Annotated in this window: 57 protein-coding genes and 1 riboswitch (2 of these 58 running past the window's edge); of the genes, 37 read left to right on the top strand and 20 right to left on the bottom strand. The window is 46.8% G+C overall.

Features of this window, described 5'->3' with window-relative positions:
- Together AB1S55_RS08585 and AB1S55_RS08580 are read left to right on the top strand one after the other, a co-directional pair.
- Positions 1-6: the 3' end of a YhcB family protein gene (locus tag AB1S55_RS08585; RefSeq protein WP_370981397.1), read on the top strand. Its footprint begins 468 nt before the window's first position; only the last 6 of its 474 coding nucleotides appear in the window; its start codon lies beyond the left edge, outside the window; the stop codon is at positions 4-6.
- 11 nt (positions 7-17) lie between these two features.
- Entirely contained in the window at positions 18-1,127 is a 1,110-nt protein-coding gene (locus tag AB1S55_RS08580) for a S1C family serine protease (RefSeq protein ID WP_370981396.1), read from the top strand.
- 47 nt (positions 1,128-1,174) lie between these two features.
- Here AB1S55_RS08580 and hisD read toward each other — a convergent pair whose 3' ends face one another.
- The 5 genes from hisD to AB1S55_RS08555 all read right to left on the bottom strand — a co-directional run bounded on the left by hisD (position 1,175) and on the right by AB1S55_RS08555 (position 5,476).
- Positions 1,175-2,485, bottom strand: a complete 1,311-nt coding sequence (gene hisD / locus AB1S55_RS08575) for a histidinol dehydrogenase (RefSeq protein WP_370981395.1) — start codon at positions 2,483-2,485, stop codon at positions 1,175-1,177.
- A gap of 1 nt (position 2,486) precedes the next feature.
- A complete protein-coding gene (hisG, locus tag AB1S55_RS08570) occupies positions 2,487-3,140 on the bottom strand; it encodes an ATP phosphoribosyltransferase (protein ID WP_370981394.1) in 654 nt (217 codons plus the stop codon).
- Positions 3,141-3,154: 14 nt separating this feature from the next.
- On the bottom strand, positions 3,155-4,420 hold the full coding sequence (gene murA / locus AB1S55_RS08565; protein ID WP_370981393.1) for a UDP-N-acetylglucosamine 1-carboxyvinyltransferase: 1,266 nt from the start codon (positions 4,418-4,420) through the stop codon (positions 3,155-3,157).
- Positions 4,421-4,429: 9 nt separating this feature from the next.
- Positions 4,430-4,672, bottom strand: coding sequence for a BolA family protein (locus AB1S55_RS08560; protein WP_370981392.1), 243 nt, complete (start codon positions 4,670-4,672; stop codon positions 4,430-4,432).
- Between the two features lie 99 nt (positions 4,673-4,771).
- Positions 4,772-5,476, bottom strand: a complete 705-nt coding sequence (locus tag AB1S55_RS08555; RefSeq protein ID WP_370981391.1) for a phospholipid-binding protein MlaC — start codon at positions 5,474-5,476, stop codon at positions 4,772-4,774.
- Between the two features lie 107 nt (positions 5,477-5,583).
- On the opposite strand from AB1S55_RS08555, the gene AB1S55_RS08550 reads away from it, so the two are divergent.
- The 12 genes from AB1S55_RS08550 (at position 5,584) to yjgA (ending at position 15,243) form a co-directional block, all read left to right on the top strand.
- Positions 5,584-6,597: a calcium/sodium antiporter gene (locus AB1S55_RS08550; protein WP_370981390.1), complete on the top strand. Its 1,014-nt coding sequence runs from the start codon at positions 5,584-5,586 to the stop codon at positions 6,595-6,597.
- A gap of 4 nt (positions 6,598-6,601) precedes the next feature.
- The gene (locus tag AB1S55_RS08545) at positions 6,602-7,573 is read left to right on the top strand and encodes an SIS domain-containing protein (protein WP_370981389.1); all 972 of its coding nucleotides are present in this window, start codon (positions 6,602-6,604) and stop codon (positions 7,571-7,573) included.
- 8 nt (positions 7,574-7,581) lie between these two features.
- Positions 7,582-8,130 carry a KdsC family phosphatase gene (locus AB1S55_RS08540; RefSeq protein WP_370981388.1) on the top strand — a complete coding sequence of 183 codons (549 nt, stop codon included), beginning with the start codon at positions 7,582-7,584 and terminating at the stop codon, positions 8,128-8,130.
- Positions 8,117-8,707: an LPS export ABC transporter periplasmic protein LptC gene (lptC, locus tag AB1S55_RS08535; RefSeq protein ID WP_370981387.1), complete on the top strand. Its 591-nt coding sequence runs from the start codon at positions 8,117-8,119 to the stop codon at positions 8,705-8,707. The genes AB1S55_RS08540 and lptC overlap by 14 nt, the downstream gene beginning before the upstream one ends.
- Complete coding sequence (gene lptA / locus AB1S55_RS08530; RefSeq protein ID WP_370981386.1) at positions 8,704-9,261, top strand: lipopolysaccharide transport periplasmic protein LptA; 558 nt, start codon at positions 8,704-8,706, stop codon at positions 9,259-9,261. The genes lptC and lptA overlap by 4 nt, the downstream gene beginning before the upstream one ends.
- A gap of 1 nt (position 9,262) precedes the next feature.
- Positions 9,263-9,988, top strand: a complete 726-nt coding sequence (lptB, locus tag AB1S55_RS08525; RefSeq protein ID WP_370981385.1) for an LPS export ABC transporter ATP-binding protein — start codon at positions 9,263-9,265, stop codon at positions 9,986-9,988.
- 186 nt (positions 9,989-10,174) lie between these two features.
- Positions 10,175-11,701: an RNA polymerase factor sigma-54 gene (locus AB1S55_RS08520; RefSeq protein ID WP_370981384.1), complete on the top strand. Its 1,527-nt coding sequence runs from the start codon at positions 10,175-10,177 to the stop codon at positions 11,699-11,701.
- A gap of 24 nt (positions 11,702-11,725) precedes the next feature.
- Positions 11,726-12,169, top strand: coding sequence for a PTS sugar transporter subunit IIA (locus tag AB1S55_RS08515; RefSeq protein WP_370981383.1), 444 nt, complete (start codon positions 11,726-11,728; stop codon positions 12,167-12,169).
- Positions 12,170-12,178: 9 nt separating this feature from the next.
- Positions 12,179-13,060, top strand: a complete 882-nt coding sequence (gene rapZ / locus AB1S55_RS08510; RefSeq protein WP_370981382.1) for an RNase adapter RapZ — start codon at positions 12,179-12,181, stop codon at positions 13,058-13,060.
- A 9-nt stretch (positions 13,061-13,069) separates the two neighbouring features.
- Complete coding sequence (locus AB1S55_RS08505; RefSeq protein ID WP_370981381.1) at positions 13,070-13,339, top strand: HPr family phosphocarrier protein; 270 nt, start codon at positions 13,070-13,072, stop codon at positions 13,337-13,339.
- A gap of 5 nt (positions 13,340-13,344) precedes the next feature.
- A complete protein-coding gene (gene mgtE, locus AB1S55_RS08500; RefSeq protein WP_370981380.1) occupies positions 13,345-14,706 on the top strand; it encodes a magnesium transporter in 1,362 nt (453 codons plus the stop codon).
- A 21-nt stretch (positions 14,707-14,727) separates the two neighbouring features.
- Positions 14,728-15,243, top strand: a complete 516-nt coding sequence (gene yjgA / locus AB1S55_RS08495) for a ribosome biogenesis factor YjgA (RefSeq protein ID WP_370981379.1) — start codon at positions 14,728-14,730, stop codon at positions 15,241-15,243.
- 116 nt (positions 15,244-15,359) lie between these two features.
- Here yjgA and AB1S55_RS08490 read toward each other — a convergent pair whose 3' ends face one another.
- From AB1S55_RS08490 to AB1S55_RS08465, 6 genes are all read right to left on the bottom strand, one after another.
- Positions 15,360-19,511, bottom strand: coding sequence for a YhdP family protein (locus AB1S55_RS08490; RefSeq protein ID WP_370981378.1), 4,152 nt, complete (start codon positions 19,509-19,511; stop codon positions 15,360-15,362).
- 11 nt (positions 19,512-19,522) lie between these two features.
- The gene (rng, locus tag AB1S55_RS08485; protein ID WP_370981377.1) at positions 19,523-21,007 is read right to left on the bottom strand and encodes a ribonuclease G; all 1,485 of its coding nucleotides are present in this window, start codon (positions 21,005-21,007) and stop codon (positions 19,523-19,525) included.
- An 18-nt stretch (positions 21,008-21,025) separates the two neighbouring features.
- On the bottom strand, positions 21,026-21,631 hold the full coding sequence (locus tag AB1S55_RS08480; RefSeq protein ID WP_370981376.1) for a nucleoside triphosphate pyrophosphatase: 606 nt from the start codon (positions 21,629-21,631) through the stop codon (positions 21,026-21,028).
- Positions 21,631-22,125 (bottom strand): rod shape-determining protein MreD, encoded by a 495-nt coding sequence (gene mreD / locus AB1S55_RS08475; protein ID WP_370981375.1) that lies wholly within the window; start codon positions 22,123-22,125, stop codon positions 21,631-21,633. The genes AB1S55_RS08480 and mreD overlap by 1 nt, the downstream gene beginning before the upstream one ends.
- Positions 22,125-22,874: a rod shape-determining protein MreC gene (gene mreC, locus AB1S55_RS08470; RefSeq protein ID WP_370981374.1), complete on the bottom strand. Its 750-nt coding sequence runs from the start codon at positions 22,872-22,874 to the stop codon at positions 22,125-22,127. Before mreC ends, mreD begins: the two co-directional genes overlap by 1 nt.
- 118 nt (positions 22,875-22,992) lie before the next feature.
- A complete protein-coding gene (locus AB1S55_RS08465; RefSeq protein ID WP_370981373.1) occupies positions 22,993-24,024 on the bottom strand; it encodes a rod shape-determining protein in 1,032 nt (343 codons plus the stop codon).
- A gap of 214 nt (positions 24,025-24,238) precedes the next feature.
- On the opposite strand from AB1S55_RS08465, the gene gatC reads away from it, so the two are divergent.
- The 14 genes from gatC to moeB all read left to right on the top strand — a co-directional run bounded on the left by gatC (position 24,239) and on the right by moeB (position 38,035).
- On the top strand, positions 24,239-24,520 hold the full coding sequence (gene gatC, locus AB1S55_RS08460; protein ID WP_370981372.1) for an Asp-tRNA(Asn)/Glu-tRNA(Gln) amidotransferase subunit GatC: 282 nt from the start codon (positions 24,239-24,241) through the stop codon (positions 24,518-24,520).
- A gap of 59 nt (positions 24,521-24,579) precedes the next feature.
- Positions 24,580-26,034 (top strand): Asp-tRNA(Asn)/Glu-tRNA(Gln) amidotransferase subunit GatA, encoded by a 1,455-nt coding sequence (gatA, locus tag AB1S55_RS08455; RefSeq protein WP_370981371.1) that lies wholly within the window; start codon positions 24,580-24,582, stop codon positions 26,032-26,034.
- A 10-nt stretch (positions 26,035-26,044) separates the two neighbouring features.
- Complete coding sequence (gene gatB / locus AB1S55_RS08450) at positions 26,045-27,484, top strand: Asp-tRNA(Asn)/Glu-tRNA(Gln) amidotransferase subunit GatB (RefSeq protein WP_370981370.1); 1,440 nt, start codon at positions 26,045-26,047, stop codon at positions 27,482-27,484.
- Positions 27,481-27,780 carry a PA4642 family protein gene (locus tag AB1S55_RS08445; RefSeq protein WP_370981369.1) on the top strand — a complete coding sequence of 100 codons (300 nt, stop codon included), beginning with the start codon at positions 27,481-27,483 and terminating at the stop codon, positions 27,778-27,780. Before gatB ends, AB1S55_RS08445 begins: the two co-directional genes overlap by 4 nt.
- On the top strand, positions 27,780-28,562 hold the full coding sequence (gene cysZ / locus AB1S55_RS08440; protein WP_370981368.1) for a sulfate transporter CysZ: 783 nt from the start codon (positions 27,780-27,782) through the stop codon (positions 28,560-28,562). The genes AB1S55_RS08445 and cysZ overlap by 1 nt, the downstream gene beginning before the upstream one ends.
- A gap of 29 nt (positions 28,563-28,591) precedes the next feature.
- Positions 28,592-29,083 carry a TIGR00645 family protein gene (locus tag AB1S55_RS08435; RefSeq protein WP_370981367.1) on the top strand — a complete coding sequence of 164 codons (492 nt, stop codon included), beginning with the start codon at positions 28,592-28,594 and terminating at the stop codon, positions 29,081-29,083.
- Between the two features lie 225 nt (positions 29,084-29,308).
- Positions 29,309-30,754, top strand: coding sequence for a hypothetical protein (locus tag AB1S55_RS08430; protein ID WP_370981366.1), 1,446 nt, complete (start codon positions 29,309-29,311; stop codon positions 30,752-30,754).
- Between the two features lie 140 nt (positions 30,755-30,894).
- A riboswitch (TPP riboswitch) is annotated at positions 30,895-31,006 on the top strand.
- A 60-nt stretch (positions 31,007-31,066) separates the two neighbouring features.
- Positions 31,067-32,917: a phosphomethylpyrimidine synthase ThiC gene (gene thiC / locus AB1S55_RS08425; protein WP_370981365.1), complete on the top strand. Its 1,851-nt coding sequence runs from the start codon at positions 31,067-31,069 to the stop codon at positions 32,915-32,917.
- Positions 32,917-34,011 (top strand): glycine oxidase ThiO, encoded by a 1,095-nt coding sequence (gene thiO / locus AB1S55_RS08420; RefSeq protein ID WP_370981364.1) that lies wholly within the window; start codon positions 32,917-32,919, stop codon positions 34,009-34,011. The genes thiC and thiO overlap by 1 nt, the downstream gene beginning before the upstream one ends.
- Before the next feature lie 4 nt (positions 34,012-34,015).
- Entirely contained in the window at positions 34,016-34,402 is a 387-nt protein-coding gene (locus AB1S55_RS08415; protein WP_370981363.1) for a GFA family protein, read from the top strand.
- Positions 34,403-34,455: 53 nt separating this feature from the next.
- Positions 34,456-34,653: a sulfur carrier protein ThiS gene (gene thiS, locus AB1S55_RS08410; RefSeq protein ID WP_370981362.1), complete on the top strand. Its 198-nt coding sequence runs from the start codon at positions 34,456-34,458 to the stop codon at positions 34,651-34,653.
- A gap of 2 nt (positions 34,654-34,655) precedes the next feature.
- Complete coding sequence (locus AB1S55_RS08405) at positions 34,656-35,435, top strand: thiazole synthase (RefSeq protein ID WP_370981361.1); 780 nt, start codon at positions 34,656-34,658, stop codon at positions 35,433-35,435.
- Positions 35,436-35,451: 16 nt separating this feature from the next.
- Positions 35,452-36,948, top strand: coding sequence for a thiamine phosphate synthase (thiE, locus tag AB1S55_RS08400; RefSeq protein ID WP_370981360.1), 1,497 nt, complete (start codon positions 35,452-35,454; stop codon positions 36,946-36,948).
- Complete coding sequence (gene moeB, locus AB1S55_RS08395) at positions 36,926-38,035, top strand: molybdopterin-synthase adenylyltransferase MoeB (RefSeq protein WP_370981359.1); 1,110 nt, start codon at positions 36,926-36,928, stop codon at positions 38,033-38,035. Before thiE ends, moeB begins: the two co-directional genes overlap by 23 nt.
- A 62-nt stretch (positions 38,036-38,097) precedes the next feature.
- Here the strand turns inward: moeB and AB1S55_RS08390 are convergent, their stop codons facing one another.
- Together AB1S55_RS08390 and rhlB are read right to left on the bottom strand one after the other, a co-directional pair.
- Complete coding sequence (locus AB1S55_RS08390) at positions 38,098-39,336, bottom strand: response regulator (RefSeq protein ID WP_370981358.1); 1,239 nt, start codon at positions 39,334-39,336, stop codon at positions 38,098-38,100.
- 181 nt (positions 39,337-39,517) lie between these two features.
- Complete coding sequence (rhlB, locus tag AB1S55_RS08385) at positions 39,518-40,669, bottom strand: ATP-dependent RNA helicase RhlB (RefSeq protein ID WP_370981357.1); 1,152 nt, start codon at positions 40,667-40,669, stop codon at positions 39,518-39,520.
- 305 nt (positions 40,670-40,974) lie between these two features.
- Here rhlB and AB1S55_RS08380 point away from each other — a divergent pair, with 305 nt between their 5' ends.
- The gene (locus tag AB1S55_RS08380; protein ID WP_370981356.1) at positions 40,975-43,416 is read left to right on the top strand and encodes a TonB-dependent receptor; all 2,442 of its coding nucleotides are present in this window, start codon (positions 40,975-40,977) and stop codon (positions 43,414-43,416) included.
- 105 nt (positions 43,417-43,521) lie between these two features.
- On the opposite strand, the gene AB1S55_RS08375 is transcribed toward AB1S55_RS08380, so the two are convergent.
- The gene (locus tag AB1S55_RS08375) at positions 43,522-44,772 is read right to left on the bottom strand and encodes a YihY family inner membrane protein (RefSeq protein ID WP_370981355.1); all 1,251 of its coding nucleotides are present in this window, start codon (positions 44,770-44,772) and stop codon (positions 43,522-43,524) included.
- A 39-nt stretch (positions 44,773-44,811) separates the two neighbouring features.
- Between AB1S55_RS08375 and arsC the strand changes: the two genes are divergently transcribed.
- The 5 genes from arsC to AB1S55_RS08350 are packed head-to-tail and all read left to right on the top strand — an operon-like array spanning position 44,812 to position 48,708.
- Positions 44,812-45,162, top strand: coding sequence for an arsenate reductase (glutaredoxin) (gene arsC, locus AB1S55_RS08370; RefSeq protein WP_370981354.1), 351 nt, complete (start codon positions 44,812-44,814; stop codon positions 45,160-45,162).
- On the top strand, positions 45,162-45,770 hold the full coding sequence (gene wrbA, locus AB1S55_RS08365) for an NAD(P)H:quinone oxidoreductase (RefSeq protein ID WP_370981353.1): 609 nt from the start codon (positions 45,162-45,164) through the stop codon (positions 45,768-45,770). Before arsC ends, wrbA begins: the two co-directional genes overlap by 1 nt.
- Entirely contained in the window at positions 45,767-46,132 is a 366-nt protein-coding gene (locus AB1S55_RS08360; RefSeq protein WP_370981352.1) for a DUF2069 domain-containing protein, read from the top strand. The genes wrbA and AB1S55_RS08360 overlap by 4 nt, the downstream gene beginning before the upstream one ends.
- Before the next feature lie 24 nt (positions 46,133-46,156).
- On the top strand, positions 46,157-48,007 hold the full coding sequence (gene sppA, locus AB1S55_RS08355) for a signal peptide peptidase SppA (RefSeq protein ID WP_370981351.1): 1,851 nt from the start codon (positions 46,157-46,159) through the stop codon (positions 48,005-48,007).
- Positions 47,983-48,708 (top strand): M48 family metallopeptidase, encoded by a 726-nt coding sequence (locus AB1S55_RS08350; RefSeq protein WP_370981350.1) that lies wholly within the window; start codon positions 47,983-47,985, stop codon positions 48,706-48,708. Before sppA ends, AB1S55_RS08350 begins: the two co-directional genes overlap by 25 nt.
- A gap of 44 nt (positions 48,709-48,752) precedes the next feature.
- On the opposite strand, the gene AB1S55_RS08345 is transcribed toward AB1S55_RS08350, so the two are convergent.
- The 4 genes from AB1S55_RS08345 to AB1S55_RS08330 all read right to left on the bottom strand — a co-directional run bounded on the left by AB1S55_RS08345 (position 48,753) and on the right by AB1S55_RS08330 (position 54,737).
- Complete coding sequence (locus AB1S55_RS08345; protein ID WP_370981349.1) at positions 48,753-49,493, bottom strand: FKBP-type peptidyl-prolyl cis-trans isomerase; 741 nt, start codon at positions 49,491-49,493, stop codon at positions 48,753-48,755.
- A gap of 246 nt (positions 49,494-49,739) precedes the next feature.
- Entirely contained in the window at positions 49,740-52,649 is a 2,910-nt protein-coding gene (locus AB1S55_RS08340; protein WP_370981348.1) for an ATP-binding protein, read from the bottom strand.
- A gap of 236 nt (positions 52,650-52,885) precedes the next feature.
- Complete coding sequence (gene hda / locus AB1S55_RS08335) at positions 52,886-53,599, bottom strand: DnaA regulatory inactivator Hda (RefSeq protein ID WP_370981347.1); 714 nt, start codon at positions 53,597-53,599, stop codon at positions 52,886-52,888.
- Position 53,600: 1 nt separating this feature from the next.
- Positions 53,601-54,737 carry a DUF2066 domain-containing protein gene (locus AB1S55_RS08330; RefSeq protein ID WP_370981346.1) on the bottom strand — a complete coding sequence of 379 codons (1,137 nt, stop codon included), beginning with the start codon at positions 54,735-54,737 and terminating at the stop codon, positions 53,601-53,603.
- 253 nt (positions 54,738-54,990) lie between these two features.
- Between AB1S55_RS08330 and purM the strand changes: the two genes are divergently transcribed.
- The 3 genes from purM to AB1S55_RS08315 all read left to right on the top strand — a co-directional run bounded on the left by purM (position 54,991) and on the right by AB1S55_RS08315 (position 57,115).
- Complete coding sequence (purM, locus tag AB1S55_RS08325; protein WP_370981345.1) at positions 54,991-56,031, top strand: phosphoribosylformylglycinamidine cyclo-ligase; 1,041 nt, start codon at positions 54,991-54,993, stop codon at positions 56,029-56,031.
- Positions 56,032-56,694: a phosphoribosylglycinamide formyltransferase gene (gene purN / locus AB1S55_RS08320; RefSeq protein ID WP_370981344.1), complete on the top strand. Its 663-nt coding sequence runs from the start codon at positions 56,032-56,034 to the stop codon at positions 56,692-56,694.
- A 169-nt stretch (positions 56,695-56,863) separates the two neighbouring features.
- Positions 56,864-57,115 carry a DUF6316 family protein gene (locus AB1S55_RS08315; RefSeq protein WP_370981343.1) on the top strand — a complete coding sequence of 84 codons (252 nt, stop codon included), beginning with the start codon at positions 56,864-56,866 and terminating at the stop codon, positions 57,113-57,115.
- 220 nt (positions 57,116-57,335) lie between these two features.
- Here AB1S55_RS08315 and AB1S55_RS08310 read toward each other — a convergent pair whose 3' ends face one another.
- Both AB1S55_RS08310 and AB1S55_RS08305 read right to left on the bottom strand, forming a co-directional pair.
- Positions 57,336-57,506: a hypothetical protein gene (locus AB1S55_RS08310; protein ID WP_370981342.1), complete on the bottom strand. Its 171-nt coding sequence runs from the start codon at positions 57,504-57,506 to the stop codon at positions 57,336-57,338.
- 11 nt (positions 57,507-57,517) lie between these two features.
- Positions 57,518-57,671 carry the end of a 4a-hydroxytetrahydrobiopterin dehydratase gene (locus AB1S55_RS08305; protein ID WP_370981341.1) on the bottom strand. 197 nt of this gene lie beyond the right edge of the window, so only the last 154 of its 351 coding nucleotides appear in the window; its start codon lies beyond the right edge, outside the window; its stop codon occupies positions 57,518-57,520.

The following is a 57,671-nucleotide window of genomic DNA, read 5'->3' as shown; positions in this document are numbered from 1 at the left end:
AGCTAGCAGGGCAACTTATGAGCAGACTCATTAGCTTATACCGCTTTGTCGCCGGCCCTATCCTTGCGGGCCTCGCCATGGCTGGACTTCTGAGTTTGCTGTACCCGCAGTACTTCAAATCCACAAATGACAGCAGCGCCAGCCCTCAAGCTTGGACCTATGCTGACGCCGTCGCTAAGGCCGCCCCCTCAGTTGTTAACATCTACACGCTGCGCTCAACCCCAACCAACAACGAACGCTACAACCCCGTCACAGGCCGCTTTGATAATGGCAAACAGCGCCGCATAACACCAAGTACAGGCTCAGGCGTTATTGTCAGTAAAGATGGTTATATCGTTACCGCTGCCCATGTCATTGAGTGGGCTCATAAAATTCGCGTAGCCTTACAGGATGGCCGCGAAGCAATTCCACAAATTGTTGGCGTCAGTGAGGATGACGACGTTGCCGTATTAAAAATCGACCTTCAACACTTGCAGGCCATTGAAATTGCCTCGTCTGATGAAACTCGTATCGGCGACATTGTCTTAGCCATTGGCAATCCATTTGGCGTAGGCCAAACCGTGACCCAAGGCATCGTCAGTGCGACCCGCCGCAAAGGTCTAAACATCGCTCGCTTTGAAAACTTTATTCAAACCGATGCAGCCATCAACCCAGGTAACAGCGGAGGCGCTCTAGTAGACGCCAAAGGTCGTTTATTGGGTATCAACATCAGTGACTTACGGCATACCACTCTCGGTGATGCCAGCGGCATTGGTTTTGCTATTCCTGTAGACAGGGCCGTCAAAACCGTTACCGACCTCGTTGAGCACGGTAAAGTTGTACGTGGCTGGATAGGTGTTGGCGCGCTGAATATCACCCCTAAGATTATCAACGATTACGGCCTGCAGGTCGAAAACGGCGTATTGATTACCGACACCTATCAAGGAGGCCCTGCTGATATCGCCGGGCTTATCCCTGGAGACGTCGTGGTGAGTTTTAATGAACACAGCATCGACAGCATTGCCGATGCCATTCAAGAGTTTGCAGATCTACGCCCTGGCGACACCGCCTCACTAGGCATAGTCAGAGGAAAACAAACCAAGCTTATTAATGTTACGCTCGGTCGCGCACCAGAGAAGGCCAAATAAGCCCCGTCTTAGCGCCAATAAAAAGCCCGCTAACGCGGGCTTCGGACTCACTCTTTAATTCTGTATTCCGCTGACCTAGCGTGAGCCTCAAGAGACTCTGAGCGCGCCAAGGTCGATGCTATTTTACCCAGGTCTGAGGCCCCCTGCTCTGAGCAAAAGATAATCGACGAACGCTTTACATAGTCATAGACGCCCAACGGGGAAGAAAAACGTGCAGTACCCGAAGTAGGCAAGACATGATTAGGACCGGCACAATAATCACCCAAGGCTTCAGAGCTGTGACGCCCCATAAAGATAGCCCCCGCATGACGAATCTGACCCAACCAAGCTTCGGGGTCTTCCACACTTAACTCTAAATGCTCAGGAGCGATTCTATTGACAAGATGCATCGCCTGCTCAAGATCGGCAACCTGAATTAAGGCACCTCGGTCACGTAAAGATTGTGCTGCAACATCACTGCGATCAAGGGTCGGCAATAACTTGGCAATCGAGGCCTCAACCTCAGCCAAGAAAGCTGCATCAGAGGAAATAAGAATGGCCTGCGCAAGCTCATCGTGTTCGGCCTGAGAAAATAGATCCATCGCAATCCAATCAGGATCTGTATGACCATCACACACAACAAGAATCTCAGAAGGTCCTGCGATCATGTCAATATCAACAACACCAAAAACTTCACGCTTAGCCGTGGCAACATAAATATTGCCAGGCCCAACAATCTTATCAACAGCTGGCACCGTTTTGGTCCCATAAGCAAGCGCCGCAACCGCCTGAGCCCCACCAATGCAAATGACCTTATCAACGCCGGCAACTTTAGCCGCAGCCAAAACAACATCATTAACCCTACCATCAGGCGTAGGGCTAACCATCACAACCTCAGGAACTCCCGCAACCTTAGCCGGAATAGCCGCCATCAACACCGATGAAGGGTAGGCCGCTTTACCACCAGGCACATATAAACCAACGCGATCAAGAGCAGTCACCTTTTGACCTAGGACGGTGCCATCGGCTTCGGTGTAGCGCCAGCTTTCTGTACGCTGATGCTCATGGTAAGCACGCACACGTTCAGCCGACAGTTCAAGCGCACGGTACTGCTCTTGAGGAATGCGTGCCGCTGCAGCATCTATTGCAGCAGCATCTAAAACCAACTGGTCAGCACTGCACAAGCTCTGACGATCAAAGCGATTGGTATACTCAAGCAAGGCCTCATCACCGCGCTTTCTTACATCAGTAATCACCTGCTTAACCGTTGCCAACACTCCCTCTTCTTGCTCCTCTTCCCAGGCAAGCAGTTGATCTAAAGCGGAATTGAACCCCTCTTCTTCAGCATTTAAACGACGCACTAATTGACTCACACTCACCTCAGGCCTTTTCTAGCTCAGCTTCACGCTCACGAACAACACCCGCTACCGCGTCAATAAATGCTTCAATTTTTTGGTGCTTCATCTTAAGGGAGGCCTTGTTAACAATTAGACGAGAGCTAATAGTGGCAATTTCTTCACGGGGCTCAAGGCCATTGGCAACCAAGGTATTGCCCGTATCAACGATATCGACAATTTCATCGGCCAAATCCATCAAGGGAGCTAATTCCATCGCACCGTAAAGCTTGATTATATCAACCTGCTGGCCCTTTTCTGCGTAATACTGCTTGGCAAGGCTAACGTACTTGGTAGCCACTTTCATACGCCCAACTGGCGTACTTTTACCCACCATACCCGCAGTCATCAGACGGCAACGACTGATACGCAAATCTAAAGGCTCATAAAAACCTTTGCCGCCGTGCTCAAGCAAGGTGTCTTTTCCTGCTACGCCAATATCGGCAGCGCCAAATTCGACATAAGTCGGCACATCCGAACCACGCAATATAAGCAGGCGCACATCAGGAGAGCTTGTCTCAAAAGTCAATTTACGACTTTTACTGATGTCCTCTAAAGGTTCGATTCCGGCCGCCGCAAGCAGAGGTAAAGTTTCTTTCAATATACGCCCTTTGGTAAGAGCAATAGTCAGAGCTGACATAGTAATAATCTCTATTAGCCGGCTACTCGGCGAATCTTTGCGCCAAGCTGCTGCATTTTTTCTTCAATACATTCATAACCGCGGTCGATATGATAAATACGATCAACCAAGGTTTCCCCCTCAGCCAGCAAACCCGCAATCACTAAGCTCGCTGAGGCTCGTAAATCACTCGCCATCACAGGGGCTGCTTTTAATTTTTCCACCCCCTCAACCAACGCAGTATTTCCTTCTAGAGCAATATTAGCGCCCATACGATTCAGCTCGTGCACCTGAATCAAACGATTTTCAAAAATCGTTTCAGTAATTGTCGAAGCCCCATCAGCCACAGCATTCATAGCCATAAACTGGCTTTGCATATCCGTTGGAAAAGCCGGGTGAGGCGCCGTTCTTAGACTCACCGCTTTTGGCTTCTTACCATGCATATCAAGGCTAATATAATCGTCACCAATATCGATAGCAGCGCCCGTTTCTCGCAGCTTAATCAGCACGGCTTCCATACTTTCTGCATCAGTGCCTTTAAGCTTGATCGAGCCTCGAGTAGCAGCCGCAGCCACCAAATAAGTACCAGCCTCAATACGATCGGGCATAACGGAGTACGTGCAACCAGACAAAGACTCAACACCTTCAATCTCAAGCCGATCACTGCCAATGCCTTTAATTTTGGCGCCCATGGCAACCAAACAATTAGACAGGTCGACAATTTCAGGCTCTTTAGCCGCGTTATCTAAGATGGTTGTGCCTTTTGCCAGCACCGCAGCCATAAGTAGATTTTCCGTACCACCAACAGTGACTTTATCCATCAAGAAGTGAGCACCACGCAAACCACCCTCTGGGGCACGAGCACGAATATAGCCACCATCGATTTCAATACTTGCCCCCATCGCCTCTAAACCACGCAGATGAATATCAACAGGACGACTACCGATGGCACAACCACCAGGAAAGCTAACATCGGCCTTGCCAAAGCGAGCCAATAAAGGCCCCAACACCAAAATGGAAGCCCTCATGGTTTTAACTAACTCATAAGGCGCTTCATATTCAGTAATGTCGCTGGCATCGACCTCAACATTCATTTTTTCATCAATAGTGATATCCACTCCCATGCAGCGCAGCAACGCAAGCATCGTAGTAACATCATTAAGGTGAGGGAGGTTACTTAGACTCGTTGGTGTAGTTGCCAATAAAGTCGCAGCCAAAATAGGCAAAGCGGCATTCTTAGAGCCAGAAACCCAAATTTCACCGCTGAGCTGAGCGCCCCCAGTGATTAACAATTTATCCATGAAAAGGCCTTAAGCGCTTTGCGCTTGCCACTCTGCCGGAGTGAAGGTTTTCATATGCACAGCGTGAATGGCACCACTTGCAATAACATCTTGTAGACCAGCATAGACGAGCTGCTGCTTTTTAACGGCGTTTAAACCTTCAAAAGCAGTACTAACAACATTGAGCGCGACGTGTGAACCGTCTATTTGAACATCAACGGTACTATCAGGGAGTGACGCTTCGATAAGCGCCTTAATTTCTTCAACTTGCATGCGGGGCCTTTTACAATAGTTACGACGGCAAATCCGACCATTCTAATAAAAAACCCCATCTTGCGCATTCGTTTTGACAAGCGAATGCAAAAGCCACCATTACTTAGCCTCTTGGCCCCAACTATTGATCGCCAAGCCCAGATCGTTATCGGCATCTTTTACAGCCTGATTGAACTGAGAGCGAAAGGTCTTGCCAAGGTTAACGCCATCTAAAGTCACATTTCGCAACATCCAAACAGAGTCTACATTGCGCATGGTATAAACAATCTTGCTGGAGCCGCTGTCGGTTTTTACACTTTGAACAACGTACTGGGTCTTATCAGACTTTTCCGAAGGGCGGGAGCTTTCGATCGAGATATCTAAATCAGCAAAGTTAGCCATACCCTTACCGTAAGTTTCTACAAGGCTATTGGTAAACACTTCAACAAATTGCTTCTGCTGCTCTTCGGTAGCCGACAGCCAATACTTCTTGCCCATCACGTTTTTAGCAATGCTTTCAAAATCAACCGAAGACTCAAGCTCAGACCTTACAAGCGCAAAATACTGATCAGGCGAGCTTTTTAGAAGCTCGGTATTGTTTTTTGCAACACTTAACAATTTGCTAGTTACCGACTCCACCACCTCTGCAGGGCTCGGCTCTGGCGCTAGCTCATTGGCAAAAACCGAGACCGACAGCCAACAACACAGCAAAACTAAAATATGGTGTAAACGTTGCACAAAAAAATCCTCTAATAACATTCGAACGACACTAAGAGCGCCGCCCTTCATATAAGTTCCGCCAGCATTGTAACGCTTGCGGCACACGAATAAAGCCTATATTGGGTCGAGCTTAACTTTCTCAAGCTGACAAAGGCCGATGGCAGCAGTAATATGGCGCCACCTTAAACTTAGAAACATCAGGACACAGCTCCTTGCTTGACAGTATCCCAACTATTTATATTGCTGCCGTCGCCATCCTCTTAGGGTTTGGCGGGCTTATTTGGTCAGCCGACCGCTTTGTTGCAGGCGCCGCTGCCTTTGCACTTAACTTTGGCCTAGCACCGATGCTCATAGGTTTGACCATTGTTTCTCTTGGCACATCAGCGCCTGAAGTATTGGTCTCCTTAAATGCATCACTGGATGGTTCCGGTGATATCGCTATCGGCAATGCCATCGGTTCCAATATTGCCAATGTCGGCTTAGTGCTTGCCATCACCGCGCTTGTGGCACGCATTCCTGTGCAAAAACACATCCTCAAAGATGAGCTGCCCATTTTAGTACTCATCACCTTATTGGCAGGTTGGTTTTTACGTGACGCCACGCTTAGTCGCAGCGAAGGCTGGATTCTTGCACTCGCCTTAATACCCGCCCTTGCCTATATGGTCTGGAGTAAAAGCCACGACTTAAGTGCCAAAGAAATGGAACAAGAGCAAGAAGGTGTCGAGCCCATGGCTATTGGCGCTGCTATTTTCTGGTTTTCATTTGGCTTAATCCTGCTAATTCTGAGCGCAAAAATCCTTATCTGGGGGGCACAAACAACAGCCATTCACTTCTCGGTAAGCCCTTTAATCATAGGCTTAACCGTACTTGCCATCGGTACTAGCCTACCCGAACTGGCGGCCTCCGTAGTAAGCGCACTCAAGGGCCACCACGACATAGCACTAGGTAATATCATCGGCTCAAACATTTTTAACCTACTCGCTGTTATGTCGATTCCAGGCATTATTGCACCCCTGACATATGACTCAACGGTCTTCAGCCGAGACTACCTTTATATGCTTGGCTTAACCCTGCTGCTAGTCGTATTTGTTGTCTACGCGCTATTAAGCCGCAACAAATTGAGCCCGAACAAAAAGCCAGGCTTCGGGCGTGTCGCCGGTAGCATCCTACTGATAAGCTACGCCGCCTACATTTACATCTTGTATCAGAATAGTGTGAGCGCTTAAGTCTATGACCTCCCAAAATCTAATCAACAGCGGCCGAACAACCATTCTTAAAGAGAGCCAGGCCGTAGCCCAGCTTATCGACCGCATAAGTGATGATTTTGTACGTGCCTGTGAGCTTATTCTCGCTTGCCGAGGCCGAGTCATTGTGACCGGCATGGGCAAAAGCGGTCATATCGCCAATAAAATTGCTGCCACTTTAGCAAGCACCGGCACTCCCGCTTTTTTTGTTCATCCGGGCGAAGCCAGTCATGGGGATTTTGGCATGATCACTCGCGAAGATGTGATTATTGCCCTATCCAACTCCGGCTCAACCAATGAACTGATCACCCTCATCCCGATGTTTAAACGCTTGGGCGTAAGCTTTATCAGCATGAGCGGTAAACAAAGCAGCCCACTTGCCGAATTTGCTGACGTCAACCTAGATGTGAGCGTTGAAGAAGAGGCCTGCCCGCACAACCTTGCTCCAACCTCAAGCACCACTGCAACTCTGGTTATGGGAGATGCGCTTGCGGTAGCACTGCTCGAAGCTCGCGGTTTCAGCCCTGAAGATTTTGCCTTTTCTCACCCCGGTGGCGCCCTTGGTCGAAAGTTATTACTGCGCTGCAAAGATATTATGCACGGGGGCGACGACCTGCCTCAGGTGCAGCTCAACAGCTTATTAAGCGAAGCCCTAACTGAAATGACCAGTAAAGGCTTTGGTATGACGACTGTCGTCGATGAGAAACAATGCCTTGCCGGTATTTTCACCGATGGCGACCTGCGCCGTGTTGTTGCTCGCAAGCTCGACCTAAACCTAGCAAGCATGAGCGAAGTCATGACCGCTTCACCGCGCACGGTAAATCAAAACCTGCTGGCCGCCGAAGCACTGCACCTCATGGAACAATATAAAATCACCGCCCTTGTCGTAGCAGATGATCACAACAACCCCGTTGGTGTATTACATATGCACGACCTGTTACGTGCCGGAATTTATTGAGAAAAAACATGCCTAAAACAGTATTAAAAAACACAGAGCTGCTTGCGAAAGCTCAAAAAATCAAACTACTTGTACTTGATGTCGATGGAGTATTAAGCGACGGCAAGGTCTATTTTGATAACAACGGCCTAGAAACTAAGTGTTTTCACACCTTAGATGGCCAAGGCCTCAAACAGCTAAAAAAGAGTGGTGTTGAAGTTGCCATTATTACCGGCAGAAAAAGTGCCATCGTTGAGCGTCGCGCCAATGAACTCGGCATCAAACTGTTAATACAAGGCCGCGAAGATAAATTCGTTGCACTGCAGGAGATACTCAAGCAATTCCCTTGCGAACTCGAAAACATTGCCCACATGGGCGATGACTGGCCCGACCTACACGTTATGACTCGTGTTGGCCTAGCGCTAAGCCTTTGCAGTGCCCACTGGCAAGTAAAAGAAATGGCTGATTGGATCAGCACCCGTCGCGGTGGCGATGGTGCCGTTAGAGATGCCTGCGACATGCTTATGATCGCGCAAGGCAATTACGAAAAAGCACTCGCACCTTATGTCAGTCTATAAGTTCTCATTTTACGCCGCGGCTTTGCTAATTGCGGTTGGCGCACTGCTTATTTTTAGCGATAGTACTAGCAGCATTTTGGGCGAGGTCGAACAAGAGACCAACGCCAAAATCAGCGCCTATGCAGTGGCTCGCGATACCGACACTCAATACTTTAATGAAGACGGCAGCCTAAGTTACACCTTTAAAGCTGCAGAACTTAAGCACTACCGCCCCAACGATGAAGAAGCGAGTAGTTATAGCACCGCAAAAAAGCCAATAATTGAGTTTGTAGGCCAAACCAACCCTTGGGAAATTGAGGCTCAAAAAGCGCATGTAAGCAACGAACGCATCATTACCATGAGCGAAGACGTCATCGCCCAGCATACCGACCTCAACAACATGCACACCGTTATGCATACTCAAGAGCTTATTTTTGAGCCAGAGCAAAAACTAGCGTACACCAACAAGCCTGTTACAATCGTCAGCCCGCTTGGTAAGGTCAGTGCTGTAGGAATGATCGCCGATCTACAACAGCGTAAGATCACACTTAAAAGTAAAGTAAAGGGCTTACACAGCCCCGAGAAAATAAATCCATGAGCAAAGCTACACGGCCTCTATTCTTACTTGGCCTTTGTGCCATCGCCAGCGCCTGCCTCGCCCTTCCCGACGATGCAGAGAAAGACCTGGAACTGGAAGCTGAGAGCCTTGTTTATGACGAGCTAAAGAATACACTCACGTATTCTGGCTCCGTTACCATGCAGCAGGGCAGCATGCTTATTAAAGCGGATGACGTGATTATTTTTGGTAATGCAGAAAAAGCCACCCGAGTACTAGCCACAGGTCGCCCAGCTCACTTTCAGCAGACACCAAGTGTTGGCGCAGAACCTGTCACAGCCAGAGCCATAAAGCTTGATTACGATATCCACAATAAAGGCCTTATCCTTGAAGGTGACGCAACACTGGACCAAGAAGGCGCAAGTTTAAGCGGCAATCGAATTGAGTACGATGTAAAACAAGCCCTTGTTAAAGCAAGCAGCCTCAGTGAAGGCAGTGACGAGAAAAAACGCGTGAAAATGATTATCCCGCCTAAAGCCCTGCAACAAGAACAAGACGCAGCCGAGCAACAACCAGAAGAAAATTCAGCGCAATAACATGCCCATATTAGAAGCACAGCATTTGGCCAAAAGCTATAAAGGCCGCAAAGTTATTGTTGATGTCAGCATGCAAGTAAGCTCCGGCGAAGTAGTTGGACTGCTCGGCCCCAACGGCGCGGGTAAGACCACCTGCTTTTACATGATCGCAGGTATCGTTAAACCCGATCACGGCAGAGTCTTTATCGATAAGCAAGAAATCACCCACATGCCGATGCACAAACGCGCGCGCACAGGGCTTGGTTACTTACCCCAAGAGGCCTCCGTATTTCGCAAACTCACTGTGACTGAAAACATCAGTGCGATTTTGGAAACCCGTAAAGAACTAAGCAAACAGCAGCGCAAAGACAAACAACAAGAGCTGCTCGAAGAGTTTCACATTACCCACATCAAAGACAGCCAAGGCATGGCCTTAAGTGGTGGTGAGCGCCGCAGAGTAGAAATTGCACGCGCACTGGCCAGCGAGCCAAATTTTGTTCTGCTTGACGAACCCTTTGCCGGCGTTGACCCGATCTCGGTCAGTGATATCAAAGACATCATTTTGCAACTCAAAGCAAAAAATATTGGCATCTTAATCACCGATCACAATGTGCGTGAAACGCTCGATATTTGCGAAAAAGCCTATATCGTTTCCGAAGGCCAAATACTCGCCGAAGGTGATTCCGCTACGGTTTTGAGCAATAAAAAAGTACGTGAAGTCTATCTAGGCCAGCACTTTACACTCTAAAACCAACCTCTTGCTGCAGGCCTAGTCGATGGCAGAGCAATTGGCAAGCACATTCGGCATAAAGATTGCTTTGTTATCTGCTTAAAAGCGTTGCCCTGAAGCTAAGGGAATACTAAACTTAGCTAAGTTACCAAACCCAATAGCGCAGAGCGTTTACGGGCCCCAGAGCAACATAAGTAGTCGCCTATGAAGCAATCTCTCCAGTTAAAGATGGGCCATCAGCTAACGATGACCCCTCAGTTACAACAAGCCATTCGCTTGCTGCAACTTTCTACTCTTGACCTACAAGCCGAAATTCAAGAAGCCCTTGAAAGCAACCCTTTACTCGAAATAAACGAAGTAGAAGAAAGCAGCAGTAGCTCAGATGAGTCAAACAAAAATAATCCGGAAGAGAACAAAGCAAACAACAGCAGTGAAGCTGACCATCAAGCTAATGAGAAATCAGTCAACGAAGGCGATGCCAGCGATGGCTTATCGGAAGGCGATTGGAGTAATGACATTCCAACCGACCTCGCCGTAGACACCAGCTGGGACGACGTTTACCAAGCCAACTCGTTTAGTAACACGGGACTAGCGCGTAACGATCAAGAAGATTACGACTTAGAGAGCCGACGCGGTGGTACAGAGAGCCTTGGTGACCACCTTTTCTGGCAGCTCAACCTCACTCCAATGAGCGACCGTGACCTATTGATTGCAGAAGCAATCATTGATGCCGTTGCCGATAGCGGCATGCTTGAGCAAAGCATCGAAGACATCTTTGAGGGCCTAAGTACCGAGCTTGAAGACTTAGAAGAAGATGAGGTCATCGCCGTCCTACACCGAGTGCAACAATTTGACCCCCCAGGTGTTGCAGCAAGAGACTTAAGTGACTGCTTACTTATCCAGCTCAATGCACTAAAACAAGATACACCAGAGATCAGTAAAGCGCGTGAACTCATCGTCAACTACCTTCCCCTGCTTGGTAGTCGCGACTTCAAGACCTTAATGCGCAAACTAAAAATCAAAGAACCTGAACTTCAAGCTGTCATAGCCATCATTCAGGCGCTTAACCCTCGCCCTGGCGATAGCATCGACACCTCATCAACCGAATACGTTGTTCCCGATGTCTTTGTTAAAAAAGAAAAACAGCGCTGGACCGTTAGCCTCAACCCAGATATCGCACCCAAAATTCGTATCAATTCGGATTACGCATCGATGGTCAAACGTGCTGACAGCAGTGCCGACAACACCTTTATTCGAGACAACCTGCAAGAAGCACGCTGGTTTCTTAAAAGCCTGCAAAGCCGCAATGAAACCCTGCTTAAAGTCGCAACCTGCATCGTAGAAAAACAGCAGGGCTTTTTAGACTTTGGCCCAGAGGCGATGAAGCCGATGGTACTTCATGATGTAGCAGAAATCGTCGGCATGCATGAGTCGACTATTTCCCGTGTAACGACTCAAAAGTACATGCATACCCCTCAGGGTATTTTTGAATTGAAATACTTCTTTTCTAGTCACGTTGCCACTGAAGGTGGAGGTGAATGCTCATCCACCGCCATTCGTGCCATCATTAAAAAATTAGTAGCGGCGGAAAATACCCGCAAACCGCTTAGCGACTCGAAAATGACAGCCCTGCTTGAAGAGCAGGGTATTAAGGTTGCTCGCCGTACGATAGCTAAATACCGAGAATCTCTCAGTATTCCGCCATCAAACGAACGCAAGCAATTAACATAATAGCAATCTTATTATTCTAAGTTTATGTGGATTAAAAACGTTCTATCAGAAACACTCTGCGCGGCACGTATTGAAGGTGTCAGCAAAAAACGCGTACTCGACAAAGTAGCTCAAACACTAGGTGAACAATACGGCGTGGATGCCAATACGCTATTTAGCCAACTTGTTGCCAGAGAAAAACTAGGCTCCACAGGCATTGGCGACGGTGTTGCAATCCCACACTGCCGCTTTGATACCGATGAAGCGATGCTTGCAGTATTTACTTTGGACCAAGGTATTGATTTTGATGCGATCGACCAACAGCCTGTTGATGTTGTTTTTGCTATGGTCGCCCCCGAGAACAGTGAACAGAACCATTTAGAGAACCTCGCGGCCATTGCTTCTGCATTGCAAAACGAGGACTACTTAAAACACTTGCGCCAAGCAAACAGTGCACAAGAACTTTATCTCGCCGCCACTGAGCAATGAGCCCTAACTATGCAAATTTTGGTGATATCCGGCCGATCCGGCTCAGGTAAAACAACCGCGCTCAACCTGTTAGAGGATGAGGGTTACACCTGCATCGACAATTTGCCGCTGAGCCTGCTACCTGCCCTTACTGAACAAATACGCAAGGCTCACAACCCCAACACTGCACGCCTTGCCATTGGCATTGATGCGCGCAATATTGATGGCGACCTAAGTGTGCTGCCAAGCTTACTTGAGTCACTTAAAAAAGACTCCGACAACTTCCGTATACTCTATCTAGATACAGGCAAAGAAGTCTTATTACGCCGCTTTAGCGAAACGCGCCGCAAACACCCACTAAGTAACAAAAACACAGGTTTGCACGAAGCGATCAGCAGTGAGGATTTAATCCTTGCCCCCATAGCAGCACTGGCAGATGTCACCATTGACACCAGCAACCTAAACTTACACGAACTACGCAGTGCCGTTAAACGTCAACTCATCGACAATGAGCGTGACGGCATTGCGATCACCTTGACTTCTTTTGGCTTTAAATTTGGCGTACCTGTAGATTCAGACTTTATGTTTGATGTGCGCTGCTTACCCAACCCCTATTGGCAAGCAGAACTTAGAGGCTATTCAGGGCTCGAACAACCCGTCATCAACTTTTTAAAAGACCAAGATCCCGTGCAGCAAATGGCTGCCGATATAGAATCATTTGCTCGGAAGTGGATTCCTAGCTTTGAAGACAATAACCGCAGTTACATCAACATAGCAATTGGCTGCACCGGAGGCATGCACCGCAGTGTATTCCTTAGCGAGCACATTGCTGCATGCCTGCGCGACAACTATAAAAATGTTCAGACTCGCCACCGCCAACTCAGCGCAAAATATATGGCGCCGGTCCGATAAAGGAAAGCCATGAAGGAACAACAAATTCAAATTATTAACAAGCTCGGTTTACACGCCCGAGCGGCCACAAAGTTTGCAAATACAGCAAAACAATATGGGGCAGATATCGAAGTCGAATTTGATGGCAAATCAATTGATGGTAAAAGCATCATGTCACTGATGCTTTTGGCCGCAGCCAAAGGCAGTGAGCTTACTATTCGCTGTAATGGTAAAGACGAGCAAAAGGCCATGAAGGGTCTTTGCAGCTTAATCAACAACCGCTTTGACGAAGACGAATAAGATCTATGCAGCAGGCTGAAGAGCTGAACAATCAGACTCAGGCACATCTAGGGCGAGTACAGCAGTTACTCGGCCAAGGCACCACTTGGCAGCTCAGCCAAATGGTCAACGGCTTGCGCCCTGTAGAGATTGCCCGCTTGCTCTCTTCCGCCCCACCAGCGTCACGCGCCCTAATCTGGGACCTAGTTGATAAAAATGTACTCGGTGAAGTACTCGAAGAGCTACCCGAAGATATACGCAGCAGCTACCTAAACAATATCGAAGCCGAGGACATTGCCGAGTTAACCGAAGGTCTCGAAACGGATGATGTGGTAGACATCCTGCAACAACTGCCTGAGCAAGTTATTCAAGAAGTGCTCGGCGCGATGGACAACCAAGACCGCGAACGCGTAGAAAAAGTTCTACCCTATGCCGAAGACACTGCAGGCGGCCTAACCAACACAGATACTATTACGGTTCGCCCGCGTTTTACTCTCGATGTGGTACTGCGTTATTTGCGCTTGCACCCAGAATTACCCCCTTCAACAGATGCGCTTATTGTTGTTAACCGCAAAGATGATTACTTAGGCCTATTACCTTTAGCGACCCTACTGACAACAGACCCAAACACCACTGTGCGGGAAGTCATGGTCACCGATGAAAACGCGATCCGCGCCGATATGGCCGACGCAGAAGTCGCTAAGCTATTCGAACAACACGACTGGATTTCAGCCCCCGTTGTTGACGAAAAAGGCAAACTTCTAGGCCGAATTACCATTGATGACGTGGTTGATGTTATTCGTGACGAAGCCGATCACAGCTTAATGAGCATGGCGGGCCTCGATGAAGATGAAGATACCTTTGCACCAGTCAGGAAAAGCACCCCTCGCCGAGCGATGTGGCTGGGAATTAATTTAATAACAGCTCTACTTGCATCATCGGTGATCAACCTCTTCCAAGGTACTATCGACAAGGTCGTAGCTCTAGCAGTGCTAATGCCCATTGTTGCCTCCATGGGGGGCGTAGCAGGCTCCCAAACCCTAACTATGGTGATACGGGGTATGGCCACAGGCCAAATTGGCTCCAATAATTTAAAATGGCTAATTAACAGAGAGCTAGGGGTAGGCATGATTAACGGCCTACTCTGGGCTACGATTATGGGCATTATCGCTGGTTTTTGGTTTCAAGACCCTATCATCTCCGTCATTATCGGTGCCGCAATGGTCATTAACTTATTAGTTGCAGCGCTTGCCGGAGCAGTACTACCCTCTATCTTAAAAGCTATGAAAATAGACCCAGCCTTGGCCGGAGGGGTCACTTTAACCACCATTACCGATGTGATTGGTTTCCTCTCATTCCTAGGTTTAGCGACTATTTTTTACGCCTAAGCCCAACAAAAGACAAACAGCATGACCGAAGACGATTTTTGGGACGACCCCGACTATAAAAGTAAAACCGAGATAAAAAGTGACATGCGTGAGCTCAGAGCACTAGGCCTTGAGCTTGCCGAGCTACCGAAAAAGATTCTCGACACTGTGCCGATGAGTGAAGAGCTGCGTTACGCGATTGATGAATACCGCCGCATCACCCATAAAAACGCATTAAAACGCCAAGCCTCATTTATTGGCAAGCTCATTCGTAAAGAGGAGGATGCAGGAGAAGCGTTAAAAGCCAGCTTAGAAAGCATCAAACAAGAGCGCCACAAAACAACTCGACAGTTACATGTTGTGGAGCAATGGCGAGAGCGCCTAATCGATCAAGGCAATGAGGCTTTTAACGAGTTTGTGAGCCAATTTCCAAACTGCGACCGCCAGCAGTTAAGAAACTTATTACGCAATGCGCAAAAAGATAAAAGCCAAAACAAGCCACCAGCCAATGCACGCAAACTATTTAAGCTCGTACAACAAGTGCTAGCTGAAGCTTAAAACTACAAATCAATCTAAACCAAGCTGATCTAGTCCGACCGAGTGCTCAAAAATATAAACATAGCAGCGCACTCGGTTTAGCGCAGTATCAAACACAACAAAATAGAATTACTAAACTACTGAAGAAGCTCAGTACGAGAGATCATTGATCTATTTTCTGGTGAGCCTTCACCATGTTTATTAAGCTCAGATTCCATTGTGCTTTTAGTATTACCAGTATCAAATTTAGTCTCAGTACGAACTTCATGCTCAGCCTTACTGGGTTTATTTTCTACATCGTCATTAAAGACTTTTAACACTTTAATTTTCGGGTCTTCCCAAGCCCCGCGAACGCTGTAGCTAATACTGGATGCTTTATCGACCTGCTTACTAAACATCTTACTGATAACATATACCCCAAGCCCTGCGGGCAGACCTGCAAGAAAAGCTGTGGCAACAACAATATTACCTGCAACCGGAAGGGTAACAGCCAGCTCCGTATCTAAGGTTTCATTAACAATATCTATATCACCAGCCATACGCATTTTTGAAGAGCTACTTTCTACTAGCATAGGCTCATCTAAGCTCGCCAAACCTTCATTAAAACGCATTTTTGCGTGAACTTTATCATAAGCAAAACCTTTAGCTGCAAGGTCAGAGAAATCCAAACGCAGGCGCCTTGCAAAAGTATCAAAATTAAACAAAGCAATAAGCCTTAATAATGGATTTTCCCCAGCATCAGCGCCTCGAATAAAGCTACCTTTATGCAATTCAAGCTCTAAGTTACCGTTAAGTATTTCCAGTTGCGGCATATCCGGCTCGGCACTCCAGCTTACATCTAAATCAAACCAAGCTAAGCGACTCTCAAGCATTCGCTCCTGCCCCCAGGCCTCCAATGCTTGACCTACATCTTCGGTTTGAATTCGAGCGGTTAATGCGCTGTGGTGCTGGCCTTGCTCGTCTTTCGTCCAGATAAACTGCCCTCCCTGAGCGGCCCCAATTTTTAAGTGACGCACTTCAGCCTCAATCGACTCAAAACGTAAACCTTGCTCTATTGGCACTACATCAAAGAACCAGTGACCATAATCTTGATCATGCATACGTAACTCTTGAATGCTTACCTGCATCGCTGCAACTGAACTCAAGTCAAAATCACTTAAGGCGCTAACACGAGGCTCATCTAAATCAAAATCACTAAATTCATCCGCGGCGCTTAAACTGCCGTGCTCGCCTTCATAAACACTTAAGTAGTCAAAGTCTAATAGTAGGGGCCCATCACCTAAAGGTAGCGTCACCGCGCCATCAAACTGCTCACTTTTCCCCTCAAAGCGCCAACGCCGATTATTACCATCTATATTTAATGCCACACTAGGCATGCTTAAATCAGCAAAAACAAAGTTACCGACATTCAACTCTATACGAGCTTGGAAGCCATCTGACTCTTGTTCTTCAGGGTCAAAACGTTTCTCTTGTTCTAATAAACGCTCAAGCCAAGAACTCCACTGCTCGTAACTCACTTCATCGAGATAACCAGTAATAAGCGATAGACCCGGCTTTAAGCGCTCTTGCTCGGGCAAGCTTTCGCCAATAGTTATATGCAAGGCTGTAGAGTCTTGCGGAGCATGCTCAGATACCACTTGGGTATTAACCGCAAGGTCAGCATCATAACTATCTAATAACAATTCAAACTGGTTATTGTGTTGATAGTGATAACGTAGACCGTAATCAAGCTGCTGAATAGACAGCTCAAACAAACCAGTTTCCCCAGCCTCTTTTTTTAAAGCTCCTGGTAAATCGATACTGCTATTTTTTAAGTTACTCGAAAGATCTAGGTTTAAGCCCTCAGTATTTGCACTTTCAGAAAGTGGTAAATTCAATAAACCCTTTACAGAAAAATCTCCTGATAAAGCAAATAATTCGGGGCGCTTTGACCATGCTTGTAGAGCATCTACATTTACTTCACCGGTGAAATGTACATCCATCTCACTCAGATCTTTATGCGTTTGAATACCGAGTGAAATTGGCTTATCCCAAAGCTTAGCCGTTAAAGCTTTAGCTTGAACCAAGTGACTTTTATTAACAGCGAAAGCACCATTAATATCCTCATACCTTAAATTGAGCCTTGGCATATATAATTCAGCACCAACAAGCTGAGTGCTAACAGAATAATCCAGATCTCGTTCCATATTCTGAAAAGGCAGGGTTAAATGAAAGCGGCTTTTGTGCCTTCCCAACAGCTGCCATGAGGACAAAAAGCTTTCAACAGAATCGGCAATAGGGCTATCCAATAAAAAAACCTGAGCATCGGTAAGCGCGCCATTAATATCGGCCTGCACATTAAGCTCATGCACAGCCTTAGCGTTTTTACCCACACTGACACGAGCATAACTCACATCATTACCATCAAGTTCAGCTTGTCTAACTTCAGCGTTAAATACATTGTCATCCAAGCTTAACTTCGCAGATACAGCACTGAGCTCTGGCCAGTGCTCATCAAATTTTAAGCTGGCGTTATCGACTGCCAAATCAAGCTGAAACAAAGCAGCCTGCTTAGGATTTAGAGACACCGAGCCATGATAAAAAACATTAATGTTGCTTGCTTGACCGTCACGAATCGCCAATGCCAACCAGCGATCTAGCTCATCTGGCACCATCCTAGGTACATATTGAGAGTAGCTTGTTGCCGGAGCCCGATCAGCATAAATAGACAAATCCAAACTCGGCTCTCCCACATCGCTAGAAAAAGGCAAAACCATTGAGAAAAAGCCACTAACGTAACGATCTTCCGTTAAAGAGCTGAGCTGGGCACTATGTAAAAAAGCTTTACGCTGTTCTAAATCCACACGCCAAGCCAGCTGCCCTTTAACATTGTCTAGGGTAAAAGCTTGATCAAATACCTTGGGTAAAAACAAACTAAAAGGCTCGTTGCGGATATCGGCATTTACAAAACCACCAAACAATGAACTTTCAACGTAGCCATCGATATTTTTAAGTTCTGGGCTACCCATAAAAGCGGCTGAATAACCGTCTTTAAGCTGTGCTCGTAAATTAAACCAGCCCCGCTCTTCGCCAACGTAAGCAAGATCCACATCGCTTAACTGCCCACTTAAGTTAAGCGAACGGATGACATTAACAACAGGGTGATCACGCCCTTCATTAGCCCTCAAAAAGTGCTGACTTAAATCACCGATATTAAAATGCGCTATACGTAGGCCAACGCTGGCATCTTTACCGTAAAAACTAAAGGTATCAAAAGGAAGTGGCTCACCTGAAAAAATAATGGACATATCTTGCAAGCTTAAGTTCCAGCCTTTTGCTCGCTGCCAAAAACCACTGACATCGGCCGTCAAACTTTCAGGTAAAGCAATATTCTTTTGTATATCGTGAGGCAGGCCCGTCAGCGAAATACGCCCCTTAGCAGAAACCCCATCTTTGGGAGAGCCATCAAGCCACAACTCAAAGTCTAACTTACCCTGGCCTCGATCATCTGCAAACTTGTCTAAGGCGCTAGCACCAGTTTGATCCTCAACCGCGATCTGCTGCTCTACCTTCTTAAGCGCTGCATAGATATCATCAACGGGAATCTGTTTAAGCTGAATATAAGCACTCGCAGAAAAGCGCTGCTCGTTACGAGGGTCACCGTAACCTTCAACAACCACACGTAAACTTTCTTGGTCATTCAAATTGAAGTTTGCACTCAAACGATGAAAAAAACGATCGTTTTCAAGTGAAATAACAGGAATATCAAGCTGGCTAGTTTTGCCATTTAAAAACTCGAAATTTAGCTCAGCAGAACGAATTTCTACACGTCGTCCAAATAAGAAAATATCTAGAGGGTCATCAAAAGCAAAGGAGCTTTCCGTATTTGCAGTGCCACCGCTATAACCTTTAATGCCCCAGCTATTATCTTGGCGCTGTTCAATTGTAGTGGAAAAATTCTCAAATACGATGGTGCGCCAAGCCAAGCCCCGCTGCGCAATACTATCAAGGATGCTAAGTTCTGCTAATGCGGTATCAACATGAAATATTTCTTGGCCATCATTATTTTTAATTTGCAACTGACCAAGCACTATCTGCGGCTTCAACCCCTTCCATTGGGCGGCTATACCTAAGAGCTCTACGTCGACCCCTAATTGAGCACCAAGGGAGTCGGCAATAACGTGGCGATAATCATTAAGCAAAGGGAAGGCCTGCCGACCTATTTGAACCAAGACGGCAAACGCAATGATGCTTCCGAGGATAAACCCCCAGAAGCGTCGAGTAAGCAATCGCAAATGCCGCTTAAACACGCCAATCTTACCTATTGAGAGAGAATAATATCGTACTGCTCCTGATGATAAATTCCTTCTACCTGAAACCGTATTGTTCCTTCAATAAATAATTCCAGATCGGCAACATTAGCGGACTCCTCATCAAGCAAGCGATCAATAACAACTTGTGATGCGAGCACCATAAAATTCTTACTTTCATAAGCCCTGCTTTCACGCAGAATTTCACGAAATATTTCGTAGCAAATACTTTCAGCAGACTTTAATTTCCCGCGCCCCTGACAGACAGGACAGGGCTCACATAACATCTGCGTTAATGACTCACTGGTACGCTTGCGTGTCATCTCCACCAACCCAAGCTCGGAAACACCGGTAATACTGGTTTTGACACGATCACGATCGAGGTTCTTCTCTAAAGTGCGCAAAATTTGGCGCTGATGCTCTTCGTCGAGCATATCAATAAAGTCGAGAATAATAATGCCGCCAATATTGCGTAAACGCAGTTGTCGAGCAATGGCAGAAGCGGCTTCTAAATTCGTTTTAAAAATAGTTTCTTCTAAATTTCGATGGCCAACAAAAGCGCCGGTATTCACATCAATGGTTGTCATTGCCTCAGTTTGTTCGATAAGCAAATAACCACCCGACTTTAAACCAACTTTTACCTCTAGTGCCTTACTCAGCTCACTCTCAACACCGTATAAGTCAAAAATAGGTCGCTCGCCGGGGTAATGCTCGAGTTTTGAGCCAATTTCAGGCGCATAGTGCTTGGCAAAACTTTGCATGCGCTGAAACGCTTCTCGTGAGTCGATGCGAACCTTCTCAATATTTGGTCGCATCAAATCCCGAATAGTACGCATATACAACGGCATGTCTTCATAAACAACAGCTGGGGCCTGAGTGTTTTTTATCTTCTCTTCAACGTCGCCCCAGACGCGAAACACAAAAGGAATGTCTGCACGAAAATCTTCAACCGTGGCAGACTCCGCAGCAGTACGCACAATAAAGCCGCCTACGTTGTACTCATCTTTATATTCAGCTGAAAGCTCATGCACCGCATTTTTTAAGCGCTCTCTTTCACTGTCATCCTCAATACGAGCAGAAATACCAACATGAGCGGTATAAGGCATGTAGACCAAATAGCGTGCACTGATGCTCAAGTGGCTCGTTAAACGCGCACCTTTAGTGCTAATAGGATCTTTAATAACCTGAACAACAAGCTCTTGGCCTTGGCGTAAATAATTTCGAATATCGCTTTGTTCATTTAAGCGAATCTCTACACCATTTTCATCACGAGGAGATAAGTCGGCGACATGAATAAAACCCGCGCGCTCTTGGCCAATATCGACAAATGCCGCCTGCATACCCGGCAGCACTCTTACGACTTTACCCTTGTAAATATTACCTACGTAGCCCTTACTGTGAACACGCTCAATATAAACCTCCTGTAAAACACCGTTCTCTACCAGAGCATCACGTGTTTCAGTTGGCCCAACATTGACCAGTATCTCATCACTCATAATTTTCCCTATTAACGCTTAAGCCGTTAAACCATGCTTAAGCGCCATTAAATCCAATAATTCGGCCGTTTCTGCTAAAGGCAAACCCATCACGCCAGAATAGGACCCCTTAAGCTCTTCTATAAACATGGCACCTAAACCTTGAATGGCATAAGCACCGGCTTTACCCAAAGGCTCTTTAGAGTGCCAATAACGTAGTATTTCGGCCTTGCTTAATTTTCGCATGCGCACTCTAGACTCTGACACTCGACAATATGCTTTAGTGCCATCAAATATACATACCGAACTGAACACACTGTGCCAAGTGCCAGAAAGTAAGCTGAGCATTCGCTCTGCATCTTGCTGATCTTTAGGCTTGCCCATAATCAGCTCCGTACCATCAGCCGTAGCCGTAAAAACAACCGATGTATCCGAGCCTAAGCAAGGGGCATCCGCTAACAACTCGTAACCGGCACGAGCCTTGGCCTCGGCTAAACGCAAGACATAATCTTGAGCATGCTCCCCTGCAAAAGGCGTTTCATCAATCTCAGCGCTAACTACCTCGTAGGGCACAGCGATTTGGTCTAGCAGCTCTCGCCTACGAGGTGAGCCTGAATTCAAGTTTAAACACTTAAGCAACGTCATTAAGCCAACCTCAATAAACGTAAGAGCTTAGGTGCTAATAAGTACATAAAAGGCCAGAAAATGGAGGTGCTCAACACTGAGCAAAGTAGCACATGAGGAGCAACGGCATAACCCGCAAGCCCCTGCACCCAATTCACCAGCACCTGATGTAATCCAATTAATACACTTATCCAAAGTGTTTGCCGCCAAACCCCATAGCTACGAAGGCGGTGCTCGGCGCTTAATATAATATAAGCGCTCATAACCAAGGCAAAAGCGTGTGCCCCCCAAATTCCTAGCTCAACAAGATCTTGCAACAAACCTACGAAAAAAACCAAGGCAAGGCTCAAATATTGAGGGCAATAAAGCAGGAAAAAAAAGACAACCAAGCACACGAGCTCGGGCCTTAAAGGGCTTAAGGCCGGCGATAGAGGCACAATCGCAAATAACAGGGAGGCTAAACACGCACAGGTAAAAACAATAAAAAAGCGTAAGGGGTGGCGGCGAATGACCATTAGCCGCCCTTTTTATCTTCAAAAACAAGCAGAACATGACGACTGCGATTCATCTGCGCCTTGGGTGCCGCTTTAACTCGAGCGAAAGCACGACCTGGATCCACCTCCACTTCAGTAACCTCCGCCACCGGATACCCCGCAGGAAATACCAAGCCCAAACCAGAACTGACTAACAAGTCACCAACCTGAATATCAACCGTATTAGCAACATGCCTCAAAATTAAACTCTCAAGCGTACCAACACCATCGGCAACCAGGCGAACCCCATTGCGATTGACCTGCACAGGAAGGGCATGTGTTGCATCAGTGATAAGTAGCGCCACACTCTGCTGCTCGCCAACCTCAACAACCTGCCCCATAAGCCCAAAGGCATCCAGCACAGCCTGTCCCTCATAAACCCCATTATTACTACCGCGATTAATCAGCACCTTATGAACCTGAGGATCCGGAGCAACACCAACAATTTCACCAATCAAGACACGCGTTTGTACAGCATCGGAAGCATTTAACAACTGACGAAGGCGAAAGTTCTCAGCCTCTAACGCAGCGTTTTTTTGCAATTTTTGATTGAGAATTAAGTTTTCAGAGCGCAAAGCTTGGTTCTCATGGATCAAAGCCGCACGAGAGCTAAGCCTATCATCGGCCCAAAGGCCCGTACGCTCTGGCAAATCACTTAACCAATGGAAGGGCACACTGATATCAACAGCAATACTTCGTGCAGAAGAAAACAACGGGGCATAGATAAACAAAAAGGCGAGTGCTAAAGCAGCACCCGCCCAGATAATTAGCTGTACAACAGAGGAAGACCCCTTGCGAAAAATCGGTTTAATACGCCGCTCCTCGTTAGCAAAGGCCCAAGAAATGTAGCTAAATAGCTAAATCAATCTTTTGTGTTTCCATCACCTCAAGAGCAATGCCACCGCCACGAGCAACACAAGTAAGAGGATCATCGGCAACAATCACAGGTAAACCGGTCTCATCAGCGATCAGCCTATCAAGATCACGCAATAAAGCACCACCACCGGTTAAGACAATACCGGTCTCAGCAATATCGGAAGCCAGTTCTGGCGGGCTAAGCTCAAGCGCGCTTTTAATCGCCTGCATAATACCTGCAAGAGGCTCTTGTAACGCCTCAAGAATCTCGCCACTGCTTAGCGTAAAGCTTTTAGGTACACCTTCCGCAAGGTTGCGACCGCGAACATCGATCTCCAACTCTTCACTCTCAGTGTGCGCACAACCAATTTCGGTCTTAATGCGCTCTGCAGTTGCATCACCAATCACACTGCCGTACTTGCGACGAACGTAATTAACAACCGCCTCATCAAATCGATCTCCACCTATACGCACAGAGTCTGAAAGCACAACGCCATTTAGTGACAGGATGGCTATTTCAGTGGTACCACCACCGATATCCACCACCATAGAACCAGAAGCCTGCTCTACTTTAAGACCGGCACCAATCGCTGCAGCCATTGGCTCTTCGATCAAATGCACCTCGCGCGCTCCAGCACCAAGAGCAGACTCTCGAATAGCTCGTTTTTCTACTTCAGTGGATAAACACGGCACACAGATCAGAACACGAGGACTCGGTTGGAACCAGCTGCTTTCATGCACTTTGCGAATAAAGTGCTGCAGCATTTTCTCGGTCACCTGAAAGTCGGCAATCACGCCGTCTTTTAACGGGCGGATAGCGGTAATATTGCCAGGTGTTCTACCAAGCATGCGCTTAGCGCTTTCACCTACAGCTTCGACTGATTTTTGACCATTGTGATTGCGGATCGCAACCACGGAAGGCTCATTTAATACTATGCCGCGACCACGCACATAAATCAGCGTGTTCGCCGTCCCCAAATCAATGGACAGGTCGTTAGAGAACAGACCTTTGACTTTTTTTAACATCGTGAATCGCTTGTTCCTGAAGGTCTTATTTTTGTCACATTATGACCACAATTGGATCGTAACTTAGACCTATATAAAAGATGCAGGCACTCTAACAACGCTGGGGATTTTGGGCAAGACGTAAATATGGTAACTTAGCGGCCTTTCTGCCTTGAGGCAGAAGCTTTTTCACAGAGCAGAAGCATGGGCTTTTGCCAAGGACTCGGAGAAAAAAGTGAACCCTTCCGACATTCAAAAAATTGCTCATCTTGCGCGAGTGGAAATCAGTGCCGACGTTGCCGATGAAACCGCAAAGAGCATTACCGAAGTGCTGACACTTGTAGACCAGCTGCAGGCTGCAGACACAGAGGGTGTTGCCCCAATGGCTCACCCACTTGATGCAGTTCAGCGTTTACGTGCTGACTCAGTCAGCGAAACGAACGTGCGCGAGAAGATGCAAAACATCGCTCCGGCCGTAGAAAACGGCCTCTATCTTGTGCCCAAAGTAATCGACTAATATCGACTCTATAAAGGCAGCTTAGCTGCCCCGCTAGGAATCATGCTCGGAAACCCGCAATGCATACGCTAACCCTTGCTCAACAAATACAAAAACTCAATGCTGGTGAATTCTCCAGCGTTGAATTGACCCAGCACTACCTTGATCGCATCAAGCGCTTAGATGGCGAGATCAACAGTTTTATTACCGTTACCGAAGATCTAGCCCTAGAACAAGCCAGGGCCGCTGATGCCAAACGCGCCGCTGGCGAAACAGCCCCTCTTCTCGGTTTGCCTATCGCCCACAAAGATATTTTTTGTACTGACGGCGTACTGACGACCTGTGGCTCAAAAATGCTCAACAACTTTGTTGCGCCTTATAACGCCACCATCGTTGAGAACTACCTCAATGCCGGTGCCGTTACACTAGGTAAAACCAATATGGATGAGTTTGCGATGGGCTCTTCCAACGAGACCTCGTATTACGGCAAGGTTCTCAACCCGTGGGCCCGCAACTGCGTACCGGGTGGCTCATCCGGTGGTTCTGCCGCTTGTGTGGCAGCTCGCTTAGCGCCAGCCGCCACCGCCAGCGACACCGGCGGCTCTATTCGCCAACCGGCAGCACTATGTGGCGTCACCGGTATCAAGCCTACCTACGGTCGTGTCAGCCGCTGGGGCATGATTGCCTTCGCCTCAAGCCTCGACCAAGCAGGTGTCATGGCTGCCACAGCAGAAGATGCGGCACTCATGCTAGAGACCATGGCCGGTTTTGACAAAAAAGACTCTACCAGCATCGATCAGGATGTGCCTCAGTACAGTGCCAGCCTCAACGATGACATCAAGGGCCTACGTATTGGCGTGCCTGACGAATACTTCGGTGAAGGTTTAGATCCAGCGACAGAAAAAGCCGTACAAGAAGCCATCAAAGTTTACGAGCAGCTTGGCGCCGAGATTGTCAGCATCAGCCTGCCGCACACCCACTTAGCCGTACCAGCTTATTATGTGATTGCCCCCGCAGAAGCATCGGCCAATTTAAGCCGCTTTGACGGCGTGCGCTACGGTCACCGCTGTGACGATCCCGCCGATCTCGAAGACCTCTACAAACGCTCTCGCGGAGAAGGCTTTGGCGAAGAAGTGAAGCGCCGTATCTTAGTTGGCACCTACGCCTTAAGTGCTGGCTATTACGATGCTTACTACCGTAAAGCCCAACAAGTACGCCGCTTGATGAAACAAGACTTCGATCAGGCCTTTGACAAGGTTGATCTAATTATTGGCCCCACATCACCCTCGCCGGCCTTTGAGTTTGGCTCTAAAAGTGATGACCCTATCGCCATGTACCTCGAAGATATCTACACCATTGCCACCAATCTTGCAGGCTTACCCGGCATGAGCATTCCGTGTGGTTTAGTAGATAACAAGCCCGTAGGCCTACAGCTTATCGGCAACTACTTCAAAGAAGGCACCATGCTTAATGCCGCTCACCGCTTCCAGCAAGCGACCAACTTCCACACGCTTGCACCGAGCGACATAGACTAGGAATTTGACCATGCAGTGGGAAACCGTTATTGGCCTGGAAATTCACGTCCAGCTCAACACTCATACTAAAATATTTTCAGGCTCCAGCATCGCTTTTGGTGCCGAGCCCAATACCCAAGCTAGCCTCGTTGATTTGGCTATGCCTGGCACCTTGCCGGTGGCCAACGAAGAAGCCTTCCGCAAAGCCATCATGTTTGGTCTTGCAGTCGACGCCGAAATTGGTACAGAAAGTGTTTTTGAACGCAAAAACTACTTCTACCCCGATTTGCCTAAGGGCTATCAAACCACACAACTGGATAAGCCCATTGTTATCGGCGGCCATCTCGACATTCAGGTTGGAGAAAACACAAAACGCGTTCGCTTACACCACGCCCACCTAGAAGAAGATGCCGGAAAGAGCTTGCACGAAGACTTTCACGGCATGAGTGGAATCGATTTAAACCGCGCTGGCACGCCACTTATTGAAGTGGTCACTGAGCCTGACATTAGCAATGCTGAAGAAGCGGTTGCGTTTGCTCGCAAGATGCACAGCCTTGTCAGCTCACTGGGTATTTGTGATGGCGAAATGAGCCAAGGCTCCATGCGCTTTGACGTTAACATCAGTGTTCGCCCTGCCGGCGAAGAAAAACTCGGCACGCGCACCGAAACCAAAAACCTCAATAGCTTCCGCTTTATGGAACGCTGTATTGAGCAAGAAGTAGAGCGCCAAATTGAGGTGCTCGAAGACGGCGGCAGCATCACTCAGGAGACTCGCCTCTACAACGGCGATACTCACACCGCTCGCTCCATGCGCTCAAAAGAAGAAGCCAACGACTACCGCTACTTCCCCTGCCCCGATTTATTACCGGTGCACGTCGACGAAGTTTATATCGAAGCCGTTAAACAAAGCCTGCCCGAGCTCCCCGAAGCCCGCAAACAACGCTTTGAAGAACAGTACAAACTCAGCAGCTACGACGCCGACCTGCTAAGTGCTGACGCCTCCATGGCCAAGCTTTTTGAAAGCTGCACAGAGACCAGCAAAGACGCCAAGCTCAGCGCCAACTGGCTGATGGGTGAATTTAGTGCACGCTTAAATACAGAGGAACTCAGCATTAATCACGCCCCAATTAACGGTGAACAACTAGGCACCCTAATTGTCCGCATTAAAGACGGCACCATCTCCAATAAGATTGCTAAAACCGTCTTTGATGCCATGTGGAATGGTGAAGGCGAAGTGGACAGTATCATCGAAGCCAAAGGCTTAAAGCAGGTAAGTGACAGTGGTGCACTAGAAAAGATCGTTGATGATGTTATCGCCGCCAACGACAAACAAGTAGAAAATTATCGCGCCGCAGCCGAAGATAAAAAACCCAAAATGCTCGGTTTCTTTGTTGGTCAATGTATGAAAGCCTCCAAAGGCCAAGCCAACCCGCAACAATTGAATAAGATTTTAAAAGAGAAATTAGGATGAGTTTAAAAAAAGACAAGCAAAAGGTACTGGGTGAAGTCTTTGACGACCAGCGAGTAAAAAGCTTTTTGGAAATTAACGAGCGCGAAGGCATCAATACCGACTACGCCCTACTCGAGCGAGCTTACCGTGGCATGAAAGCAGAAAATTTTTCGACGTTTGTCGGCTTTTTTGTTGAAGCAGGGCACGATATTAACGCCACCAACACTCAGGGCTTAAACTTGCTGAATGTTATTGCCGAGCATACAACAAGCGACGATTACCGCAGCGCACTTGTCGCAGCAGGTGCTCGCGGCTAATGCCCATCAACTGCCCCAACAATAATATTATTAGTGGTGCGCGCTATATGTTTGAAGGCGCGCGCCTATTAATGCACCCTAAGCTGCGCCCCTATATTTTAGTACCGCTGCTGATCAACTGTCTTTTATTCTTTGTTCTAACTAGCGTGCTATTAAGCTATTTCTGGACAGTATTTAACGAAGGGACAGGCTGGATTCCAGAATCTATTCAGCCTTGGGTCGAACCCTTTGCGTGGTTTGTCTGGTTTATTGTTGGCGTCTTTTTCTTAATTATTTACGGCTACTCCTTTAATGTTATTACCAACATTGTCGCGGCGCCGTTTTATGGCTTATTGGCCGAGAATACCGAAAAATTACTAACTGGCACCGAACCTCCACCCGAAAGCCTAGGCCGGATGATTCCGCGGGTACTTATGCGAGAGTTCTCCAAGCTGCTTTATTTTTTAGGGCGTGGTTTTCTAGTCATACTCCTGATGATCATGCTTGGTTTTATTCCGGTAATACAACTGCTTGCACCACTAATTGGCATGCTCTGGGGGGCGTGGTCTATGGCCATACAATATGCCGACTACCCTGCCGACAACCATCAGGTGCGCTTTTCTCATATGCGTCTTTCACTGTGGAATCGAATGGGTTCGAGTTTAGGTTTTGGCAGCTGCATCATGACCTGCTCGGTCATCCCCATTGTTAATATCTTTGCCATGCCAGCGGCCGTCACAGGCGGCACTTTATTTTGGTTAAAAGAACTGAACGAACAAGTTGAACTAGACAGTAATAAGTAACTGTTTAATTCCCGCTATAGGAATACATCATGGAAAGCACCTTCGAAAAATTACTCTACCGTTCGCGCTGGCTACTGGCGCCAATTTATTTTGGCTTAAGCTTTGCCGTCATCGCCCTTGCGATCATGTTCTTTCGAGAAGTCTGGTATTTATTTAGCCATATCATGAGCATAAAAGAAGCCGACTTGATTCTGCATATCTTGTCGCTAATCGATATCGCCATGGTCGGTGGCCTCTTGGTCATGGTAATGATGAGCGGTTACGAAAATTTTGTATCTACTCTCACCGTTGCAGACGAAGACGAAAAACTCGGCTGGCTCGGCAAGATGGATAGCTCCTCTCTAAAAGCAAAAATCGCGGCCAGCATTGTCGCCATCTCATCCATCCACCTACTCAAAAAGTTTATGGATTTAGAGCATATAGAGAATGACAAACTACTTTGGTACGTCATTATCCATATGACCTTTGTGGTATCTGCATTTTTGATGAGCATTAGTGATAGTAAGTTATTTAAGAAATAAGCCTACCGCCCTCAGAGCCAAGCCCACCTTGGCTCATCATCCCTACCCGCCCCCAAAACCTACCTCGTGTAGCTGCAATCAACACTAAGTAAATACATAAAAAACGATTGCACAGACAATAAAACGATATAGCGCAAGTAAGGTTTAGTTTTACTTGCAAAGCGATAGGCAAAGCTCTAAGTTCGAGCAAAAACAAATCCCAAATTATTTAAAACACGATTCAATATGCCTAACTTAAAACTGATAGTAAGTACTTTAGCCCTTAGCCTCTGCGCCTGTGGCGGAGGTGGTGGCAACAGCAAAGCAACACCTTCGGAACAACCAAGTCCTGCCGCCAGCGCCAGCCCAGAGACCTCGCCAAGCCCAAGCCCAAGCCCAATAGCCAAGCTTAAAGTAGAGTTGGATATCCCAAATGATATTTGTGGTGATCCGTTAGTAACTAATATGAAGCTAGAACAAATTGATGAGCACGGAGAGCGAACAATTTTATTTGAGCCAGGCCAGTCTCCCAACAACATTGAACTTACAGCCCCCATGGGAGAGGCATTTACACTTATCGCCGACTTTAACGACCCAAGTAATGGCGAAGAAATAGTTGAATATCGTGATTTAACTAACGGCTCCGTAAACATAGAGGCGCTTAACGCTTCATCTCGCAAGGTCGATGAACTCAGTTGTGACTGCCAGCAAATTAATGTAGCAATAGAATCTAACGATTACCCTAACGTCACGCTATACGCGCACGGGCAAGCTGTGTATGCCGGCCCCTTTGGTCATACTCTCACCCTATGCGAAAACCATGAAGATAGACGTCAAACATTTATTGCGTATAGCAACCATGACGTCCCCAGCGACAACCCCGACTTTCATAGAGAGATTATTGCAGGAGATTTTATTCTCACCGCTTCAGATGCCAGTTCAGTAACTACACATACTGCTGAACTCATCGAGAACCAGAACTATTTTTCTGAGCTGGATATCACCGATAACAGTAGTGACGAACTAGAAGGCCACCCAAGCACCAACAATGGAGTCTCCCCCTCTAATGTAATGCTTATACAAAACCCAGAGCGTTTTAGTGTGATCAGCTTTACCGATACTAACGAACACGCCTTGTTAGAATACAGGACAACTGACATTACCAAACCTTGGTTAATTGAGGCAGAGCCTAGTTTTATTGAATATATTGAAGCCCAGAAGCTCCCTGATAGCGCCCCACTTATGCCTTGGCTTGAAGAGTACCCTTCTTGGCCAGCCTCAAGCCAAAGCTTCCTCCTCAATAAAACCAACTTAAGTGACACCTATGCCCGCCCCCCGATAATAAGCCCTACGCCTATTACCGTTTCTTATCATAAGGATGAACTAAGCGGTGAAGAAACACTGAATTTCAATGGCAATAACCATCAGCTGCTTAGCTTAAGAGTAACCTTATCGATTAATGAGGCCTACCATAGCTATACATTACATGCCGATGGCCAGCTATCTCAGCTAAACCTAACCGAAATTCCACTGTTCTCGCGCCTAAAAGACGCCGAGAGGGTAAATATTCGTATTGATTTCAGTAATAAGCATGGGGCCACAAACTATATGGAAGCAATTGCATTACATAAAGCCGAAAACTCAGAAAGCACAACCTTGTATGCAATATATGAAAGGGGCGAAATAGAATAACCCCCTCCAGAGAACGATCAAACGCCACAAGCATACGAGTTTTGCTGTGGCGCTTGAGACAAAGACATAAGCAAATCCCCAATTTATAAGCTCAGTATTTCATCATTGTTTGCCCCCCACCCGCTTTCCCCCTAAAATAGCGCCAACTCTCGGGGAGCCTTGTGCTGAGACGCAGTAGAGATCTAACTCAATCGCGGACCCGTATTACCTGATCCGACTAGTATCGGCGTAGGGAAGAGCTTGGTTTGGGCTGCGTGCCCCCTCCCTGTTCCGCTCTCGCCTGCTAGTTTTTGACCCATGGCGGAGTGACTTATGAACAGCAAGACCGACATCAATAGCGCCGATGCGCAATCCATTATCACCCGCGAGCCTCTTCCGGCCAGCAGCAAGGTATACGTACAAAGCGAAAGCATTGCCGACGTTAAAGTACCTATGCGTGAAATCGCCTTGACCGATGGCACCAGCGTCACGGTTTACGATTGCTCCGGCCCTTATACCGACCCAGATGCCAACATCAACGTGCACGAAGGTCTGCCTGATATTCGCAGCCAATGGATTGAAACACGCGGTGATACAGAAGAATACGAAGGCCGAGAGATCAAACCTATTGATAACGGCCACACCGATGAAATTCGCGGCTTTGCCTACTTCAACGAAAAACTACAGCGCAAACCTCGCCGCGCCAAAGCCGGCGGCAACGTCAGCCAAATGCACTACGCTCGCAAAGGTATTATCACGCCAGAGATGGAATACATTGCCATTCGCGAAAACCAAGCGCGCGAAGCCTTAAGTAATGAGTTCACCACTGATGAGCGCAACGAGCGTCTAAAAGGCCACAGCTGGGGCGCAAACCTACAGCCAATTACGCCTGAATTTGTACGTAAAGAAGTGGCTGAAGGTCGCGCAATTATCCCTGCGAACATCAACCATACCGAATTGGAACCCATGATCATTGGCCGTAACTTCTTAGTGAAGATCAACGCCAACATCGGTAACTCTGCATTAACCTCAAGTATTGAAGAAGAAGTAGAAAAGCTAGTTTGGTCTATCCGCTGGGGTGGTGACACCGTTATGGACCTTTCAACCGGTAAGCACATTCACGCTACCCGCGACTACATTGTACGTAACAGCCCCGTGCCCATCGGCACCGTACCTATTTATCAAGCGCTTGAAAAAGTAAACGGTGTCGCCGAAGACCTAAACTGGGAAGTTTTCCGCGATACCCTGATTGAACAAGCTGAACAGGGCGTTGACTACTTCACCATTCACGCCGGTGTATTGCTGCGCTATGTACCGCTAACCGCCGATCGTGTCACCGGTATCGTTAGCCGTGGTGGCTCTATCATGGCCAAGTGGTGTATTGCCCACCACGAAGAGAACTTCCTCTACACCCACTTTGAAGAAATCTGTGAAATCATGAAAGCTTACGACGTAAGCTTCAGCTTGGGTGATGGTCTGCGCCCAGGTTCTTTGGCCGATGCCAACGATGCCGCACAATTTGGTGAGCTAGAAACACTCGGAGAATTGACCAAAATCGCTTGGAAGCACGACGTACAGGTTATGATCGAAGGCCCAGGTCATGTTGCCATGCACTTAATTAAAGAGAACATGGACAAGCAGTTAGAATGCTGTGATGAAGCACCATTCTATACCTTAGGCCCACTGACCACAGACATCGCTCCAGGTTACGACCACTTTACCAGTGGCATCGGCGCCGCGATGATCGGTTGGTACGGCTGCGCCATGCTTTGTTATGTCACACCTAAAGAGCACCTTGGCCTGCCTAACCGTGATGATGTTAAAGAAGGCATCATCACCTATAAAATTGCTGCCCACGCTGCCGACATCGCCAAAGGACACCCCGGTGCTCGCTACCGCGATGACATGCTCAGTAAAGCTCGCTTTGAATTCCGCTGGGAAGATCAGTTCAACCTAGGTTTAGACCCTGATCGTGCCCGTGAATTTCACGATGAAACCCTGCCTAAAGACAGCGCCAAAGTGGCTCACTTCTGCTCCATGTGTGGCCCTAAGTTCTGCTCAATGAAGATTTCTCAGGAAGTCCGCGACTACAGCGAACAGCAAAAAGCCGCCGAAGAAGGCATGAAACAAAAGTCGGAAGAATTTTTGGCGCAAGGCGCTGAGATTTATACCGAGGCCAAATAATGGCAACTTGCCTTAACATAGGCATCGCAGGTGCCGGCCTAATGGGTCGGCTCTTGGCTTGGCAGCTCAATCAACTTGGCCACCAAGTAACGGTGTTTGATAAAAACACTCGTTACAGTGGCGAAGCTGCAGGCTTTACAGCTGCAGGTATGCTGACCCCTTACGCCGAAGCCGAGGCAGCAGAGCTGCCAATTTACCGGCTTGGTTTACGCTCTTTGCAACTCTGGCCAGCTATCATTAAGCAGCTCAAGCAGCCTGTTCGCTATCAGCAACAAGGCAGTATTTTAGTGGCTCATCCTGCTGATGCTGCCGAACTACAACAGTTTGAAAGCCAGCTAAGACACAGCATACAGCCTAGCCCTGAACAACAATTAAAACTCGACCAAGGCGCTTTAACTGCTCTCGAGCCCGAACTCGCTCAGCACTTCCAAACTGCTATGTATTTCCCCGAAGAGGCATGGATTAGCGCCTCTGACAGTATGCAAGCACTTGCCAACGAAGCTATCGAAAACGGTGTTGCTTGGCGCGAACAACATGCTGTCGATCGTGCTGAAGCGCATACTATTGTTAGCAACGGTAACGCAGAGCGTTTTGACTGGGTGATCGATTGCCGAGGCACAGGCGCGAAGCCTCAGTGGCAAGATGTACGTGCCGTGCGTGGTGAAGTACTGTGGGTACAAGCCCCCGAAGTGAACATTAAGCGCCTTGTGCGCCTTATGCATCCACGCTATCGACTCTACCTAGTGCCAACTGGCAAAGATGATATTTACATTATTGGCGCGACTCAGATAGAAAGTGAAGACTGGTCCGCAATGAGCGTACGTTCAGCCTTAGAACTACTGTCGGCCCTTTACAGCCTACACAGTGGTTTTGCCGAAGCCCGAATCATTAAAATGGATAGCAACTGCCGGCCTGCTCTCAAAGACAACTTACCCAAAGTCGAATGCAGCCAAGGCTTGATGCGAGTTAACGGCCTCTTTCGCCATGGCTACCTTCTCGCTCCAGCTATTTGTGAGCAAGTAATTGCTCACATACAAGAAAAAAACCAATCTTTTAATGACGACGTTATAGCACCGATAAGCAGTGAGACTTAAAAAGATGAACTCTGGCAGCTGCTTATGCGGAAGCATTAACTACCAAATAATAGGGCAGCCTGGTGACATTGTGCACTGCCACTGCCAGACCTGCCAGAAGGCACATGGAGCAGCGTTCTCTAGTGTGGCAGCAGTAAAAGAGCAAAACTTTAAGCTCTTTGGGCAAGAAGCACTCAATAACCATGAATCGTCACCGGGTAAATTTAGGTACTTCTGTTCACACTGCGGTACTCAAATTTACGCCAAGCGAGAAGGCAGCGAAGACATTATTTTACGCCTTGGTAGCCTTGACACTCAGCCTGACAGCAAAGAGAGCCACCATATTTGGGTATCGCAAAAAGCCAGTTGGTACAGCATCCAAAACCAACTACCTGAAAACCAAGAATACTAAAACAGCGTAACAAACAAAGAGCAGCGGATATCAACACCGTAAATAAGATATTTATGAACATCATCCTAAATGATCAACAACAAGAACTTAGCTCCAGCGCCTTAAGTGAGCTGATTAGCACCGCGGTCACAGGTGACGCCCCTTTTGCCATTGCCATTAACGAGCAGTTTATTCCTCGCAGTGAGTACAACAACACCGAGCTTAAAGACGGTGATCGTGTGGAAATTTTATCACCCATGCAAGGAGGCTAAGGATGTGGACTCTAGCCGACAAAGAACTCGATAGCCGCTTATTAATTGGTACTGCGCTGTACCCTTCACCACAAATTATGGTCGATGCGATTAAGGCGTCCAAGTCTGAGGTGCTGACTGTTAGCTTGCGCCGTCAAAAACCCGAACAGGGGGGCGGCCAAGAATTTTGGAATTACCTAAAAGAGCTCAATTTAAATATCTTGCCCAATACCGCCGGCTGCCACAGCGTAAAAGAAGCGGTAACAACCGCGCAAATGGCACGCGAGTTATTTGGCACTACGTGGTTAAAACTCGAAGTCATTGGCGATGATTACAACCTACAGCCAAACCCTTTTGAACTACTTGAAGCAACAAAAGAGCTCATCAGCCAAGGCTTTGAAGTCTTCCCTTATTGCACCGATGATCTTGTTCTGTGCGAAAAATTAGTCGAAGCCGGCTGTCAAATTCTCATGCCTTGGGGGGCCCCGATTGGTACAGGCCGTGGTTTAACCGACCCCTATGCGCTTAAGGTGTTGCGCCAGCGCATGCCCGACATCACCATGATTGTTGATGCCGGTATCGGCTCGCCTTCACACGCAGTTCAAGCCCTAGAAATGGGTTTTGATGGCGTACTGCTTAATACAGCCGTTGCTAAAGCTGCAGACCCAGTAAAAATGGCTCGCGCTTTTGCCCACGCTCTTGAAGCCGGTCGCCTAGGTTATGAAGCGGGTGTAATGCCAGAAAAAGACCTAGCAGCCCCCAGTACCCCCACCTTAGGCACCCCTTTTTGGCACCAAAACTAATCATAGAGACAAGTGAATGAGCAAACGCGAACGCCCAAGTATTTTGTGTATAGGCGGCAACGATAGTGCGGCAATGGCAGGCCTAAGTATGGATTGCCGTACAGCCGAAGCGCTTGGCGCTCACGCTCTTAGTATTTGTACGGCAACAACTGCCCAAAACTCCAAGCACTTCAATGCATTAAACCCCGTCAGTGATGCCGTATTAGAAAGCCAATTAAACTGCCATTCTCAGGCAGAGCATGCATACGCCGCTATAAAAATTGGCCTTATTGGCGACAAGAGTCAGCTTAAGCTGATTGGTAACTCATTAAAGCATCAAACCGCTCCAATTATCTGTGACCCAGTTATGGCTGCAAGTGCCGGTAACAACCTATGGGATGCCGAGTTTATCGCGCAATTTAAAGCGCAGCTGATGCCTAAACTCTACCTGCTTACTCCGAATCTACCTGAGGCAGAGCGACTATTAGGTAAAGTTATCAACGGTGAAGACGCCATTAAAAGCGCCGCCCAAGAATTACTCGCCCTCGGTACTCAAGCCGTTTTAATAAAAGGCGGGCATGTTAACGACGCACAAAACGCTTGGTCTCAAGACTATTTTAGTGATGGAAAGCGCAGCTTCTGGTTAAGTTCAGCGCGCCAAGCAAATACAAACACACGTGGCACCGGTTGCTGTATGGCCTCTGCATGCGCCAGTGCTCTCGCCTTAGAGTACAGCCTCTACGATGCCGTCGTTATCGCTAAGATGACGATCAACCAGAGCTTGAGACATGCTTATTCGGTGATCGGGCAAGCTGGTGCAGGCCCTCTAGCACCTCAGTCTTTCCCAATAGAACAACAAGATCTGCCTCACCTGCACCAAGTCAAAGACGACCTAAAACACGGCTCCTTTCCTGAGTGCAATAACACTAAGCTTGGGCTTTATCCTGTTATTGAACGCACTCAGTGGCTAAAACGGCTATTGCCTTTGGGGATTACCACTGCCCAACTGCGGGTTAAAGACTTAGAAGGCGAAGCCCTAGAAGCTGAGATCAAAGAAGCGATCGCCCTTGGCCACAAGTATAAGTGTCGCTTATTTATTAATGATTACTGGCAACTAGCGATAAAACACGGGGCCTACGGCGTTCATCTAGGCCAAGAAGACTTAGACGAAGCCGACATTCACGCTATTCGCAAAGCAGGCCTTCGCTTAGGCACAAGCACTCACTGCCACTATGAAGTTGCTCGCGCTCATCACTACAAGCCTAGCTACATTGCTGTAGGGCCTGTTTATCCAACCACGAGTAAAGATATGCCGTGGATACCTCATGGGCCAGCAGGTTTTAGTTACTGGCGCACCTGCTTAGACTACCCCTTAGTGGCCATTGGTGGCATCAATGCCAAGCGTATTCAGCCCATGCTTGAAGCTGGGGCAGACAGTATCGCTATGATTACCGCCATTACCTTAGCAGCAGCCCCAGAAGCGACTGCGAGCGTGTACAAGGAGCAGATCGATGCCTACCAACAGTCCTACTAAAACCCTTTTTTCTGGCGACGAGTGGAATCGCTACGCTCGGCATATCCAGCTACCTCAATTTGGCGCAGAGGGGCAAAGTAAACTCAAACAAAGCCGAGTGCTGATTGTGGGCTCCGGAGGCTTAGGCTCACCGGTATCACTTTATCTTGCAGCAGCAGGGGTAGGCCATATCACTCTGATTGATCATGACCATGTCGATGTCAGCAATTTACAGCGTCAAATTTTATTCGATACCCAAAGCCTAGGTTCAGCGAAAGCCGAAGCCGGTGCCACCCGCTTAAAAGCACTAAACCCCCATATTGAAGTCGTTGCAGATACACGCCGTTTTGGTCGCGATAACGCCAAAGAATTGATCGGACAAGTCGACCTAGTACTCGACTGCACTGATAATTTTGCAACCCGCTATCTAATTAATGACCTATGCTTTGAACTTAAAAAAAGCTGGGTCTTTGCCAGCATCTATCAATACAGTGGCCAGTGTGCTGTTTTTAGTCCAGGTAAAGGCTGTTTTAGGTGTTTATTTCCTGATTACCCACAAAATATTGATGACTGCAATGCGGCGGGTGTCATTGGTGTACTACCGGGTCTCTTAGGTACCTTGCAAGCAAATGAAGCATTAAAGTTATTAGCTGGGCAAAAAAGCCCTATTGATGGCAATTTATTATTAGTCGATGCCATGCAATTAAGCTTCAGAAAAATTCAGCTAGCTCGCTGTAGCGACTGCCTATGCTGTGGAGAAACACCAGCTAAGACCGATCAACTTTCCGAGTATTATCAACTGCCAAGCTGTGCTGTTAACAACAATAAAAATGAAATCACAAAAGAGCAGTTTGATGAACTTCTTAACTCAGAAAGCTATGTGATTTTGGATGTACGCTCAGAGCAAGAACACCGTGCCTTTAATCTTGGCGGCCGAAATATTCCTTTAAACGAATTGGAAAACACCTTAAGCGAATTTAATAATGACACTTGTTTTCTTTGTTATTGCCAGAGCGGAATAAGAAGCAACAAGGCAGCAGAGTTGTTACAAGAAAAAGGGCATAAAGCCTTAAGCCTAAAAGGCGGATTGCTTAGCTATGTAAAATAACACCTTTAAATAAGGGCGTTTTAAAAAGTCACATACATTAAGGGCATGCCTAAACAGCCCCATTAATCACCAATCACCAAGGCCCCACCTGCATCTCTCGCCCTTTGCAGGCAGGATGTCGCCTCGCGATGAACATCATCAAGCTGATCTTTAATAAAGCTTGTAATCCCTGCAGAAAAGCCAAGAAAGTGCTCTTGGCATCCCCCCTGAAACGCTTTAGATGTACATAACTGACGTACTTGATCAACGTAAGCACAGGCTTTTTCATTATCAAGCCCCGGCATAAGTACAGCAAAAGTTGAATCTGCCACCCGCGCAAAAAAGAAACGCTCAAAATGGCTATTAAGGCGCTGAGCAACCTGCTGCAATACAAGCACTGATTCATCATTACCCCGCTCTGCCTGAAACTGTTCAAAGTTTTCAATTTCGATCAAGGCAAGACTTAAAGGCGATGCACTCTCTTTTGCCTTTTGTAAAATAAGCTCACCATGTTTAAAGAAGTAACTTCGATTGTAACAAGAACACAGCTCATCTCGATTAGCTGCATCCCGTATGGACTCGATCAACTCCAAAAATTCAACATTATGATTAATACGACAAAAGAACTCTTCATGATTAAAGGGCTTTTTAAGGAAATCATTCGCACCCGATTTAATAAACTTTGCTGATAGCGAGCTTTCTTCCTCTGAGCTTAGGCCCACAATCACTAAGTCAGATTTTTCATATTTTGCGCGAAGATTTTTAATTAACTCAAAACCATCCATACGCGGCATATTGTAATCTGTTACTAATAAACAAATATCACTGTGTTCCAATATTTGTTTTATTGCATGCACACCATCTTCAGCTTCAAGCACCTGAAAGAGATGTAAACGGAACAACTGAGATAAGACCTTACGCTGCGTTTTACTATCATCAACCACCAAGACTTTTACATCTTGATTTTTTATTAAGCGATGAATTGTCGCCAGAGCCAGTTCATAAGAATAACGGCCTTCTTTAGTCACATAATCGACAACACCTTTATTTAACAGTTCGGTGCGTCGTTTTTCATCAAAAGTACTGGTTAAAACAATACAGGGGATATTTTTAGCTAATACCTCATCAACGACTTCGCCACTTGGCGCATCGGGTAAACTAAGATCAACCAAGGCACAAAAGTAATCTTTTTTAGCTAACAAAGCCTGAGCTTCAGCAAGACTGCCGGCATAATCGACATTGATTTTCTGACTTTGCCCAAGCACATGACGAATGACCTTAGTGACCATTGTGCTGTCTTCGACAACTAAAACTGGCTTCATGAATCTCTACCTCAATACATCGGCGCGGAACATCAACATGATCCATAAACGCGCTACTCACCAGTATCAGTGTAGAAGAAATGCAGCCAAGCGTGACTTAGGAGAAAGAAGGGAGAAACGAAAGGCCCAAATAAGGCCATCGGGCGACTTTAACTACTTAAGCCGCCTCAATCAAAAAGCCTTAGGGTAATAAAGACTCTGGCGGGTGCTCACATTCAAGAGGCTTACCTAATAAGGCTTCAATGCTAGGCAAACGGAACGCATCATCTTCACAAGCAAAACTAATAGAAGTCCCTGTACTGCCTGCCCGCCCTGTACGACCAATACGATGTACGTAATCTTCAGGCTCTTCAGGCAAGGTGTAATTAATAACATGACTCACACCATCGATGTGGATACCACGGCCTGCCACATCCGTCGCAACTAAGAAGCGCAACTGACCATTTTTAAATGCTTCTAAGGTACGAATACGCTTATTCTGAGGGATATCACCACTGAGTAAACCAACCTTCAAGCCCGCGCCACGCAGCTCATCGTGTAAACGGCGGCACTCATCACGGCGGTTGGCAAAAATCATTGCGCTGTTAACGTCATCAGCATTAATAATATTTTTAAGAATACTGAGCTTTTCATCACTGCCTACCATGTAGAGCTTTTGCTCAACCGTGTCCGTGGCAATGCTTTCTGGCTCTATCTCTACTTTGGTAGGCTCAACCATCCAACGCTCACCTAAGCGCAAGACATCATCACTAAAAGTCGCACTAAACATAAGAGTTTGACGGCAGTCTTTACGCGGACAATAACGCTCAATTTGTTTTACCTGTGGGATAAAACCCATATCAAGCATACGGTCGGCCTCATCAATGACAAGCACTTCAGCCTGATCAAGGTGAACATAACGCTTCTGACAGAAGTCGATTAAACGCCCCGGAGTTGCAATAACAATGTCAACCAACTTGCGCTGCAGCTTTTGCATTTGTTTGTCGTAATCTACTCCGCCAACCAACGATACAATATGGAAATCGAGATACTTATTCAGTTCATGTGCATCTTTTTCTATTTGCAGGGCTAGCTCACGCGTCGGCGACAACACGATAGCACGCGGCTCACCAGCATAGCGCTCATCCGCAGGTGGTTCATTTTGTAAGGTTTCAAACAGGGCAAGCAAGAAGGCTGCTGTTTTACCGGTGCCAGTCTGGGCTTTGCCCATCACATCGTGACCTTGCAAGCTCCATGGCAGGCTCTTTTCCTGAATTGGTGAACATGTGGTGAATTGCAGGTCAGCTAAGGCTTTCTGGATGGAGTCGGACAAGGGCAGTTCGGTAAATTGCATGTAGCTTAATGATTCTCAAGATTCTCAAAGTGGTCGCCATTTAAACAGAAAGCTAGGCTTATGCCCAGATATTCCGTTTGATGACAGCTACAAGCCTACAACTTCGTTCTATATTCACAACGAATAAGGGCTGTGAAGCTATAGCCAATATTAAAAAGCACGATAGAATAGCGCGCATCGGTGCTGCACCAACGGACTCTGGTCTGCTCGTCTATACTCCAGAACAACATGTTCTAAATAGCGTTTCATCCAAGCTCATTGATGACCTTGGATGCCAATCATGTCCGTATTAAATGGAGCCGCCTATGCGAATTTTGGCCACTACAGCCCTTCGCCCCTTAGCTATCGCTGTCGCTTTTTATGGCCACAGCCTTTGTGCGGCAGAGCAGCCACGCCTTGAAGAGGTCATAGTCGCAGCCCAAAAACGCCAAGAAAATCTGCAGCAAGTACCACTTTCGGTCGCGGCTATCAGTGCCACTAAAATCGCTGAAGCAGGTATAGAAACCATCGATGAACTCAGCGTTCACCTACCGAACATTCACTTTACTGAAACCGGCTTTAGCACCCAAGTACGTATACGTGGTATTGGCTCTGATAACAGCCAAGGTTTTGAACAAAGTGTCGGCATGTATGTCGATGGCATTTACCACGGCCGTGCCCAGCTCTTTCGTCTACCAATGATGGACATGCAACGTATTGAGGTTCTTCGAGGCCCTCAATCGACCTTATTTGGAAAGAACTCCATTGCTGGCGCACTGAATCTTACAACGGCTCGCCCAACAGAAAATTTTGAGGGTTTTGTTAGCCTTTCACATGAATTCAAACACGACCAAAATGAGATTAATGCAGTTATCTCTGGCCCGCTCACAGACACCCTACGCGCCCGCCTTACTGTTCGTGGCTATCAAGAAGATGGTTATTTTTATAACAGCAGCAAAGCAACAGATGAAGCCCAAGCCGAAGAAAGTGCTGCGCGCTTAAGTCTAGAATGGGATGCAAGAGATAACTTAAATTTCTTTCTTAAGGCCGAACAAAACAAGTTTGAAACACAAGGCCGGCCAATGGAGATCACTTACGATAAAGCCCTTGCTCCCGGTTACCCTAATTACGCGCAAAGCTTGGCGCTGCTACAAGAACCCAGCTTAGAAAGTGAAAAAAACTACGTGCGCCAGAGCAATGCTGATGAGAGCAGCGACAACACCGTTAACAATCTTACTTTGACAGCCGACTATCAATGGGGCGATTACACTATTAGCTCGGTAAGCGGCCTACTCGATTTTAATTACGACGAGCACTGTGATTGTGACTACACCGCATCGGATATTCTGCCTTTACCTTTAAGTGAGGACTACGAACAATTTAGCCAAGAGCTTCGTATTGCATCCGATCAAAACGGTGCCGTTGAGTGGATTGGCGGGCTCTATTATCAAGGCTGGAAACAAACCTACAAGGACGAACTGGGCCTAAGCCCAAACAATATCTTGCCCGCCAAACTCAGCCAAACTCCAGGCCGAGAAGGCCTTGCGTATTTAGCGAATACAGGCTTAAAACGACACTTCGAACAAGAATCCGATTCTTGGGCCGCTTTTGCACGCCTAACGTGGCATGCAACAGAACGCTTACATTTAACCGCCGGTGCACGCTATACCGAAGAGCAGAAAAAAGCTCAAAAACAATTATGGCTATATGACCTACCCAGTGACAACGTTAATGACAGCACTGCCCTAGGCTTTATTTATTTAAATACATTTATTGTTGAAACTGAGCAAGCACGCGAATTCTATATTCCACCAGACCTTAACAATCCTGCAGGCCCCCTTGTATGGGGTGGCCATAATGTCGAAAAAACACGAAAAGAAGAAGTTTTCACACCGCTCATTAATATCGAGTTTGATATTAACGATCAGCTCATGACTTACGCTTCTTATACAACGGGCTATAAAGCGGGTGGTTTTGATCCTCGCTCAAACACGGTCGGCAACCTCGCGACTCCTGCTCCCTTAGTTCCCCCCAATACTGCCGAGGCAAACCCTTATTTGTATTTCGAGTTTGAAGAAGAAACCGCTCAAGCCTACGAGCTAGGCCTAAAAAGCTCAATCGCAGATGGTCGCGGTGAAATTAATGTCAGCCTTTATCGAACCGACTATGAAGATTTACAAGTAAGCCAATTTGATGGGGCTGTGGGTTTTAATACCGGTAATGCCCCCAAAACCACAGTACAAGGTGTAGAGCTAGACGGACGTTGGGCACTTAGCAATGAACTTACTGCAACCTACGGAGCCAGCTTTTTAGACTTTGAATATAAAGACTTTAAAAACGGTAATTGTTTTGCAGGACAAACATCCGATGGCAGTAATGGCGGCATAGCCACTTGTGATTACACTGGTAAACGCGGTGTCTACACCCCCAAGTACACCATTAATGCCAGCCTAGATTATCGTCGCTTTATCGTAAATGATATGCAGTTTGTCAGCTTTGTTGATGCTCAATGGGTCGATACTCACAATGTGCACGTCAACCTAGACCCTGAAGGTGAAATCGACGCCTACACCATGCTTGGAGCACGCATAGGTTTAGAGACAGAGCGCTGGGGTATCGCGTTATTAGGCAAAAATTTATTAAACGAATACATCATTAGCTACTCAGGCAATGCCCCATTGTCTGACTCTAGCTTTAATACCAACACCCATTACAGCTTTATACGACGTCCTCTCACTCTAGCCTTGGAAGGCACTGTGCGCTTTTAAATAACACGATCAAAGCGCTTTAATGCCAAGCCTTTTAGATAAAAGCCGAATAAACATCGCTTATTCGGCTTTTTTATGCTCGACTTTAAGATCTTTTGTTGTCCCCTATAACCCCTCTTTTTTCTGCAAAGAAAACAAACGATCAAGGCTTAGAGAAAACACATCATCCGTTTTTTGTTGCAACTGAGCAAAACGTGAAGAAAAATCTGCCAGCCATGGCTTGAGCTCAGAATCCATTGGCAGAGTTTCACACAGAGGTAGTTCACACAACAAAGCAACATCTTTTAAGCTCAGCGATTGCATATCACGGCTCAATACATAGGCGCCACTTTCAGTCACACTGACCCATTTCGCTTTAACAAGTTTAGAGCGCAACGTTTGCCAATGCACCAAGCCCATACCCAATGAAGTGCAATCTTTATCAACCACATCAGCACCTGTTTGCGCACGCTCGTAGAATAAATGTAAACAATGCAATAAAGCTTGCATATCGGTTAAACGTTGACGGCGGGAACCATAAGCCTCTTCACTTAAGGTGCGAACAAATACAGCGCCAGCCAGCACCAAAACCCAAACAAAGTTAATCCACATTAAAAATAAAGGCACCGCAGCAAAAGCGCCATAGACCAAGGTTAAACTAGAGGTTGACATAACCGCAGCAAAACCCGCTTTTAATAAACCAAAAACTAGAGATGTAACGACGCCACCAGCAAAGGCAAACTTAAACGGTACTCGACAATTTGGCACCGCAGCATAAAGCAGTGTGAACATAATCATCGACATCAAGAAAGGCACATGGGTGAAAATAGTTGGCGCCAAACCCGTCGGATCATATTCGTCGACAAGAAACTTAAGCGACAGCAGGTAGGTGCTCATAGTAAGCCCCACCCCCAGCATTAAAGGTCCGATTGTAAGCACGGCCCAATACAATAAAAAACTCGACAAACCTTTACGCGCCTCGGTCACTCCCCAGATCGCATTAAAGGTTTTTTCAATATTGGTTAGCATGAGATAGGCCGTAACAAATAACATACCGATACCTGCGCCAGTCAAACTTCTTGCCTGCGAGCTAAATTCGGTTAAATAACCGGTAACCTGATCTCCAGTTTCAGGCAGGAAGTTGGCAAACACCATATCGTGTAATTCGTGAGCAACACCGTCAAAGAAAGGGATAACACTAAGAATGGAGTACACAACCGTCATCATTGGCACAAGGGCAAACAAGGTCATATAGGTCAGAGCTGCTGCATTCTTTTGACAGCCCAAGGCAATAAACTCCCTAACTAAACCCTGAAAAAAATGAAGAATGTCGCTTGACCACAACTTCAGTTTTTCTATACGCACAAGTTCATTCATAATAAGCGCCATCCTAAACGCCAAAGATACGTGTTAACCATGAGTCACTTTACCATCTACCACAATCCACGCTGCTCCAAGTCTCGCCAAACACTGGCCTTGCTCGAAGAAAACGGCGTAGAGCCGGAAATTGTACTCTATTTACAAGACTCGCCTAGCCGTGATGAGTTAAAAAGCATCATTGGCAAGCTTGGCATCACTGCCCGCGAACTGCTTCGCAAGGGTGAAGACGCCTATAAAGAACTCGGACTTAAAGACAGCAGCCTCGATGACGAAGCTTTAATTGACGCCATGCTCACTCAGCCCAAGCTGATCGAACGCCCTATCGTCATCCACGCAGACAAAGCCGTACTTGGCCGCCCTCCCGAAAACGTACTTGAGCTGCTCTAATGAACAACAACCAACAGCCAGCTTTTATACTTGTTCTTTATTACAGCACTAAAGGTTCAACCAAGGCTTTAGCCGAAGCGATTGGCTTGGGTATTGAACAAGCAGGCCTTGAAGCACGCTTGCGCACTGTTCCTGCAGTCAGCAACAACTGCGAAAGCACTGAAGCCAAGATTCCGAGTCACGGTGACCTGTACTGTAGCAAGCAAGACCTCACTGACTGCGCAGGCCTTGCCCTTGGTAGCCCAACCCGTTTTGGCAACATGGCTGCAGCCATGAAGTACTTTCTCGATGGCACAGTAAATGAATGGCTAAACGGCGACTTACAAGGAAAGCCTGCGGGGGTATTTACCTCAACAGGCTCCATGCATGGAGGCCAAGAAAGCACCCTAATCAGCATGATGCTGCCTTTACTGCACCATGGCATGCTGCTCTGCGGCCTCCCCTACAGTGAAGAAGCACTGCACAGCACCCATAGCGGTGGTACACCTTATGGCCCTAGCCATGTGGCTTTAGAACAAAGCACTAATCTAAGCGATGAAGAACATAAATTAGCCGTCGCCTTTGGCCAACGGCTTGCACATACAGCAGAGAAATTACACTCAGCATGAGCTCAATAAAACAGCTTTTTATACGCTACCGCCGCTTAACTCACTGTTTTTTAGCGGCCTTAATCGCCTTAATTCTTTATTGGAACTTCGCTCGCCCCAGTGGTTTTAATGTCGTCTTACTGGTCGCTCAGCTTTTACCTTTGGCCGCTCTAGCCCCAGGCTTATATAGCCAATATTACCGAGCCTATAGCTGGCTGTGTTTTGTCATGCTACTTTACTTTGTGCTTGCGGTAATGGGCGCGTTCGCCAGTACAGCAAGCCTGGTAGATTATCTTTTTGTACTACTAAGCACCGCCTTATTTATCAGCAGCATGATGTGCAGTCGCTATGCACAACGCGTTCAAAAAAACATCACCGACTAAACGAATACCCACTGGGAAGTGACCATGGCTTTAATTAAAACCCTTTTTCATATTGTCGCCACCATGCTGCGCTGGATTCGATCTATCGCACTTGGCCTAGTTAGCTTGGCAATATTATTTATTGTGATCGAATCGTTTAGTTCCGCTCCCGAGATTCAAATCCCCAACAATAGCGCCTTATTTATTGCCCCTTCGGGCGCCTTAGTTGACCAAAGCAGTTACGAACCCAACCTTATGGATGTGCTTGGCGGCGCACCTGAGCAAGCACCAGAGACAGTACTAGGCGACTTGATCAAAGCCATCAAACTGGCCAAAAACGATGCGCAAATTACCAGCTTAGTATTACGCCTAGACTGGCTACAATCAGCAGGCATGAGTAAGGTCGAAGAACTTGGACATGCCATTGAACAATTTAAAAGCAGTGGTAAACCAGTCATTGCTTACGCCAATAACTTAAGCCAGCAGCGCTACCTGCTCGCCAGTTACGCTGACGAAATTTATATCCACCCAATGGGTGGTATCCATCTAAACGGCTTCGGCATTTATCGTAACTACTTTAAGCAAGCTGCTGATAACATAAAATTACAATTCCACGTTTTTCGTTCGGGTAAATATAAAGACGCTGTTGAACCTTTTATGCGCAACGATATGAGCGAAGAAAGCCGTGAACACTTAAGCACGTGGATTAATCAAAGTTGGCAGCGCTACACTCATATTATTGAACAGCAGCGTGACTTACCTAGTGGCCGCCTTAATCAACTGGCACAAGAACTTGATCTACATATGGAACATTACCGAGGTGATGCAGCGTTATTCGCAATGGAAAATGGCTTAGTCGATGCGGTATATAGTCGAGTTCAATTGCTTGAAAAACTAAAAGAAAAGGTGGGTGAAAAAGATAACGGTGAACCTAATGCTATTGATGTTCAAGCTTATTTAAACAACCCTGCTTTGCCAAGCCCTGCAAAAAGCGAAAAACAAATTGGCCTAATTATCGCCTCCGGTAATATTGTCGAAGGCCATCAACATGGCGGCGCAATTGGTTCAGAAAGCCTTAATGAATTAATTACCCAGGCGCGTGAAGATGACAACGTCAGTGCCCTTGTATTAAGGGTCGACAGTGGTGGTGGCTCCGCCTTCGCATCAGAAATCATACGTGAGCAGTTGCAATTAACGCGTGATAGCGGCAAGCCTGTTTATATCTCAATGGGCTCTATAGCTGCCTCAGGCGGTTATTGGATTAGTACCGCGGCAGAAGAGATCTGGGCGACACCAAGCACCATAACCGGTTCCATTGGGGTCTTTGGCCTCATACCTAATGTCAGTGCCAGCCTCAACAGTTTGGGCATTCACTCAGACGGCGTCGGCACCACACCGTTCTCTGGCTCGTGGAATCTAGACCGCACCATGTCGGAACAAACCAAAAGTCTGATTCAGAGCAGCGTAGATAATATTTATCATCAGTTTATTAACCTAGTTGCCGAGGCTCGCCAGCAAACGCCAGAACAAATTAATGAAATAGCTCAAGGCCATATTTGGTCTGGGCAGCAAGCAAAAGAACTTGGTTTAGTCGATGAGCTCGGCGGGCTTGATGAATTACTTAGCAGTGTTGCCAAGCGAATGGAGCTCAAAGGCGATGCCGTCAAACTGATTCAGAGACAGCTAAGCCCCAAAGAGCAACTTATTCAGGCCCTGATGGAGCAAGCATCAAGCCTGCCCTTTGATGTGTTAAGCACAGACTTACAGCAAAGCTTAGATCTAGCACGCTCGTTCAGCGCGCCTCTAACTCAGCTCCACCCTGTACTTAGCCCAACACTTAAAAACAATAACGCTATGGATGTATGGGCTCAATGCCTCGTTTGCGCCGCCCCATAGTTCAACACTTGTCGGTCGCTGAGTTTACGATTGAACTCAGCCGCAAGCGAGTTAAAAACATTAACTTGCGGGCAAGCCGCGACAGTGAACTCATAAGGGTAAGCGCCCCCGCCCATGTTAGCGATGCCCTTATACTCGACTTTGTTCGCTCCAAACTCGACTGGCTTCGAGTAAAAAAAACTCAGCTTGCTCAGCCAGAAACAAAAATAGAACAACAGTTCAAAACAGGCGCAACCGTGCCCTTCTTAGGGCAAACATGGCCTCTACAGCGCCAAGAAGCCAAGCGAACTCATTTTGAATTAAAGACCGACACCACAGGTCAACCTTATTTATTACTAAACGCGGCAACTGAGGCAACACAAACTCAATGCGAACAAGCCTTACAGCGCCTTTATAAAAAACAATTAATAGAACTAACAGAGACGTTAAGCCCGCTATGGCAGGAAAAAATCGGTGTTGAAGTGCTGGCGTTTAGCTATAGGAAAATGCGAAGCCGCTGGGGCAGCTGCAATATCAACAAGCAAAAAGTCACTCTAAATACAGAGCTAGTAAAATACGGGCAAGACTGTGTTGAATACGTGCTAGTGCACGAACTGATTCATTTGCTGGAGCGTTACCACAACAAACGGTTTTACTCATTTATGGATAGATTTTTACCAGATTGGCGCTTGCAAGAGCAGAAGCTCAAACAAGCGCTTTAAGTCTAAGAACTGAGCTAGCTCTTGGCCAGCTCAGATCAATCGACTTACTCAGCTGCGGCTTCAGTAGCAGCTTCTTCGTCTTTATCACCAACAATTTCAAGTAACTCAAGCTCAAATGTCAGAGTAGAGTTTGGTGGGATAGAACCATTGCCACGCTCGCCATAAGCAAGGTCGCCAGGAATGTAAAGCTCCCACTTAGAGCCAACAGGCATAAGTTGTAGAGCTTCGATCCAACCAGGGATCAAGTTACTAACACCAAAAGTCGCTGGCTGACCACGGCTGTATGAGCTATCGAACTCAGTACCATCAAGCAAAGTACCACGGTAGTGAGCAACGACAGTATCGTCAGCAGTTGGGATAGGGCCAGTACCTTCAACAAGCACTTTATACATTAGGCCACTTTCAGTTTTAACTACGCCTTCTTCTGCTTCTTTTTCAGCTAGAAACGTTTTGCTTGCAGCAATGTTTTCTTCTGCCGCTTTCTTCTGCTTTTCCATTGCCAATTCACGCTGCAAGGTCGAGAAGGTCTGCATAGTTGCCATCATTTCTTCCATGGACAACTGAGGATCTTTACCTGCTTTTACATCTTCAACAGCCATTGCAAATGCATCTGTATCAAAAGCAAATTGATCAACATTAATGTTTTGAGCTAAGTTTACACCGATTGAGTAGCTCACCTTCTGTTCCAAGCTATCTAGTGTAACTTCGGTTTTCTCAGCTTCCTTATTACATCCGACTAGCGCCATGCTTGAAGCAGCGGCTAGTACTAAAAGTGTTTTTTTCATAGTTATATTCCAGTTGTGCTTCAAAAAGGTGAAGACGACGGAGTATAACTAAGCAAAGCGACACTGAATAGCATCCTCATTAATAGAATAAGAAATGGTAGCGCCAGTACACAAAATAGCAGCTATCGCTCACGGTAAAGCGGCAGACTGAACACTTTTTAACCAGAACGAATTTAAAGAACAAACGAGACGTCATGCTAAATCAAATACCAAGCTTATACTCAAGCAGAGCAGTACAAATAAGCATCAAGTTGAAGATGACAACCCAGCAATATAGGACTCAAGCAAGGGGCTAAGCCTCTGCATTGCCAAATCACACTGCAAGGCCGCATTTAATAAGCTCTCTGAGTGCTGCTCACCTGCTGCGCACTCAGCCTTATACGCCAGTTCTCGCAGTTGTAATGCACTCATATTGGCCGCTACGCCTTTAAGTGCGTGAGCGTGCTCCTTTGCCTCAATCCAGTTATTCATTTTGGCGGCATCAATGACTAACTCTACAACATTGGGCATGTCATCTAAAAAACGTTGAGCCAATCGAGCAAGACGCTCCGGTTTATTTTGTGCACGCTCTAATGCAGAAGCTTGGTGCCAGTCCTCAAGGGCAGGCTTATCTGCTATATGTTTGCTAACAGTGCCTACATCATCATTTTGGACATCACTAAAAGCTTGCTGATCGGCATTGGCTGGAGCTAAACACGGCTCCAATGAAGGTTCAGATTCTTCCACATTCATCCAACGATATAAGCATCGTGCTAATTCCGCTGAACTAATAGGCTTGCTTAAGTAGTCATTCATGCCCCGCTCAATACAGAGCTCTCTATCCCCCTGCATTGCATTGGCCGTTAGAGCCACAATGGGAATACCTTTATAGTGCTCTCCCGCCGCACCTTGACGAATTTGCTCAGTACATTCAAAGCCGTCCATTTCCGGCATCTGGCAATCCATCAAAATTAAAGTAAAGGGCTCTCGCTCGGGCTGATTTAATAACGCCAAGGCTTCTAAACCATTATTTACACATTCGACATCAAACTTTAACCCCTCCAACAAGCCCATAGCTACTTCTTGGTTAATCAAATTATCCTCTACCAGCAGTAACTTTTGCTTGGTTCCATGCTCTGATAACCACATAGAATAAGGTGACACCTCATTACCTTTATTATCAATGCATTGAAAACGTCGCTTGCTGCCATTTAATAATTCAATACTGGAGATTAAATCTTGCTTGGTAACAGGCGTGGGAAAACTATGAAAATAGCCGCGACGAAGATAAGCCAACTCGTCAGGTTGCTCGCTAATTGCTCTCATTAAAATCAGTTGTATTTCATTATCTGGCAATGCTTGATTAAGCAGTTCTGAAAAATGATGCTGCAACTGTTCCCCACACGTGTTATCAATTAAAACAGCAACGTGGTGAGTATCATGCTCTGGATTAATTGCTGAATTGACTACAGGGACTGCCGTCCATAAGCCCAATTGCTCTAAGGCTTGCTCCGCATTTTCAAGACCCAGGCATTCTATTTGCCACTCACGTAACTGACGTAAAACGATACTACTGCGCTGCTCACTTTGACTTAATAACAGTATTTTGAGTTTATTAACAAAACCTCGAGGTTTAAGCTGCGATGTCTGCTCTTGCTTTGATACTTCAAGCTTTAATCTAAAGCGAAAAGTGCTTCCTTTACCAGGTGCGCTCTGTAAAACAATACTGCCGCCCATTAATTCACATAACAGCCGACTAATGGCCAAACCTAAACCAGTGCCGCCATATTTTCTCGTTGTTGAAGCATCTTCTTGTGTAAAAGCCTCAAATAGCTGCGCTTGTTTATCGATAGGAATACCGATGCCAGTATCAATAATTCGAGCATCTAACAATAAAGAACCATCTTGTTGCTCGAGGGTTTTAACAGAAATGCAAATAGAGCCCTGATCGGTAAACTTAACCGCATTGCCAACAAGGTTGGTAAAAACCTGCCTAATACGCCCGACATCGGCATAAACCAAAGCTTGCTCAACCCCAACTAAATCCAGATTAAGCTCCAGACCTTTCTCTTCTGCACGAAGAGCCATCACTTCGCTTAAATCACCAAGCATCGCACTCAAATTAAAATCGATAGGATCAAGCTCGAGCTTACCGGCCTCTATTTTTGAAAAATCGAGAATGTCATTTATTAAGGTCAATAAGGATTCAGCACTGGATTTAGCCAAGCTAAATTTATGCTGCTGATCAACACTGAAGTCACCATTTTCAAGCAAGCTGAGCATACCAAGCACCCCATTCATTGGCGTGCGAATTTCATGACTCATGCTTGCTAAAAATTCTGACTTAGCCTTGCTTGCCTCGTCAGCAACTTGAATCGCGTGTTCAAGCTCAATAGTTTTTAAACGTAGTGTTTCTTCTCTGGCCCGACTGCTTAGAGTGAAATGATTATATGCTTGCGCTAACACACCGATTTCATCTCGGCCTACATTGCGAATCAAACTAAATTCATGCCCTCTTTTTAACGCCTCAACAATAATATTGATCGGTTTAATTACCACATTGGACTGAGTAGTAAAAAGCGCCAAGCCGACCAACGCGAGACCGCCAATCAGTATCATTGCCAAGGTTAAGTTCTGATTTCGAATTTCGAGCATCAACGAGCTCAAATCCAAATCGATAAAAATAATATAGGGCTGATAGCTAAACGTTTCGCTATCTAATAGCTGAATTTGTCGGATCAGGTGAAAGCGTTTCTTAACCATCCAACTGTATTCATGGCGCTGAGTAGACGACAAATACGCGCGACTTAAGTTTTGGATCATGCCTTGACGCAATTCGCTATAAGGCAGCCCTTGCTCTGCAAGATCAAGACTGGCAATGACACTTTCGGTTTCCATATTGACAACCACCAATGCCTTTACGTTTTTTTCTGTTTTTAGGCTATTCACCGCCTGCCTAAGACCTTGCTCTGTTGCATCCACCTCACTGATCAAACTTAGAGAGTTAACCAAAAGACGGGCGTCTTCACGGCCAAACAACTGAGATTGCCGTTCACTCGAAATCAGTACAAAACCAAGCACAACCAAACACAAGACAAAGCTTGCTCCGATAACAGGCAAGGCTAACTTTAAATTTATAGAGTGATGTATGGTTCTCTGGATACTGACAGGCTTCACCTAAGCCCCCTAGGAGAAAGCCAAAAATCGCTTTTTAAGCGCCCACAACAGCGAGAGAAAAGACTAAATACAGGAGGGAAAACAAAACGAGTAAAGCCGAGCAAACAACGGCCGACAGGCAAAGAAAGCATGACTAGCTCCTTGCAATAATAGCCGTGACGTTGGCCCGCTTTCATACCCTTCATCCACTGAAACAAACAACTTAAAGAGTAGAACAATCAGAGCCAAAGAGCGTACTAGTTTTGCTCAAGTACCCCTTTTACAAAAGGAATGGTCAGCTTGCGCTGCTGCTCTAGTGATAAGCGGTCTAAACGATCCAATAATGCAAACAAGGCTCGTGGATCTCTGTCACTGTGGCTAAGAATATAAGCCGCCACATCGCTGCTTAAATCCATACCTCGGTGCTGAGCACGCTCACGCAAAGCCTGTACCTTGCCCTCATCGCTAAGGCTGTGAACCTTAAACGTTAGGCCGCTTTTTAAGCGAGAGGCTAAGTCAGGCAAGGCAATACCTAGCTCTTGAGGGCTGCTATGAGAACTCATCAGAGTACTGTGGCCCATATCACGAATACGATTAAACAAATGAAAAAGCGCCTGCTCCCAGCGAGCATTACCGGCAATATGCTCTAAACCATCGATGCAGACTAGCTGCTGCTGCTCTAAACCGTCGACAACAAGCTCTGGGCTCAAGTTACACAGCTCAGCCAATGGCAAATATTGATGGCTTAAACCGTGTTCTACCGCATGGTGACAACTTGCCTGCAGCAGATGCGTCAAGCCGGCGCCTTGCGCGCCCCACAACAGAATATGCCCTTGTTGCTGCCCCTCAGACAACATTGTTAATGCTGCTACAACCTGACGATTATCATCACTTAAGCAAAAATTACTGAAATAGGCCTCATCAAATAGGCCAACGGCCAGACTCAACTGGCGTGGTGTCCCCTGCTGCATATTACGGCTGCCAGTGATAACGAATAGCATTGGAGCCGAGAGTCGAGCCCGGCGTAAAATCGAAAGCTGGCTCTTGTAAATCAGCACTTTGCTCTTCAAGAGAGCGCTCCATGGCCAAGGTGCCAAGTAACTGTTCGCGGCTTGCCTCAGACACCAAACTCAATCTTAAGAGCTGCTGATCCAGGCTCTGCACCCTAACTTCTGATACCGCTTCTAAGGCTTCAAATACAGACATGACAGCGCGGTAATCACGATAGGATGAGACACCATCAATCTCCACATTAAAATAATCTTCGGTATCAAGGTTTAACGAAAATTGTGACGCAAGATAATCCGCTACCGGGCCAATACCCGAACGCATAGCTGCATCAATATCTTCCGATCGCGCATCATACACTTGAGAGTGATCTTGATGGAAAAACTCCCAACTACTGAGTATGGCGCCATTGCTGGTCCTAGTTAATTTACCAACCAAAACAAGCTGGGCATCATAGCGAGCAGAAGCGGTCAGAATAGCCTGCTCATCAAGAGCCCATAATTGACCAACACTTAACGCAACTTGATCCTGAAAATCTAATAATGGAAAGCTTAAAGGCAGGCCCCGGTATAAGGATGCCAACTCTAAGCTCTGCGCCCATTCAGAGCCTGGCTCATCAGCCATAAGCACTTGACGGCCATACTCGGCACTATCTTCCACTAACCACAGCAATACACTAGGGCGACTGACCGGCCAAAAAGGCATTTGCGCATCAGCTAACAAGGCGCGCACAGATGACGGAGCAAAGCTGAGCTTGAGCTCAAAGGCATCGCTCTGCTCGCTTTCTATAGAGGGTTGCTGGTAGCTAAATTGCTCAACGTAGCTCAATGCATTCTTACTTTTTGCCAACAGCTGTTCGTTAGTACGGACATCTTCCGTACCACTGATTCTCACTAACACATCCATTAAAGCGTGAGTAGCAGCGGCCTGCCGCTCCTTCACTGCTTGGCTTGAAACAGGGAGCTGGCGCTCAAAATAGCGAGCACTTGAATCCGCAGCCCGTAGAGATGGCGTTAGGGCTAACAAGCAAAGCAAGCACAAAATTAGATTACGATAGGTGTTCAATTCGTTCTTCCATTGAGCAATAACAACAAGGCGCATTGTAACAGCTAGTGCGCACAGGCTTAAACCAAGGCCTGTGAATGCGCTCTCAATATGCCCTAGATAAGATTTTATAGTGCGATCAAACCTTGGTTTAAAGCACTTTCAAGTAAATGAATACCTTGAAAACTAGCCCCTAAGAGAGTTCAAGCCGATAGAGACCGCAAGAAGCGGCAAAGTCACATCGCACATTCGCACCTAAGTTGGTAGAATGCGCACAAATTTTTTCCAGTCCAGCCGAGCAGCCTTTCCGATGAGTACTGATAAGTCCTTGACCTACAAAGATGCTGGCGTCGATATCGATGCCGGTAACGCGCTTGTTGAGCGCATCAAATCCGTCGCCGTACGTACCAAACGCCCCGAAGTACTAGCTGGGCTCGGCGGTTTTGGCTCACTATTCGCTCTACCCAAAGGCTACGAAGAGCCTGTACTAGTAGCCGGCACCGACGGTGTTGGCACCAAACTTAAGCTCGCAATGGACATGAACAAGCACGACACCATCGGTATCGACTTGGTTGCCATGTGTGTAAACGACTTGATTGTTGGCGGTGCAGAGCCTTTATTCTTCTTAGATTACTACGCTACGGGTAAATTGAGCGTAGATGTAGCTGTAGAAGTCGTCGACGGTATAGGTAAAGGCTGTGAATACTCAGGCTGTGCCCTCGTAGGTGGTGAAACCGCAGAAATGCCTGGCATGTACAATGGTGAAGACTACGACCTTGGTGGCTTCTGTGTTGGTATCGTTGAAAAAAGCAAAATTTTGGACGGTAGTCGAGTTCAAGCTGGTGACAAAATCTTGGGCTTAGCCTCAAGCGGCCCACATAGCAACGGTTACTCACTATTAAGAAAGATCATCGACGTCACCGGAGCCTCCCTAGAAGACCAAGTTGGCGAGCGCAGCTTAGGTGAAGCCCTACTTGAGCCAACCCGCATCTATGTCAAACCGATACTCGAGCTCCTTAAAGAAGTACCTGTGAGTGCTCTTTCACATATTACTGGCGGCGGCTTACTTGAAAACATTCCTCGAGTACTTCCCGAGAGCAGTAAAGCCATCATTGACTGTTCTAGCTGGTCAATGCCAGAAATATTCCGCTGGGCACAACGTGGTGGCAATATCGATGCAACTGAAATGTACCGCACCCTTAACTGTGGTATCGGCATGATCATCGCTTTACCTGAAGAGCACATAAGCAAAGCTCGCGAAATATTAGAGGCCCACGGAGAAACCGTCTACGAAATTGGTAGCATTGCTTCTCACGATGGCGAACCTGTTGTTGAGCTGGAAAATATCTAAATGTCCAGCTTTACAACCCGTGTTGTCGTTATGATCAGCGGTAGCGGCTCAAACTTGCAAGCCCTTATTGACGCCCAAGAAAGCAACGAACTGCCGATTAAGATTTGCGCTGTTATTTCTAACAAAGATAACGTTAAAGGCTTAGAGCGGGCTGCCAATCACAACATCCCAGCCTTTGTGATTAGCCACAAAGCCTTTCCGACAAGGGAAGACTTTGACGCTCGCCTGATGGAAATCATTGACGCACAAGGTCCTGATCTAGTCGTACTAGCGGGTTTTATGCGCATCCTAACGCCAGGCTTTACCGAGCACTACGAGGGGCGAATGCTTAACATCCACCCCTCATTACTACCTAAGTACCAAGGCCTAAATACCCATCAGCGCGCTTTAGACGCAGGCGATAAAGAGCACGGAGTCAGCGTGCACTTTGTTACCGCAGAACTTGATGGCGGCCCACTGGTTCTTCAAGCTCGTGTTTCAATCGCTGCCGATGACAATGCCGACACGCTTGCAGCTAAAGCGCTCAAACAAGAACATGTGATCTATCCTTTAGCCGTTAAGTGGTTTTCTGAAGGTCGCTTGCAACTGCAAAACAATCGAAGCTATCTCGACAACAAAGAGCTACCCTTAGAGGGTATCGACCTCAACGACGCTGAGTACTAAACAGCGGCCGATCCCGCGGGGCTTAGTCACAAAAAGCCCCCCTTTTCATAACTAAAAAAACTAACCTCTCCCTGTATAGCACCTAAACTTAGGACATATGTAAGCATACATTGCGCATATATTTCACACGAAAAGACAAAAGTGCGCAATACCTAAGAGGGGTGAATCAATGAGAAAAGTGCAGTTACGCTCAGGGGAAGAGGACAAAACATGGTTCAGGTCGGAGCGCTTCTTCACAGTAGATACTGGCGTTTACTTCAGTACTCGAGAAGGCACTGAGGTTGGGCCTTTTCCCTCGCACGAGTCTGCAAATCGAGGTCTAGACCTATATATCAAAGCCATGCAAACCGAGCAGGATGATTGTATTTACGCCGCCAAAATCGCAATGCAGGGCTTATGGGCAAGTACGATGTACCACTAAGCTCTAAACGTCATAGGCAATAAAAACCAAAGAAGCAGCAAAAGCGATTAAGAACGCATAACTCAGTACAACAGGGCTCCGTTAAAAAGCCCTCTTGTACTGAGTTATGCTGGTTTAGTTCTACTTACTGACTTATGCGCTACTGACTTAAGTTGCGTAGCTTTTGTAGTGATGAAAGTGTAATAAAAAGAGCTTTTAGACCCACTCCTAAGAGTAGTTTTTATGCGGGGTTTCTGTATTTAGCGCAGTGCTTACACACCCACACTTTGCCTGCCTCGTCGGCGTATTGCTCAAAACCTTCAGGCTCTATTTCTACCCATTCATGAAAGCCGTGACGGCAATATGTCTCTGTTTGTACCTTATCTTCCATAACAGCCGTTTCTAAGTTCACTTTAACCCCCTTTAGGATGCCCTGCGCTGAAAGAGCAAATCCGTTTTTGCGGCCATCACAGCATCATTACGATGCAGGCCTTTAATTTTATGAGTCCACCAACGCACAGTGACGCGCCCCCACTCTAAAAGTAAGGCTGGATGATGCCCCTCTTGCTCAGCAAGA

Source organism: Agaribacterium sp. ZY112 (assembly GCF_041346925.1).
Lineage (GTDB): Bacteria > Pseudomonadota > Gammaproteobacteria > Pseudomonadales > Cellvibrionaceae > Agaribacterium.
This window is presented reverse-complemented; position numbering and strand designations above follow the sequence as displayed.

Coding starts and splice junctions, on each gene's coding strand:
- AB1S55_RS08580 (WP_370981396.1), top strand. CDS start 18: ATGAGCAGACTCATTAGCTTATACCGCTTTGTCGCCGGCCCTATCCTT.
- AB1S55_RS08430 (WP_370981366.1), top strand. CDS start 29,309: ATGCCTAACTTAAAACTGATAGTAAGTACTTTAGCCCTTAGCCTCTGC.
- sppA (WP_370981351.1), top strand. CDS start 46,157: ATGGCTTTAATTAAAACCCTTTTTCATATTGTCGCCACCATGCTGCGC.
- AB1S55_RS08520 (WP_370981384.1), top strand. CDS start 10,175: ATGAAGCAATCTCTCCAGTTAAAGATGGGCCATCAGCTAACGATGACC.
- AB1S55_RS08315 (WP_370981343.1), top strand. CDS start 56,864: ATGAGAAAAGTGCAGTTACGCTCAGGGGAAGAGGACAAAACATGGTTC.
- mgtE (WP_370981380.1), top strand. CDS start 13,345: ATGCAGCAGGCTGAAGAGCTGAACAATCAGACTCAGGCACATCTAGGG.
- AB1S55_RS08465 (WP_370981373.1), bottom strand. CDS start 24,024: ATGTTAAAAAAAGTCAAAGGTCTGTTCTCTAACGACCTGTCCATTGAT.
- moeB (WP_370981359.1), top strand. CDS start 36,926: ATGCCTACCAACAGTCCTACTAAAACCCTTTTTTCTGGCGACGAGTGG.
- mreD (WP_370981375.1), bottom strand. CDS start 22,125: ATGGTCATTCGCCGCCACCCCTTACGCTTTTTTATTGTTTTTACCTGT.
- lptB (WP_370981385.1), top strand. CDS start 9,263: ATGCCCATATTAGAAGCACAGCATTTGGCCAAAAGCTATAAAGGCCGC.
- rhlB (WP_370981357.1), bottom strand. CDS start 40,669: ATGCAATTTACCGAACTGCCCTTGTCCGACTCCATCCAGAAAGCCTTA.
- AB1S55_RS08375 (WP_370981355.1), bottom strand. CDS start 44,772: ATGAATGAACTTGTGCGTATAGAAAAACTGAAGTTGTGGTCAAGCGAC.
- arsC (WP_370981354.1), top strand. CDS start 44,812: ATGAGTCACTTTACCATCTACCACAATCCACGCTGCTCCAAGTCTCGC.
- hisG (WP_370981394.1), bottom strand. CDS start 3,140: ATGTCAGCTCTGACTATTGCTCTTACCAAAGGGCGTATATTGAAAGAA.
- thiC (WP_370981365.1), top strand. CDS start 31,067: ATGAACAGCAAGACCGACATCAATAGCGCCGATGCGCAATCCATTATC.
- AB1S55_RS08350 (WP_370981350.1), top strand. CDS start 47,983: ATGCCTCGTTTGCGCCGCCCCATAGTTCAACACTTGTCGGTCGCTGAG.
- AB1S55_RS08330 (WP_370981346.1), bottom strand. CDS start 54,737: ATGCGCCTTGTTGTTATTGCTCAATGGAAGAACGAATTGAACACCTAT.
- wrbA (WP_370981353.1), top strand. CDS start 45,162: ATGAACAACAACCAACAGCCAGCTTTTATACTTGTTCTTTATTACAGC.
- purN (WP_370981344.1), top strand. CDS start 56,032: ATGTCCAGCTTTACAACCCGTGTTGTCGTTATGATCAGCGGTAGCGGC.
- lptC (WP_370981387.1), top strand. CDS start 8,117: ATGTCAGTCTATAAGTTCTCATTTTACGCCGCGGCTTTGCTAATTGCG.
- murA (WP_370981393.1), bottom strand. CDS start 4,420: ATGGATAAATTGTTAATCACTGGGGGCGCTCAGCTCAGCGGTGAAATT.
- AB1S55_RS08345 (WP_370981349.1), bottom strand. CDS start 49,493: ATGAAAAAAACACTTTTAGTACTAGCCGCTGCTTCAAGCATGGCGCTA.
- lptA (WP_370981386.1), top strand. CDS start 8,704: ATGAGCAAAGCTACACGGCCTCTATTCTTACTTGGCCTTTGTGCCATC.
- AB1S55_RS08505 (WP_370981381.1), top strand. CDS start 13,070: ATGAAGGAACAACAAATTCAAATTATTAACAAGCTCGGTTTACACGCC.
- AB1S55_RS08405 (WP_370981361.1), top strand. CDS start 34,656: ATGTGGACTCTAGCCGACAAAGAACTCGATAGCCGCTTATTAATTGGT.
- AB1S55_RS08390 (WP_370981358.1), bottom strand. CDS start 39,336: ATGAAGCCAGTTTTAGTTGTCGAAGACAGCACAATGGTCACTAAGGTC.
- purM (WP_370981345.1), top strand. CDS start 54,991: ATGAGTACTGATAAGTCCTTGACCTACAAAGATGCTGGCGTCGATATC.
- AB1S55_RS08545 (WP_370981389.1), top strand. CDS start 6,602: ATGACCTCCCAAAATCTAATCAACAGCGGCCGAACAACCATTCTTAAA.
- AB1S55_RS08515 (WP_370981383.1), top strand. CDS start 11,726: ATGTGGATTAAAAACGTTCTATCAGAAACACTCTGCGCGGCACGTATT.
- AB1S55_RS08360 (WP_370981352.1), top strand. CDS start 45,767: ATGAGCTCAATAAAACAGCTTTTTATACGCTACCGCCGCTTAACTCAC.
- AB1S55_RS08380 (WP_370981356.1), top strand. CDS start 40,975: ATGCGAATTTTGGCCACTACAGCCCTTCGCCCCTTAGCTATCGCTGTC.
- AB1S55_RS08560 (WP_370981392.1), bottom strand. CDS start 4,672: ATGCAAGTTGAAGAAATTAAGGCGCTTATCGAAGCGTCACTCCCTGAT.
- rng (WP_370981377.1), bottom strand. CDS start 21,007: ATGAGTGATGAGATACTGGTCAATGTTGGGCCAACTGAAACACGTGAT.
- gatA (WP_370981371.1), top strand. CDS start 24,580: ATGCATACGCTAACCCTTGCTCAACAAATACAAAAACTCAATGCTGGT.
- rapZ (WP_370981382.1), top strand. CDS start 12,179: ATGCAAATTTTGGTGATATCCGGCCGATCCGGCTCAGGTAAAACAACC.
- cysZ (WP_370981368.1), top strand. CDS start 27,780: ATGCCCATCAACTGCCCCAACAATAATATTATTAGTGGTGCGCGCTAT.
- thiE (WP_370981360.1), top strand. CDS start 35,452: ATGAGCAAACGCGAACGCCCAAGTATTTTGTGTATAGGCGGCAACGAT.
- gatB (WP_370981370.1), top strand. CDS start 26,045: ATGCAGTGGGAAACCGTTATTGGCCTGGAAATTCACGTCCAGCTCAAC.
- AB1S55_RS08480 (WP_370981376.1), bottom strand. CDS start 21,631: ATGACGTTGCTTAAGTGTTTAAACTTGAATTCAGGCTCACCTCGTAGG.
- AB1S55_RS08540 (WP_370981388.1), top strand. CDS start 7,582: ATGCCTAAAACAGTATTAAAAAACACAGAGCTGCTTGCGAAAGCTCAA.
- AB1S55_RS08415 (WP_370981363.1), top strand. CDS start 34,016: ATGAACTCTGGCAGCTGCTTATGCGGAAGCATTAACTACCAAATAATA.
- AB1S55_RS08435 (WP_370981367.1), top strand. CDS start 28,592: ATGGAAAGCACCTTCGAAAAATTACTCTACCGTTCGCGCTGGCTACTG.
- hda (WP_370981347.1), bottom strand. CDS start 53,599: ATGCAGCAGGGGACACCACGCCAGTTGAGTCTGGCCGTTGGCCTATTT.
- AB1S55_RS08445 (WP_370981369.1), top strand. CDS start 27,481: ATGAGTTTAAAAAAAGACAAGCAAAAGGTACTGGGTGAAGTCTTTGAC.
- thiO (WP_370981364.1), top strand. CDS start 32,917: ATGGCAACTTGCCTTAACATAGGCATCGCAGGTGCCGGCCTAATGGGT.
- thiS (WP_370981362.1), top strand. CDS start 34,456: ATGAACATCATCCTAAATGATCAACAACAAGAACTTAGCTCCAGCGCC.
- yjgA (WP_370981379.1), top strand. CDS start 14,728: ATGACCGAAGACGATTTTTGGGACGACCCCGACTATAAAAGTAAAACC.